Source organism: Kiloniellales bacterium (genome assembly GCA_030066685.1).
GTDB lineage: Bacteria > Pseudomonadota > Alphaproteobacteria > Kiloniellales > JAKSBE01 > JAKSBE01.
Genome location: JASJBF010000024.1, coordinates 1 through 55,609 on the forward strand (window position 1 = coordinate 1; position 55,609 = coordinate 55,609).

The window sequence follows — 55,609 nt, forward strand, 5'->3', positions numbered from 1 at the left end:
AGGCGGCCCTGGGCGCGGGCGCCCAGAGCGGCGACATCGTGGTCCAGGTGACCGGCGCCTCGGGCTGGGGCGCGGCCACCCAGGCGGTCGCCTTCACGGCCGCCGGGGTCGACCAGGCGGCAACGCCACTGCTCTCCCAGGCGAGCAGTCCGGGCACGGCCGAGACCGCGATCGCGGCCAGCATCACGACCGGCGCCAAGTCGCTGCTGGTCAGCGCCTTCGGCCTGGGCGACCAGGCGACCTGGGCGCCCGGTGCGGGCGAGACCCAGGCCGGCTACGCCGGCTCCGGCTCGGCGGCCGGCGGGGCGAGCACCGAGGTCGCGGGCCCCGGCACCGCAGACATGAGCTGGTCGGGCCCGGCGCCGCCGGGTAGGCGGCGGCGGCAGCGCCGGCGACGTGGTCGAGCGCTACGCCTACGACCCCCACGGCGAGGGCCTGGACGAGGGGGCCTGGGCAGCATTGCCTTCCGCTACGCCGGCCAGCGCTACGACGCCGAGACCAAGCTGATCTACATGCGCGCGCGCTACTACAGCGTCGCCATCGGCCGCTTCCTCTCCCCCGATCCCATCGGCTACGAAGACGGCTTCAACCTCTACACCTACGCCGCCAACTCGCCCCTCAACTTCATCGACCCCACGGGCCTTCTCGCAGCTCGGAGCTTCATTTTCGACGGCCGCTCTCTTCGCGAGACCGACTATTTACAAAGGACACCAACGTTTCTGGAACGCACGGCGAATTTCATTGCGCGTAACGAGGAGAAGATCGTCGTCGGAGTCCGTGTAGGAATTGCGGCGGGGGCGCTTTTGGCGGACCTCTTGACGGTACCCTCCGGTGAAGGGCTCGCCGGTGCGGCCGCTGCGCGCAGCCTCGGCCGCAGACTTATCGATTGGCTCTTGGGCAAGGACCAAGTCATCTATAACAATGGTTGGCAAACCCGAGATGGACGTTTTGCCAGCCCACGGAGCTCTGGCCAAACGACATACCAGTTTGCGGAGCGACTTCCATGGGACTCTATCGCTCAGAAGCCTGGATGGTCAGTTATCCGTGGTAGGGTCTATGCGCGAAACAGCGCGGGAGATATTAGGATCTATGATGGAGTGGCGGTCAGCCCGAGGGGGCGAGTCATAGGTCTTGAGATCAAGACGGGTCTGTCCCGGAACTCCCGGCAACTCGGCTTCGATAGAGGAATCAACACGCAGAATCCCGCATCTGCTTTTGGAGAGAACACCGGCCTTGTCATAGGTCGAGCATTCCATATCAAGTTATAGGGAGGTGCGATGGGGCAAGATCTGGATGTAAGGCCGTGTGTTCTCGAGATGTTGAACGACAACGTGGATCGGGTGCTCTTGCCGCAGGGATTCCGCCGACCCAATCGATCGAAGTCGTACGATCGTGAGATCGGCGCGACGACACAGGGAATCAACATTCTGGTGGAGAAGCGGCCGCGCTACTATCCCGGCGCCGTGGCGCATATCCGCCCGTGGGTTTCCGTGTCCATGAAGACTGTCGGCCGGATTGCCAAGGACCTGGTCGACGACAACTTGGACCTTCTGGGCGGCAGCGCAGAGATCGTCGTCAACCAGCCGATCGAGCTGGTCGCACCGAAAGATAGACACGAGGAGTGGTATGCCTTCTCCGGCGAGGACTTCGCGGAGATCGGCGCGGGGGTCGCGGCCTTCATCGGCACCTGGATCCTGCCGTTCCTGGAAGACTACCGGGAGCCGGCGGATTTGATCAGGGGCGCGGCACGTCAGGACGACCGGCTGATCCGGCAGAAGCACTTCTGGATATTCGTGATGGCCGCGCACATCGAGCTTGGCGAAGCGGAGGCGGCGAAGCGATTGCTTGCCGAGCACTTTTCCGGCTTGGGGCTGAGGCGCCGCTTCGCGCCGGTCTACGCCTATTTCGGCGAGAAGGCTTTCGATTGACGGCCTCGAGGCCTTTGACGTCTGGCCCGAGAGGTCTGGTCCGGCGAGACTGAAGGGCGGCGGAGGACAGCGAGATGATGAGCTCAAAGGCACTGCGCGCGGGACTGTCGTGCGTCTCGATGGTCGCGGCTCTGGTTCTCGGGCTCGGCGCCTGTGTCGGCCCCCGCGAGGCCAATCCTTCCGGCCTGTACTTGAGCTAAGACGGCGCCGAACGCATCTTGGTCGAGGCCTCCCGGCGCATTCGCTTTCAGATCCGCCTGGATGAGGCCGATTCCGATCGGCTGACGGATCGGGAGTACCAGAAGTACTCGATTTGGCCGAAGAGCAGAAGGCTGGTCCCCTACCCGATGAGATCTGCGGGAGCTTTTGGGATCGGCAAGTTCAAATGGCTGTGGAAAGACGGCAGGATCGCCAAGACCGACGACAAGACCGGGGAGGTCATCACTTGGTTCGAGTGGCAAGGCTAGAGCGGGATGATTTGAAGTCGAATCGACTTCAAATCTGAATCCCGCTCTACTTCAACAGATCAGAGCACGATTCAGATATGAGGTTGCTTCAACCTCATATCATCGTGCTCTAGCGCCGGGCCCGGTCGCGCGCCTGGGCGCAGGTCTCCCGTCGGACGCGAAGCTCGAAGGAACGGCGAGGGCGGATGTCGGCCGGGGCGAGGGCGGAAACCTCTGGGCCGAGACGGCGCGGCGCGGCTGCGGGCGCCCGGCTCCGCCCTCTTCCCGGCGCGTCCGGCGCGCGGCGCTCCGGCCCGGGCCGCGCGGGATTTGACCCGGATCAAGGCGCGTCCGGCGCGGCGCGGGCAGGCTGGCGCTCACCTCAGGATGCCAGATATGGGAGCGCCCGATGGTCGAGAAGTCCCACACCGCCGGTTGGTGGCCGAACCTCTATGAACCGCTGCGCAGCATGGGCCAGAAGCTGGCCGAGTGGTTCGCGCCGAGGTCCGACGCCTCGGCCGTGGACGACTATTACGAGGTCAACGTCGAGCTGCCCGGGGTCAAGGCCGGCGACGTCGACGTCTCGGTCCACGACAACAACCTGGTGGTCCGCGGCGAGAAGCGCTTCGAGCACAGCGAGACCGGCCGCACCTACTTCTTCTCCGAGCGCGAGTACGGCGCCTTCCAGCGCAGCTTCCGCCTGCCCCCGGACGCCGACGCCGAGAAGATCGACGCCGAGTTCAGGGACGGCGTGCTCCGCCTGAGGATCGCCAAGCGCAGCGCCACACAGGTGGCCGGCAAGAAGATCGAGGTGCGCCAGGCCTGAGGCGCCCCGCGCGACGCGGGGGTCGGGCAGCCTAGAGCCCCGGCCCGCGCCGCTGCGATGGCATGAGGCCCCAGTATCCGCAATGCAACTGTGTCGAAATGAAAACATCGGCACGGCTGCGCTTGACTTCTCAAAGGTTTTGACTCAGGACATCTTGCGTCGCAACGGCGTCTTGATCCCGACCCGATTTGTATTGGGGGGAATCGGGGGCCGTCTTACGCCAACTTTACTTGCGAGTTCGAGATGAAAATCCTTCCCGTCCTGGCCTTGCTTCTGGCCATGCCCCTGTTATCCGGCTGCGCGATCTTCGGCGTCGCCGCGGTCGGCACCGCGGTCGCGGAGGGCGCCACCGCCGACGACGACCCCGATGCCTCGAACGGCATCGTCGCCCGGCAATGGCAGGCCGCCTGCGCCGCGGTCGACGGCACCGTCGACCCCAAGAGCGGCGACTGCAACGGCGACCTCTTCGCCTACTTCTTCGGCGGCGAGAAGCCCGAGCCGGCCGAGCCGCAGCCAGAGCCGGCCCAGTACCAGCCGCAGCCGCCGCAGGCCCAGCCGCAGCCCGTCGAGGCCCAGCCGGTCCAGTAGGGCCGGCCGGCCGAAACACCGGCGCCGCCGCAGGCCCCCGCCGCCGGTGAGCGCCCTGAACGCTCAGACCGGCGGGGCGGCCATCGCCGGCTACACGGTGCCGGCGGCCGCCGGCCGGTTGCTCCCGGCCGCCTCAACCTAGCGAAGCGATGTCGTAGAGCCCTGGTTGCGCATGCTTCTCTGTCCGTGGCTTTCCATCGCGAGACCTACCGATTCTGGTAGCTGTGTTTTTCCGGGGTTCGTCTAGACTGATCCGAGTTGTGATCACCCTGCCAGAGAGGAGCGATCGGGCGATGCGGATGAAGCTACTTTCCGGGCTTTCGGTCCTGCTGCTCTGCGGCGCGCTCCTCGGGGCGGCCGTGCCGGCGGGGGCCGGGAGCGTGTCCTACGAGTACGATGCGCTGGGGCGGCTGGAGCGGATCATCTATGACGACGGCACGGTCATCGAGTTCGTCTACGACGCCGCCGGCAACCGGACCAGCCGGGTGGTCACGCCCGGGACCTGAGGGCGCTCTTTATCTCGAGGTATCTCGGCGCGCAGGGGCGGCTTCCCGGGTTTGGCTGGGTGGCGCTTGCCGACCTTACGCTTTGCCGCTATCCCCTGCCGCCATGCCCCTGATCCCATCGCGCGGCGATCTCTTCGCGACGCCCGGCCTCCAGGGCCTCGGCCACGGCTGCAACTGCGCCGGGTCCATGGGCAAGGGGATCGCGGTGGCCTTTCGCGAACGCTGGCCGGAGATGTATGCGGCCTATAAGGAACGCTGCCGGGACGGGCGCTTCGGCCTCGGCGATGTGTTCCTCTGGGAGGAGGACGGGGTCTGCGTCTTCAACCTCGGGACCCAGAAGAGCTGGCGCAGCCGGGCCGAGCTGCCCGCGATTCGCCGTGCGGTCGCCGAGACGCTGCGCTTGGCCGAGGCCCGGGGCCTGGCCGAGGTCGCCCTGCCGCGGATCGGCGCCGGGCTCGGTGGCCTGGACTGGGACGAGGTGCGCTCTTTGCTCGAAGAGCTGACCGCGGAGTCGCCGGTCCGGCTGCTTGTCTGCGAGGACCATGTTCCGGGTGCGCCGCTGCGGCCCTTGGGTGCAGAGCCGCAGGCGGACTCCTCCGGGTGACTGCCGCCCCTTGCCGGGCGCGGCCGGCGGGCCGATCATGCCGGCGCCGCTGGAGCGGGGCCGCGCTGTGTCCGACGTCTTTCTTCTGCTGATCTCGCCCTTCGTGGGCAGCTTTCTCGGGGTGCTGGTGCTGCGGCTGCCGCGCGGCGAGGGGGTGGTGGCCGGGCGCTCGCGCTGCCCGCACTGCGGGACGACCCTGGGCGCGGCGGACCTGGTGCCGCTGCTGTCCTACCTGCTACGCGCGGGCAAGTGCCGGCACTGCGGGGCGCGGCTGTCCTGGCTCTATCCGGGGATCGAGCTGGCCGCGCTGGGGGTTGCGGGCTGGGCGCTCTGGGTGCTTTCCGGGAGCGGGCAGGCCGCGGGCTGGCTGGTCTGGGCCGGGGCGGCGCTGGGCTGGGCGCTGCTGGCCCTGGCCTTGATCGACCTGCGGCACTTCCTGCTGCCGGACGCGCTCACCCTGCCGCTGATCCCGGCCGGGCTGGCGGTGGCCTGGCTGGTCGAGCCGAGCAAGCTGCTGCCCCACGGGATCGGCGCGGCGGCCGGCTTCGCCGCCTTCACCGTGCTCACCTGGGGCTACCGGCGCTTTCGCGGGCGCGAGGGCCTGGGCCTGGGCGACGCCAAGCTCTTCGCCGCCGCCGGGGCCTGGGTCTCCTGGCAGGGGCTCGGCTCGGTGCTGCTCTGGGCCGTGCTGCCGGCGCTGGCGGTGACCCTGGTGCTGGGGCTGCGCCGCGGCGGACTGTCCGGGCGCACGCCGCTGCCCTTCGGCGCCTACCTGGCGGCGGGGCTCTGGCTGACCTGGCTCTACGGCCCGCTGCAGCCGACCTGGGCGCTGCCCTGAGCGGGCCGAGGCGCCCTGCGGTTGCAAGCCGCGCGGGATCGTATCATCCTCTTGATCTACGGCGAGACGGGGGCCGGGGGGGCCTCGTCTCGCCGTGCTCTATAGCGTTGAGTGAGGGCGGGATTCGGACCCGACGTCCGGTCGGCTTCGAAGCGTTCCGCTCCAGGTCATGAAAGGCCGCCGCCCGCGCGGTTCGTCGCGGCGGCGGGCGCAGTTCCGGGGGGAATAAGAATGCGATATGTGGTTGTTGTGCTGGCGCTGCTCTGCCTTGGCGCCTGCGCCAAGGAGGTCGTCTGGTCCAAGCCCGGCGTCACGGCCGAGCAGCTGGAGAAGGACAAGGCGGCCTGCACCAAGGAGGTTCCCAAGGCCGCCGGCGGCGGCACGGGCTCGGCGCCGACCACCTACCGGCTCAAGCAGATCCAGCCCAAGTGCATGGAAGGCCTGGGCTACACCCGGAGCCTGGAGTAGGGCGGCGCGCCGGCCCGCCGCCGGGCCGGGCGCGAAACTCGGAAAAAGTAAGCGGGCCGGTCTTCATGACCGGCCCGCTTTGCGGGGGAGTGGAGCGAGTGGGCTGAACGGTGAGGGCCTTCAGTCGCCTGACGACCTTCGTGTTCAGCCTAGGGTCGCAACTTGCCACCGGAAGGCTGCTCTCTCCGATCCTGGTGGCGGGCGGGTGACCAAGCCGGCCCGCCGGGCCACGACCATTGAGAGTGCCAACACAGGAAAAAGACTACCGCTACTCTTGCGGGAAAATCAATAGAGGAATTGCTGCCTGTCGCCTTTACGCCTTCACCGCGTCACATTTTTGCGGCCTCTAGGGAGGGGAACGGTTGCGCCCAAGGGCGCGGGGCGGCCGCGGAAACCGGCCCGAAGCGGGCGCTCTCGCGTGCGGGTTGAAACACTTTGTCGCGGCGGCGGGGCGCGGTAAACTGGCCCCGCGCCCGACGGGCCCGGGCGCCGCGATCCCGCGCTTCGGGGCCGCCGGGCGGACCGGGGCGCGGCAGCGGGTTCGGGCCGGCGGCCGAGACTGGCGACACCAAGGAGGAGAGGGACGGTCCCCATGCTGGATCGTGCCCAAGAGGTTCCGGAGATCGACGACCTGATCGGCGCGCGACTGGTCGCCCAGGGCAAGCTGGAGCAGAGCGCGCTGCAACGGGCCGAACGCGCGCGCGCGGAGAGCGGCGAGCGCCTGGACCGGGTGCTGACCCGGCTCGGCCTGGTCGGTGAGCGCGACATGGCCGAGGCCATGGCCGCCGAGCTGGAGCTGCCGATCGTCGGCGCCGAGGACTACCCCGAGGCGCCGGTCCTGGACGGCCTGCTCTCGGTGCGCTTCCTGAAGAACAGCCGGGTCCTGCCGCTCTCGGAAGACGAGGCCGGGATCGCGCTGGCCATGGCCGACCCGCTGGATCGCTTCGCGATCGAGGCCGTGGCCCTGCGCGCCGAGCGGCCGGTGCGGCCGCACGTCGCGGTGGCGGCCGAGCTGGAGAACGCGCAGGAGCGGCTCTACAGCGGCGGCAAGACCTCGATCGACCAGATCGCAGAGAGCCTCGAGGAGGGCGACGAGGAGACCACCGAGGCCGACGTCGAGCGGCTGCGCGACCTGGCCAGCGAGGCGCCGGTGATCCGGATCGTCAACCACCTGATCACCAAGGCGGTCGAGGCGCGGGCCTCGGACATTCACATCGAGCCCTTCGAGGCCCAGCTCCGGGTGCGCTACCGGATCGACGGTGTGCTGCAGGACGTCGACGCGCCGCCGGCCCGGCTGCGCGCGGCGATCATCTCGCGCATCAAGATCATGGCCAAGCTCAACATCGCCGAGCACCGCCTGCCCCAGGACGGCCGGATCAAGATCGTCGCCCGCGGCAAGGAGATCGACCTGCGCGTCTCGACCCTGCCGGCGCTGCACGGCGAGGGCGTGGTGCTGCGCATCCTGGACCGCGAGGGCGTGGTCCTGGACTTCGATTCCCTCGGCTTCGACGACACGACCCAGGGCCGGTTCCTCGACCTGATCGAGCGGCCGACCGGGATCATGCTGGTGACCGGGCCGACCGGCAGCGGCAAGACCACCACCCTCTACACCTCGCTCACCCACTTGAACTCGCCGGAGAAGAAGATCATCACCGTCGAGGACCCGGTCGAGTACCAGCTGCGCGGAGTCAACCAGATCCAGGTCAAGCCCAAGATCGGCCTGACCTTCGCCAACGCCCTGCGCTCGATCCTGCGCCAGGACCCGGACATCATCATGATCGGCGAGATCCGCGACCTGGAGACCGCGCAGATCGCGGTCCAGGCGGCGCTGACCGGGCACCTGGTCCTGGCGACCCTGCACACCAACACCGCCGCGGCGACCATCACCCGGCTGCTCGACATGGGGGTCGAGGACTACCTGGTGACCTCGACCGTGGTCGGGATCCAGGCCCAGCGCCTGGTGCGCCGGCTCTGCCCGGCCTGCCGCGAGCCCTACCAGGCCCTGCCCGAGCTGGTCCGGCAGATCGACCCGCAGGCCGAGGGCCCGATGACGCTCTACCGGCCCAAGGGCTGCAAGCAGTGCAACGGCCAGGGCTACCGCGGCCGCATGGGCGTGCTGGAGGTCCTGCCGATGACCGACGAGGTCCGCCGCCTGGTCCTGCAGCACGCCGAGTCGCAGGAGATCCACAAGGCCGCGGTCGCCGCCGGCATGCGCTCGATGTATCAGGACGGCGTGACCAAGGCCCGCCTGGGCGTCACCACCCTGGAAGAGGTGGTCCGGGTGACCAGCGAGCAGTAGCCCGAGCGAGCCGCGAGGATGCCGACCTTCCACTACAAATCGGTCGCCGAAAGCGGCGAGGTCGTCGAGGGCCAGCTCGAGGCCAGCGACCAGACCGCGGCGGTCGCCCGGCTGCAGCGCCTGGGCCACGTGCCGCTCAAGATCGACAGTGCCGCGAGCGGCCTCTCGCTCGACTTCCTCAAGCAGGACGTCTCCTTCCGGCGCGGCCTGGGCACGCGCGACATCACCACGGTGACCCGCCAGGTCGCGACCCTGCTGGGCGCCGGGCTGCCGCTCGACCGGGCCCTCGACATCCTGGTCGAGATGGCCGAGCAGGCGCCGCAGCGCCGCCTGGTCGCGAAGATCGTCGAGGAGGTCCGCGGCGGCGCGACCCTGGCCGACGCCCTCGACAAGCAGGAGGAGACCTTCCCGGTCTACTACCGCTCGATGGTCCGGGCCGGCGAGGCCGGCGCCACCCTGGAGGCGGTGCTGGGGCGCCTGGCCGACTTCATGGAGCGCTCCCAGGCGATGCGCGCCCAGGTCCGCTCGAGCCTGATCTACCCGACGATCCTGCTGGTCTTCGCCGGACTGTCGCTGGCCGTGATGCTGACCTTCGTGGTGCCGACCTTCAAGCCGCTGCTCGACGACGCCGGCACCGAGCTGCCGCTCTCGACGCAGATCGTGATCGCCGCCGGCGACGTCTTCGAGGCCTACTGGTGGCTGATGCTGCTCGGCGCCGTGGCCGCCTTCTTCGGCGCGCGGGCGGCGCTGGCCCGGCCGGCGACCCGGCTGTGGTGCCATCGGCACCTGCTGCGCCTGCCACTGGCCGGGCAGCTTTGGGTCAAGATCGACGTCGCGCGCTTCGCGCGCACGCTCTCGACCCTGCTCAGCAACGGCGTGGTGCTGCTCTCGGCCCTGGCCCTGACCCGGGACGTGCTGAGCAACGCCGCCCTGGCCGATCTGCTCGGCCGGATCGAGCCCGACGTCAAGGCCGGCCGCGGCCTGGCCGAGCCCCTGGCCGAGAGCGGCCTCTTCCCGATCCTGGCGGTGCAGCTGCTGCGGGTCGGCGAGGAGAGCGGCCACCTGGAGGAGATGCTGGCCAAGCTGGCCGAGATCTACGACGCCGACGCGGCGACCACGATCCAGCGCCTGCTGGCGTTGCTGGTGCCGATGCTCACCCTGGGCCTCGGCCTGCTGATCGCCTTCATCATCGCCTCGATCCTGATGGCGCTGTTCAGCATCAACGAGCTCGTGCTCTAGACAGACGGAGATGAATGGGACCCATGACGGAGACTGACGGCAGAACGGCACCGGATCAGGAGGAGCGGGCGAAGACCCGAAGGCGCCGCCGTGGCGAGGCGGGTTTCACCTTGCTCGAGCTGCTGGTCGTGATGACGATCCTCGGCCTGCTGGCGGCGGTCGCCGGCGTGGTCGTGATCGGCCAGTTCACCAAGGCGCAGACCGACGCCGCCAGGCTGCAGCTCGATTCGATCTCCGCCGGGCTCGACCTCTACTACCTCGACCACGGCCGCTATCCCAGCGAGGACGAGGGCCTGATGGCCCTGGTCGAGGCGCCGGCCGACAGCGACGCCTGGCGCGGGCCCTACCTGAAGGACGAGAAGGCGATCACCGATCCCTGGAAGCGGGTCTTTCTCTACCGCTACCCGGGCCAGCACGGCAGGTACGACCTCTATTCGCTGGGCGCGGACAACGCCGAAGGCGGCGACGATGACAACAGCGACGTCACCAGCTGGTGACACGGCATCTCGAGGCGACCCGGCGGCGGGCTTCACCCTGCTGGAGCTGCTGGTCGTCGTCGCGATCATCGGGCTGATCTTCGCGGTCCTGCCGACGGGCGTCTTCGGCGGCCGTGAAGGGGTCGAGTTGCGCGCCACCGCCCGCCAAGTCGCCGAGGACCTGCGCCGCGCCCGCGGCCAGGCGATCGCCGGCAACCGCGAGGTCGCCTTCCTGCTGGACCTGGAGCAGCGGCGCTTCGGGCTCCCAGGGCGCGGTGCCCTGGCCGCGCTGCCGGAGGGCGTCGAAGCCGAGGTCTTGACCGCCAGCGAAGCCCTGAGCGAGGCCACCCAGGCCAGCATCCGCTTCTTTCCCGACGGCAGCTCGACCGGCGGCGCGGTGACCCTGAGCGGCGCCGGCAAGAGCTACGAGATCACCGTGCGCTGGCTGACCGGGGAGGTGCGCCTTGCCGAGTGACCGCAAGGTCCGGCCCGGCGAGCGGGGCTTTACCCTGTTCGAGGTCCTGATCGCCTTCACGATCTTCGCCTTCAGCTTCGGCGCCATCCTGCAGGTCTTCTCGAGCGGGGCGCGCAACGCCGGAGTCGCCCGCGCCTATGCCGTCGCCCTGGGCCATGCCCAGTCGCAGCTCGAGCGCCTGGGCATCGAGGAGCCCCTGGAGACCGGGCAGAGCTCGGGCGTGCTGGACGGCGGCATGGCCTGGCGTCTCGAGGTCGCGCCCTACGAAGAGCAGCCCTCCGAGGACTCCCTGCTCCGCGCCTTCCTGGTCAAGGCGACGGTGACCTGGCGGGACGGCGGCCAGGAGCGCGCGGTGACGCTGTCCAGCCTACGCCTGCGGGGGACGCAATGACCGAGGCGGCCCCCGGCCAGCGCGGCTTCACACTGCTGGAGCTGCTGGTGGCGGTCTCGGTCTTCGCCCTGCTCAGCGTCATGATGTACGGCGGCCTCAGCTTCGGCGTCCGGGCCTGGGAGCGGGTCGGCGAGGCCGACACCCGGCAGAGCGACGTCCAACTCGTGCAGAACCTGCTGCGCCGGGCCTTCGCGGAGGTCCAGCCGGTCGAGGTCGGCGGCCCGCGGCGGCGCCTGCGCCTGGCCTTCGAGGGCGGCCGCGACGGCCTGGCCTTCGTCGGCCCCCTGCCGGCCCACCTGGGGCCGGGCGGCAACTACCTGATCGGCCTGCAGGTCGAGGGCAGAGGCCGGGAGCGGGCCCTGACCCTGCGCTGGGAGGTCTTCCGCGAGGAGCGTCCCGACCTGGACTTCACCGAGGCGGCCGAACGGGAGGTCCTCCTGCTCGGCGTCCGGGACCTGCGGCTGCGCTACTACGGGGCCGAGGACGAGGCACTCTCGCCCCAGTGGCGGCCCGAGTGGCGCGACGACGAGGCGCTGCCCCGCCTGATCCGGGCCGAGGTCGCCTTCGCCCCGGGCGACCGGCGCGTCTGGCCAGAGCTGGTCGCCGCCCTGATGACCGACGAGTTCCTGTAGCTTTCCCCGGCTTGCCTGTAGGATGGCAGGACGATGATGACCTGGCTGAGATTGCCGTTCCGTCTCTTCGGCGCCTTCCTGCGCTGGTGGCTCACCGAGCTTGCCGGCCTGATCCCTCGTCGCCTGCGGCGGCCCTTGTCGGGGGGCGGCGAGACCGTGGTCCTGGAGCCGGCCGGCGATGCCGAGGGCGAGAGCGGCAGCCTCTTCCTGCGCCGCGGCGAGGAGGTCGAGGCGCTGGGCAGCTTCGGCGAGGGGCTCGCCGCCCTGCCGGCCAAGGCGCGGCGGGGCCGGCGGACCATCACCCTGGCGCTGCCGCCCGGCCGCGCGGTGACCCAGCGGGTCCGGCTGCCGCTGGCGGCGGAGGACACCCTGCGGGAGGTGATCGGCTTCGAGATGGACCGCCTGACGCCCTTCCGGCGGGAGGAGGTCTATTACGACCAGCGGGTCCTGGGCCGCGACCCCGAGCAGCAACAGCTCGAGGTCGAGCTCACCCTCAGCCCCAAGGCCGGCGTCGACGCCTTCCTGGAGCAAGCCGGCCGGCTCGGCCTGGCGCCGGAACGGGTCGACGTGGCGACCGCCGAGCCGGGCAAGCCGGCGGGCCTCGACCTGCTGCAGCGCGAGGTCCAGCGCGGCCCCGGGGGCTTCGCCCGGGCGATCACGCTGCTCCTGCTGCTCGCCGCGGTGAGTCTGGGTGCGGCGACGGTGATGATCCCCCTGGAGCGCAAGGCGCGCCTGGCGGAGCGCCTGCAGGGCGAGGTCGCGGCAGCACGCAAGGACGCGGCGGCGGCGCGCCAGCTCGAGAGCGAGCTCTCGGCGCAGCAGGCGCAGGTGCTTTACGTCCACGAGCTGAAAATGGCGACGCCGACCAAGTCGACGATCCTCAACAACGTCACTCAGGTGCTGCCGGACGACACCTGGCTCTATCAGCTGCGGGTCAACGACGACCGCATCGAGATCTCCGGCTATGCGCCGAACTCCTCGTCCCTGATCCAGCTCTTCGAGGACGCCCCCGGCTTCGCCGAGCCGAAGTTCCGCGCCCCGGTAACCCAGGACCCAAAGCTGGGCGTCGACCGCTTTAGCCTCGAGCTGAAGATCCTCTCCGGCGGGGGCGAGCGGTCGTGAACGCCTTGAGCCCGCCGGTCCGCCGCCTCCTGGCGGTGACGCTCCTGGTCCTGCTGGTTTTCGGCGTCTATGCCGGCATCGTGGCGCCGCTGCAGCAGCGCTTCGCCGACTACGACGAGACCATCGCGCAGTCGGCCCGGCTCCTGGAGCGCTTCCGCCAGGAAACCCTGGATCCGGCGGCGCTGGAGCGGCAGCGGCGCAACCTGGAAAGCGCCCGGCGCGGTGCCGACGGGCTGCTCAAGGGCGACAACGAGGCCATCGCGGGCGCCTTCGTGCAGCACTTCGTGACCACGGCCGTGGAGGCCGAGGGCGGGACCCTGCGCTCGATCCAGGTGCTGCCGGTCAAATCCGAGAACGGCTTTCGCCGGATCGCAACGCGGGCCCAGATCAACGTCACGACCCCGGCGCTGCGCGACCTCCTGCACCGCATCGAGGCCTCGCGCCCCTTCCTCTTCATCGACAGCCTCGATGTCCGCCTCGGGCGCCAGCGCCGCTCGCGCGGCAAGGAAACCCCGGAGGAGGAGGTCCAGCTGCTGGTCCGGATGGACATCTTCGGATTCCTGGCGCCCGAGAAGCCGCCCGCCCTGCCGCCGGGCCAGGGGTCGTGAGGCCGGGGGCGTGAAGCTCGGGCCGAAGGCCCGACACGGGTGCCGTGAGGGAGGGCCGAGGCGGCCGGCCCGGGCCTTTCAAGCCGAGCGGCCGGCGGGCCCGACGGTTCAGGTGACGAGCTGGACCGCCTTGCCGCCCGGCGCGGCGGCGTCCTCGACGACGGCGTTCAAGCGATCGGCAAGACCGCTCAATTCCTCGGCCGTGTCCTGGTCGCCGACGTCGATGGACTTAAGGATATGGACGGCAGCGCTCAAAAGTAGCGCATCCTGAATGGTTAGAGGAGAACCCTTAGAGCTAACATTCATTGGGGGACACCTGTTATAAGCACTAGTCCAGAAAGATATAACTACAGGATAGGTGTTATGCCTTCGTTTCCGCACCACTGTCTATTGCAAAGAAGGCATATCCCAATTGTGGTAAATAAGCGGCTTGAAATCGGCCGAAAACTTCAAGTAATTCTTAACACAAGGTTAAGGATGGCTTAACGTTCGATCGCACCAGGCTTGGCAGGACGGGTATAGGCACTTTGTCGGAGGCAAGGGTCGCGGAACGGCCCGCTGCGCCGCCCGGACTGCCGGTCCGGCACGCGCGAGGCCGCCGCGGGCCGTCGTCGCCTCCGGCCCGGCGCCCGATCCTGCAGGCCGGGGCGCCGGCGGTGTGATCCAGGCCATCGACGGCGCGGCGCAGCCTGTGGCAAGCTTTCCTGGACTTCCCGATACGCGAGCCGAGCAGACGCCTGCGCCGAGCCGCCGGTTTCCATGCTAGGCTCGACCTAGCCCGCCGCGGTGGCGGGCGCGGCTTCACGGCAAAGGACGGCAGCATGACCGCGCTCTCGGTCTTCAACCTGGCTCTGGCGGCGCTCTGCGGCGGCCTCGGATGGCTCGCCTACGCCGCCTACGAGGCGCCGCCGGCCGAGCTGCCGACGCAGAACGTGGCCGGCGCCGCGCCGTCCGACGCGGCGGCCGCGCCCGGGTTCCGGCCTTTCCGAATGCCGCCGCAGCGGCGCTTCTCCGAGCTGGTCGAGCGGCCGCCCTTCACCCAGTCGCGCCGTCCGCCGGAGGCCTCGGCCCAGCCCCAGGCCCGCCAGCAGGAAGCGCCGCGCCGGGACCTGAAGCTCACCCTGATCGGGGTCGTCCTCCAGCCCGACCGGCAATATGCCCTGGTGCAGCGCCCCGGCAAGAAGGCGGCGCAGCGCCTGTCCAGGGGCGAGAAGATCGACGGCTGGCAGGTCGAGGGGATTCTGCCCGACCGGGTGGTCCTGAGCCAGGCCAAGGAGGTCGTCGAGCTGAAGCTCAAGGACGCGAAGATCAAGCGGCCGAAGGCCAAGCGGCGGCAGCCGCGCCAGGCCCGCAACGCGGAGGCCAAGGACCGGCGGCCGGCGGCCGCGGCCAATCCCGCCTCGCGACAGAAGCCGCCGGCCCAGGGCGGGCAGCGGCCCGACGCGGAAGAGGCGGACGAGGCGATGCCGGAGGACCTGCGCCGTGCCTTGCAGCAGCAGAGCCAATGATCCGCCGGGACCTGACTGCGGGCTGGCCGGAGTCCTCTCGGGACCGGCGGGCGGCCGGATGACGTTTTGCTGACAGACCTTACGCGGATCCGTCGGCCGGATATTTGACGTGGATTCTCTCTCGCGCTGGTTGCTACACTCTGCGCCAGGAACGCAGGCGAGAGCGCAAGGAGGGGACGCTCGCGTGCCCAAGAAAACCAGAAGGTCCAGAACACCGGGCAGGAGGCGCGGTGGGATCGCCTACGTGACGACCCTGGCGATCTGCGCGACCCTCCTGACGGCCTGCGAGACCGAGCGCGAGCGAGCCGCCTTCTTCGAATCGGCGCGCCAGAAGGCAGCTCTGGTCGACACGGAGCCGACCCAGCCGCCGGGCACCCCCTACGGGCCCAGGGCGGAGCCCGGCACCGCGCGCGAGGTCGCTGGCTTCACCCAGCGGGGCAGCGGACAGCTGGTCCAGACCAGCCTGGCGCCGACGCCGCTGGGCCGGGTCCAGCTCGCCGAGACCGGTGAGGGCGAGTTCACCCTCAACTTCGCGGACGCCGACCTGCGCGAGGTGATCCGCACCATGCTGCAGGACGTGCTGGAGACCAACTACACGGTCGATCCGCGGGTTCAGGGCACGGTGACCCTGCAGACCAGCCGGCCGCTCAGCCGCGACCAGATCCTGCCGACCTTGGAGGAGATCCTGCGCTTGAACGGCGCCGCGCTCGTCGAGAGCAGCGGCCTGTTCCGGGTCGTGCCCATCGAAGAGGCCGGCAAGACGGCGCCGAACCTGTCCTTCGACGACATTCGGGGCCGCGGCCTCAGCGTCCGTGTGATCCCCCTGCGCTTCGTGGCGGCGAGCGAGATCGAGTCCCTGCTCCAGGCCTTCTCCACGGTCGCCGGCGGGCTCACCATCGATTCCGCCCGCAACCTGGTCTTCGTCGCCGGAACCCGGCAGGAGCTGAGCAACCTGACCAACCTGGTCTCGGTGCTGGACGTCGACTGGATGAAGGGCATGTCCTTCTCCCTGAAGCCGCTGAAGTCGACCGGGCCGGATACCATGATCGCCGAGCTGGAGCAGATCCTGCTCGACCCCTCGGGCCCGAACCTGGGGAACCTCTTGCGCTTCGTCCCGATCGAGCGGATGAACGCGGTGCTCATCGTCGCCAAGCAGCCCCGCTACCTGGACGAGGCCCTGCGCTGGATCGAACGGCTCGACCAGGGCGGGATCGACCAGCAGCGGCTCCACGTCTACTACGTGCAGAACCGCCGCGCTTCCGACCTGGCCGAGGTCCTCGGCCAGGTCTTCGGCGTCGAGACCTCGATCCTGGGCGACACCACTTCGTCCCTGGCACCCGGCCTGACCCCGGTCACCCTGGCAACCGAGGGCGCCCCTGAGGGCGGCCCCGAGGCGGAGGCCGCCCCGAGCCCGCCGCCGGTCGGCGGCGGCGCGCCGGCCGCGGGCGGGACCGCTCTTGGCGGCCTGGGCGAGGTGCGGATCATCGCCGACCAGGAAAGCAACTCCCTGGTCACCTTGGCCAGCGCGACCGACTATCGCACCGTCTTGGCCGCGCTCAAGCAGCTCGACATCCTGCCGCTGCAGGTCTTGATCGAGGCGACCATCGCCGAAGTGACCTTGTCGGACGAACTGGACTTCGGCTTGCGCTATTTCTTCCAGGCGGGCGACAGCGAAATCAGCTTCTCGGACTTCGCCGACGGTGCGGTCGGGGCGATCTTCCCCGGTTTCAACTATGTCTTCGCGAACAGCGACGCCACGGTTGCCCTGAACGCCCTGAAGGAGATCACCGACGTCAACGTGCTCTCGGCGCCCTCGATCGTCGTGCTGGACAACCAGACCGGCAAGCTCGAGGTCGGCGACCAGGTGCCGGTCACGACCCGGTCCTCGGTCAGCACCACGGACTCGGACGCGCCCGCGGTCAACGAGGTGGATCAGCGCGACACCGGCGTCATCCTGACCGTGACGCCGCGGGTCAACGCCGGTGGCCTGGTCATCCTCGAGGTGGTGCAGGAGGTCAGCGACGCGGTGGAGACGACGACCTCGAACATCGATTCGCCGACCATCCAGCAGCGCAAGCTGGAGAGCACCATCGCGATCCAGAGCGGGGCGACCGTCGCGCTCGGCGGGTTGGTGCGCGACCGGATCAGCGAAACGACGAGCGGCATCCCGCTTCTGATGGACATTCCGCTCCTCGGCAACGTGTTCAAGACCAGGAGCAACGAGAAGACCCGTGTCGAGCTGCTGGTCCTGCTGCGGCCGAGGGTGATCCGGAATTCCGACGACGCACGGGCGCTGACCGAAGAGCTGCGGACCCGGCTGCCGGGCATCTTCCCGCCGGAAGAGGAGCCGGAGCCGGAGGCGCCCGAGGAAGCCCCGCCGGCCGGCACCTCCTGAAGCAAGGTGATGTGAAGCCAAATCGGCTTCAGGTCAGTATCGGCGCTCCTCGGTATAAGGGGGGCTTGCCTCCGTCGCGCTTTCGGCGGTGGCCTCGGCGCTCCGCGAGCGTCCCTGTTTCCAGCTGAAGACGCGGAACGGCCGGTCCGAGCCGGGGACCAGGGCGACGATGGCCTCGCGCCGGAAACGCGCGCCCGTCTGCGTGAGCGCCTCGCTGGAGATGGAGTAGACCAGGCTGCCGGGGCCGGCCAGGTAGGCTTCGAAGTCCGCGAGCAGAGCGACCAGATCGGGGTCCTCGCCCTGGCGTTGGGCGAGCAGCGCCTCGATCGTCGAGGGGTCGATCTCGGGCAGGGCGCGCAGGGCCGCGGCGGGCGCGGTCAGGGGATCGATGCCGCGCGCTTCGGAATAGACGGTCAGGGCGGGCGCAAGTCGGTCGTAGAGCGACCGGCTGACCCCGATCACCTGCTGGAGTTCCGCGACCGACTCGAAGGGCGCGTCCTTGGCGCCCTGGCTGCGGCCGGCGGCCTCGTAGTCGGCGTCCTCGGCGCCCTGCGGCCTGCGCTCCTTGTCGGGGTCCCGGAAGTCGGCGATCCGGTCGACCAGGACCTCGGGCTGCTCGGCCCCGTTGGCGCGCAGCAGGCCGAGAAGCAGGTCTTCCCGTGCGGCGTTGAGGTCGATCTTCCCGGCCTCGCTTTGGATCGCGATCTGCACGACGCCGTTCTCGAAGGGCCAGAGATAGGGCCGGCCGTCGAAGCGCAGGGCGTCGTTCGCCACCGGGTTGCCGGCGCTGGCCTCGCCGGACGTCGCCTCGGCCGCCTCGTCCAGCGCCGCCAGGATCCCGCTATCGCCGCCGGTCTGCACTTCCTCGAAGCTGTGGTAGAGCGCCAGGACCGCCCGATAGACGCCGGCGTCGGCCAGGGCCCGGGCGCCGGCATTGTCGACCAGGTTGCGGGTGACGCTGGTCTCGGTCCGGATCGTGCCGACGAAGCTGATCGCCATGGCGGCGAGCAGCACGATGACCCAGAGCACGGCGACCAGGGCGATCCCCCGGTTGGCGCGCCATCGCCTCGGCTTTCCCGTCTTCGCCTGCATGGTTCCAGACACCCGCCTTCATCCGACGACCGCGTCCCCCGAAGACTATAGCAGGAAAGGCCCCCGGCGCCGCTATGGCCCAAGGTTGATTACCTTGGCGACAGGCCCCAAGTCCGAAAGGGGAAACGCTCTGGGAGTCGATTCGGCCATGCGCAGCGCTCTCGCTCTCTTGTCTCTCGCTCTCCTGCTCGCAGCGACGGAAGCCCAAGCGGCGGTGGGCAGCCGGGTGCTCGTCCAGGACGACGGCAGCCTCAAGATCAACGGGCGCGTCGTGCACCTCTTCGGGATCTATCTGCCCAAGGGCAACAGGACCTGCGACTCCTCGCTGGTGCCCGTCCGCTGTGCCTCGCGCGCGGCCAAGGCCCTGCGGTTCCGGATCCAGAGCATGATCTACTGCGAGAACGTCAGCAAGAACCGCGACGGCAGTCTCAACGCGGTCTGCCTGACCTCCAGCCGGGGCCAGGTCTTCGAGCCGCGCAGCGATCTGGCCGCCTACCTTCTCGAACGCGGCCTGGCCGTGGCCCTTCCGACGGCGCCCTTCGAATACAAGACGATCGAACGGATCGCCAAGTCGCAGGGTCGCGGCTTCTGGGGTTTCTTCGCCGACAGCATCAATTAGCCCACGCAAAAAAGGGAGGCGGCACTAGCCGGTGCCGCCTCGACAAGAAGCAGGGAGGGCCGACCTCAAGACTTCGGCCGGCACAACGGTGGGATCGTGACCACCGATAGAAACGCAACCACCTGTATCCTAGCAAGGTTTCCTACTCGTAGAAGTGGTATATTTCACTTCCCGGCTCAAAGCCGCGAAAAGCCGCCCGGCGGTCGCGGCGGCCGTTCGAGGCTAGAGCGGGATGACATTAAGCCAATCCGGCTTCATGTCTGAATCCCGCTCTACTTCAACAGTTTAGAGCACGATTCAGATATGAGGTTGCTTCAACCTCATATCATCGTGCTCTAGAGGTGCCGTTCGGGATAGAGTTCCGCCTCGACCCGGTCGAGCAGGCGCAGCAACTCGCCCAGCGCCGTTTCACGCGAGGACGCCGTGGCCGCTTCGGCGCAAGCCGCGTCCTTCGCCGCCGCGGCCTCGGGGGCCGTCCAGGCCCGGATCTTCCGGAGCAGGTCGTCGGGATAGAAGGGCTTCGAGATGTAGTCGTTCATCCCCGCGTCCAGGCAGCGGTCGCGGTCGTCGCTCATGGCGTTCGCCGTCAGGGCGATGATCGGGATGCGGGCGATCTCGCCCTTCAGGCCGCGGATCCGCCGCGACGTGGTCAGGCCGTCCATGATCGGCATCTGCATGTCCATGAGCACGATGTCGTAGGGACGGCTCTCCAAAGCTTCCAGCACCTCCCGGCCGTTGCCGACGCAGTCCGCGTAGTGCCCGGCCTGGGCCAGGACGGTCCGGGCCAGCATGGCGTTAACCTGGTTGTCCTCGGCGACCAGGACGCGGGCGCGCGGCTCGCCGGCGCCGGCAGACTCGCCTTCGCCGTTCTGCCCGGCCGGAGTCACCCGGACCGCCTTGGTCCCGGCCGACGGCAGGGCACAGTCGAGCAGGCTGCTCGGGCGCACCGGCTTGATCAGGCAGCAGCCGTAGCCCAGCTCCCTGGCCTCGGCGGCGTCCAAGCCGGAGTAGTGGGCCGAGAGCACCAGGAAGGGGGGCCGGTCGCCGCTCTGCTCCTGGATCAGGCGGACCAGGTCCTGCCGCTCCTGCTCGTCCAGCGCGTCGCTGATCACCGCCGAGGTGAAGCGGCGACCGGCCGCCCCCGCCGCCGCCAGGGCCTCCCGGGCCGCCGCGGCGCCCTCCACGGCCACGGCGCGGGCGCCGAGGGAGGCCAGCTGCAGGTCGAGGATCCGGCGGCTGACCGGCTGCGGTTCGACGATCAGCGTGCGCTCCTTCTCCAGCGCCGATCGCGCGGCCTTGAAGCGGCATCGATCCACGGCGCCGGTCTCGATCCCGAGCGGGACCCGAAACCAGAAGCGGCTGCCTTCGTCGGGCTCGCTCTCGACGCCGATCTCGCCGCCCATCAGCTCGACCAGCTGCTTGCTGATCGCGAGACCCAGCCCGGAGCCGCCGTGCCGCCGGGTCGAGGAATCGTCGATCCGGGAAAAGCGCTGGAAGAGCTTGTCCATTTCCTCCGGCGGTATGCCCATCCCGCTGTCGGTGACGTCGAAGCGCAGGCAGATGAGGCCGTCGGCGCGCGAAACCGGATCCAGCAAGACCTCGATCGCGACCCCGCCGGCGTCGGTGAACTTTATGGCGTTGTCGGTCAGGTTCATCAGGATCTGCCGCAGGCGTCCGACGTCGCCCGTCAGCTGCGTCGGGATCTCGGGCGACACGAAGACGGCGAAGTCGATCTCCTTGTCCGATGCGCGCTGGCTGAGCAGCTCGGCGACCCCGTCGACGGCGGAGATCAGATTGAAGCTGGCAATCTCGAGCTCGACCTTGCCGGACTCGATCTTCGAGAAGTCGAGGAGGTCGTTGATGAGGTCGAGAAGCTGCTCGCCCGAGCGCCGGGAAACCGAAGCGAAGAGGTGCTGATCCTCGTCCAGCTCGGTGTCGAGCAGAAGGCCGAGCATGCCCAGGACACCGTTCAGCGGCGTCCGGATCTCGTGGCTCATGTTCGCCAGGAAGTCGGACTTCGCCCGGTTGGCCAGCTCGGCCTGCTCCTTTGCCACCCGCTCGGCGCGGCGCAGCTCGACCTCGGCCGTGACGTCGGTCCCGGTGCCGCGGTAGCCCCTGAAAATCCCCTGATCGTCGTAGATCGGCTTGCCGCTGATCTGCCAGTGATGGCTCCTGCCGGAGGCATCGACGTGCTCGTAGCGGAAGTCCTTGAAGGGCTCCCGGGCGTCCAGCTGCCTGAGGTGGGCCTGGACGTAGGGCGTGTCGGGGTTGCTGATGAACTCGCGCCGGGTCTTGCCCAGCAGGCCGGTCGGGTCGAGCCCGGTGATGTCGCTCCAGCGGTCGGACAGATAGACGATGCGCAGCTGGGCGTCCATCTCCCAGAACCAGTCGGAGGCGACGTCGGCGAAGTCCCGGAACCTTTGCTCGCTGGCGCTGAGCGCCCGCTCGGCCAGGCGCCGCTCGGTGACGTCCTGGACCACGCCGAGCAGGGCCTCGACCTTGCCGTGGTCGTCCAGCTCGCAGAGCCCCTGGACCACGACATGGCGCAGGCCGCCGTCCGGCCGCACCAGGCGGAGCTCGAAGCCGAAGCCCTCCTTGTCGGCCAGCGAGCGCTCCAGATGGCGCCGGACCAGCTCGCGGTCGTCGGGATGATAGGCCGCGATGGCGCCGTCGATGGAAGGCTCGAAGCCGTCCGGGTCGAGCCCGTGGATCCGGTAGACCTCGTCGGACCAATAGAGATGGCCGCTGTCGACGGTCCAGCGCCAATGGCCGATGTGCGCCGTCTCCTCGGCCAGGCAGAAGAGCCGGATCTTTTCCTGCAAGGGAAGATCGACCGGGCCCAGAACTGCCCGCTCCTGCGCCATCTTGCTCACGTGAAGGCCCCTGCCATCGGAGTCGGCGGACGGGGCATAGTGACCAAGGCGCCTTAAATTGCGCTTAAGGTACCGACCGCTGCCGTCGCCCCGCAGGCCGAGGCGCGTCAAACGCCTGTCACCGAAGGGACGGCCTTCCTGTCACGCTCCTGTCGCAAACTCTCGGCTCTCCAGAGGACTCGATCAGGAGCGAGCCGATATGTCTGCAGGAAATAAGTTTAACTTCCTATTCTCCCGTCGCCGGTTTCTCACCCAGGCTTCGGCCGGTGCGGGCCTGGCCCTGTCCGGGCTGGTCGCGGCGCCGCGCCTGTCCTTCGCCGCGGCCCGGCCGCGCCTGACCCATGGGCTGCAGAGCGGCGACGTCGGCATGACCTCGGGCGTGATCTGGGCCCGGGCCGACCGACCATCGCGCATGATCGTGGACTACGCGACCACGGAGTCCTTCCGCGACGCCAGGCGGCTGCGCGGCCCCGCGGCGATCAGCACCAGCGATTTCACCGCCAAGATGGAGCTGCGCGACCTGCCCTCCGGCCAGGAGATATTCTACCGGGTCCGATTCCAGGACCTGGCCGACGTCAACGCCGAGAGCGAGCCTCTGGTCGGCCGCTTCCGGACCGCGCCGGCGCAGAAGCGGTCGCTCCGCTTCTGCTGGACCGGCGACACCTGCGGCCAGGGCTGGGGGATCAACGAGGACTGGGGCGGCATGACGGGCTACGAGGCGATGCGCCGCAGCCAGCCGGACTTCCTGATCCACTCCGGCGACACGATCTACGCCGACGGCCCCATCGAGGCCGAGCGCAAGCTGGAGGACGGCACGATCTGGAAGAACGTCGTCACCAAGGAAAAGTCCAAGGTCGCTGAGACCATGACCGAGTTCCGCGGCAACTACCAGTACAACCTGATGGACGCCAACGTGCAGCGCTGCAATGCCGAGGTGCCGGTCCTGGCCCAGTGGGACGACCATGAGACGGTGAACAACTGGTACCCCAACGAGGTCCTCACCGACGACCGCTACAGCGTCAAGAGCGTCGGCCTCCTGGCCGCGCGGGCGAACCGCGCCTTCCTCGAGTACATGCCGATCCGCACCACGGGGATGGACGCCGAGCAGATCCACCGGGTCATCCACTACGGGCCGCTGCTCGACATATTCATGATCGACAAGCGCAGCTTCCGGGCGGACAACGGCCGGAACCGGCAGCCGCAGCCGGGCCCCGAGACGGCCTTCCTGGGGCGGGAGCAGATCGCCTGGCTGAAGCGGGAGCTGCTGGCCAGCAAGGCGACCTGGAAGCTGATCGCTTCGGACATGCCCGTCGGCCTGGTGGTGCGCGACGGCGATGAGAACTTCGAGAACGGTGCCAACGGCGACGGCCAGGTGCTCGGCCGCGAGCACGAGATCGCCGACCTGCTGCGCTTCATCAAGCACAACGACGTCAAGAACACGGTCTGGTTCACCGCCGACGTGCACTACACCGCGGCCCATTTCTACGACCCGGACAAGGCGCAGTTCCAGGACTTCGAGCCCTTCTGGGAATTCGTCTCCGGGCCGATCCACGCCGGATCCTACGGGCCCAACGCGGTCGACAACACCTTTGGCCCGCAGGTGGTCTTCGCTAAGCACCCGCCCGAGGGGAAGAAGAACCTGCCGCCCTCCGACGGCCTGCAGTTCTTCGGCCAGGTCGACATCGACGGCGAGAGCGAGGCCATGACCGTCACCCTCAAGGACATCGCCGAGCAGGACCTCTACAGCGTCACCCTGGAGCCGAAGGTTTAGCGCACTTCCCGATCAGACGCGTTCGCGTCTGGCCGGGAGTAGTGCGCCAATACCTTGAAGTTCCGGCATTACATCCGATCAGATGGATCGCAGAGCGATTCCATCTGATCGGATGATGCCCTAGACACCGGAAGCAGTCATCTTTGCAAGGCTGCAGCCGCCTACGGCCTTACCAGACCGGGCGGCTGCAGCCGGGTCGATGTCGAGGCGTCCGATCGGGTAACAAATGTTCAAGACGGCAGGCGAGCACGGCTGTAGATACAGGCTGTAACGCATGCTCTACCCAGCCGGAGAGCCTTTCATGACCGTTCGACGCATTGTCGCCAACCTCAAGGCGGCGGATCCCAGCTCGGCCCGGGACTTCTATGAGACCCTGCTTGACCTCCAGGTCGTGATGGACCTGGGCTGGATCCTGACCTTTGCGGCCGAGGCGTCGGCACCGCCCCAGATCAGCATCGCCAGCGACGGCGGCTCGGGAACGGACGTTCCTGATCTCTCCATCGAGGTGGACGACTTGGACGAAATCTATCGGCGGGCGATCGCCGCCGGCTACGAGATCGTCTACGAGCTCACCGACGAGCCCTGGGGTGTTCGGCGCTTTTTCGTCCGCGATCCTCTTGGCCGGACCCTGAACATCCTGTCCCATTCGGATTAGGCGCGCCCTCGCCAAGCCGGAGACGGCGGCACGGGGTCCAGGATTGATCGCGGACGGCGGGCGGGGGAGGATGGCCCGCCATGCCGGAGCTGCCCGACATCACCGACTACATCGAGGCCCTGAAGCCGCGGCTGCTCGGCCAGCCCCTGGCCGGGATCCGGCGCAGCAGCCCCTTCCTGCTGCGCAGCGTCGCGCCGCCGCTGGCGGCCTTCACGGACCGCCCGGCGGTCGAGATCCTGCGCCTTGGCAAGCGCATCGCCCTGGGCTTCGAGGGCGACCTCTGGCTGGTCCTGCACCTGATGATCGCCGGCCGTCTGCACTGGAAGGAGGCGGGCGCGGAGATCCCTGGGAAGCGCGGCCTGGCGGCCTTCGATTTCCCGACGGGGACCCTGATCCTGACCGAGGCGGGGTCCAAGAGGCGCGCCTCGCTCCACGCCGAGGCGGGACGCGCGGCCATGCTGGCGCACCATCCCGGCGGGCTGGAGGTCCTGGAGACGACGCTGGCCGACTTCGCCGCCGCCCTGCGGCGGGAGAACCACACCGTGAAGCGCGCCCTGACCGACCAGCGGATCTTCAGCGGCATCGGCAACGCCTATTCGGACGAGATCCTGCACCGGGCGCGGCTCTCGCCGGTCGCCATGACCGCCAAGCTCGGCGATGCCGAGGTCGAGCGGCTCTTCGCCGGGGCCCGGGAGACCCTGAACGCGTGGTGCGACCGCCTGCGCCGGGAGACCGGCGACGGCTTTCCCGGCAAGGTCACCGCCTTTCGGCCCGAGATGGCGGTGCATGGCAAGTTCGGCCAGCCCTGTCCGGTCTGCGGCACGGAAGTCCAGCGGATCCGCCACGCCAGCAACGAGACCAACTACTGCCCGCGCTGCCAGACCGAGGGCCGGATCCTGGCCGACCGCTCGCTTTCCCGCCTGCTCAAGTCCGACTGGCCGCGCAACATCGAAGAGCTGGAGGGCAGGCGCAAGGCGTGACCCGGCGGCCCGGGAGGCCGGCGCGCGCCAGGGTTAACCAAGGCTTCAGGCCGCCGACCTTAGGATCCGGGCCATGCCACACGATCTGCCGTCGCCCGACCTCGGAGTCTTCACCTGCTCGCACGTGATCGAGGAGAGGCAGCCGATCCTCCACGTCTCCCATGACGCCGACGGGGATTGGCAGTTCCTCTGCGGCCAGGATCACCGCGACCTGCCGTCGGAGAGCTGCAGGCTGGTCTGCCTGAAGCACCTTCTGGCGCGCGACGCCTCGCTGGCACCGCTGGTCGGCAAGCTCTGCCGCCACTGGTCGGCCTGGCGCGAGACGCCCGACGCGGCCTGGGAGCTCCAGGACGACCTGGAGACCACCATTCGGGACAACATCGCCGAGTTCGGCTGGCACGTCATGCTGGTCTCGGGGGACGCCGACGGGCCGGGCTTCGGCTATTCGATCGGCCTCTTCGAGGCCTTCGCGCGGCCGGAGATCCTGATCGTCGGCCTCAATGCCGAGCTCATGCACGCCATGATCAACGCGATCGGCGAAGACCTGAAGGCCGGCGCGGTCTTCGAGGCGGAGGGGCGCCACGCCGGGATCATCGACGGTTTCGACTGCGCGATGCGGGCGGTGGCGCCGGCGCACTATCCGGACTACCTCGGCTACGCCCGCTGGTACTACGGCGGCGACGACTTCCCGGTCCTGCACTGCGTCTGGCCCGACAGGGCGGGGCGCTTCCCCTGGGAAGACGGCTTCGATCCGGACTTGCGCGACATCCAGCCGGACCTGCGGTGAGGTGGCGGCGGCGCGCCAGGCGCTGAAGCAGGGCATCGCCCTCCAGAAGGCCGGCCGGCTTCTTGGTGCAGCTCGGGTCTACGCCCGGCTCGTCAAGGAGGATGACCGCAACGCCGACGCCTGGCACCTGCTGGGCACGGTGGAGATCGGCCGCGGCAACTTCGACGCGGCCGAGCGGCTGATCGGCAAGGCCCTGGCGCTGCAGCCGGACAACGCAGTCTTCCATCACAACCTGGCCTACGTGCTGGGCGCCCAGAGCCGGACCGGGGAGGCCGAGGCCGGCTATCGACGGGCCGTCGCGCTGGACCCGGACTACGCCGAAGCGCACTTCAACCTGGCGCAGTCGATCCGGGTCACGCCGGGCGATCCGCTGATCGCCTCGCTGCAGCGCCTGCTGACCAAGCCTCGGCTGTCTCAGTCGGCGCGCTGCTTTCTGGGCTTTGCGGCCGGCAAGGTCTACGACGACCTGGGCGACTGCGACCGCGCCTTCGGGCACTACCTGGAGGGCAACCGGGCCAAGGGCGCCCGGCCCAACCCGGCCTACGGCGGCGCCTACCTCGAGCGCATCCTCGCGGTCTGCGATCGCGCGCTCCTGGCCACCCGGCCGCGGGGCGGCGGGGGCCGCGCCACCCCGGTCTTCATCGTCGGGATGCCGCGCTCGGGGACCTCGCTGGCCGAGCAGGTCCTGGCCAGCCACCCCGCGGTCTTCGGCGCGGGCGAGCTGCCCTACCTCGACCGCATCGCCGAGGCGCTCGGCGGCCGCTGCCCGGGCGACGCGGTCTATCCGGAGTGCCTGCCCGCTGTGCCGCGGCCGGTCCTGGAGGGCTTCGCCGAGAGCTATCGCAAGGAGAGCCTGGCCCCGGCCGCCGGCGCGGCGGTCGTCACAGACAAGGCGCCGCTGAACTTCCGCCACCTGGGCCTGATTGCCCTGCTGTTTCCCGAAGCGCGGATCGTGCACTGCCGCCGCGATGCCCTGGACACCTGCCTGTCCTGCTTCTTCCAGAACTTCGCCAGGGGCCAGGAGTACAGCTTCGATCTCGCCGCGCTCGGCCGCTTCTACCGGGACTATCGCAGGATGATGGCGGCCTGGGCCGAGGTCCTGCCGCTCGAGATCTTCGACCTCGACTACGAGGACCTCGTCGGCGACCTCGAGGGCGTCGGCCGCCGGCTCCTGGCCTTCTGCGGGCTGGACTGGCATCCGGACTGCGCGCGCTTCTTCGAGACCCGGCGCCCGGTCCTGACGGCCAGCCGGATGCAGGTGCGCCGGCCGCTCTACGCCTCCTCGATCGGCAAGTGGCGGCGCTACGCGCACCACCTGGGCCCGCTGATCGAAGCCCTCGGCCCCTACGCCAAAGGGCAGTGATATCGGCCAGGAGTCGAGTTTCTCATACCCCACATAGTGACTTCGGGGTAAACCAAATTAGCTATTTAATTTCAGACGCTTAGCATTGTCTCCATAACCGATTTTTCAGGCTTGCCACCCTAGCTTGACCGTCTGGTCGCTCGGGACCGCCGGCCCTCCGGGCGACGGGCGGTCCGGCGCGAAAAGAGTCCAAGAATCGGGTGAAGCCGTCCCATGTCTACGGGCCTCGTCGCCGTCCTGTCGGTCTTGCTGGCAGTCGTGTTGCTGGAGCGCCTGGCGGCCCGGCGGAAGGCGGCGGAACGGACGACTCAGCTGCCCCGGCTCGCCCTGGAGGACGCCGCGGTCGCGGTTCTGTGGATCGATCCCGCCGGCCGGCTGCTCTACGCCAATCGCCGTGCCTGCGAAAGCCTGGGCTACGATCGCGACGAACTGCTCTCGAAGACCATTCACGACCTCGATCCGACGCTGGGCGCCGAACGCTGGCAGGCGCGCTGGCAAAGCCTGACCGACCAAGGCTCGCTGCGCTTCGAGGCCAACCACAGGCGTCGCGACGGCACGATCCTGCCCGTCGAAATCGGCGCGAACCTGGTCGACCCCGGCGGCCAGCGCTACGCCTGCGCCTTTCTGCGCGACCTCACCGCCCTGAAGTCGGCCCAGGCGGCGCTGCGCCGGGCCAAGGACATCGCGGCCTCGGCCAGGTCCGCGAACGACGCGAAGTCCATGTTCCTGGCCAACGTGAGCCACGAGCTGCGGACCCCGCTGACCTCGATCATCGGCTTCTCGGAGGTCCTGCTGCAGGAGCGCTACGGCGCGCTCGGCAGCCGCGAGTACCGGCAGTTCGCCGAAAGCATCCGCGAGAGCGGCGGCGATCTGCTGGGCCTGATCAACGACATCCTCGACATCTCCAAGATCGAGGCGGGACGCATGGAGCTCTGCGAGGAGGACGCGGAGCTCGCCCACGTCGTCCAGGCCTGCCTGAGGCTGATCGGACAGCGCGCCCAGGATGCCGGGCTGACGGTCGTCGATGAGGTGCCGTCGGATCTGCCGCGGGTCTGCGTCGACGTCCGGCTGCTGAAGCAGATCCTGCTCAACCTCCTGTCCAATGCCATCAAGTTCACCCCGGAGGGTGGCAGCGTGACCCTGGCCGCAGGTCGCGAAGCCGACGGCGGCCTCTGGCTCTCGGTCCAGGACAGCGGCATCGGCATCGCCCGCCAGCACCACGAGCTGGTCTTCGAGCCCTTCGAGCAGGTCGACAACGTCAGATCGCGGCGCTACCCCGGGACCGGCCTGGGCCTGCCCATCGCAAAAAAGATCGTCGAGCTGCACGGCGGCAGGGTCGCGCTGGAGAGCGAACTCGCGGAGGGGACCAAGATCACCCTGCGCCTGCCTGCCGCGCGTGTCCTCGGCCCGAGAGCGCCGGCCCAGACCGAAGCCGCCAATATTCGCCGCCTGTCGTGAGGCCGACTCCTGGTAAACGGTTGGTTACTATATAAGTATAGAAGAAATACCTGTGTGACATTACCTGTGACGAAAACATTTATTAACAGATTCCGGGCAGTATTCATAAGTCTGTCTGTTTGGATATCGGGAAGGGATGGCGTTCATGTCGCACCTCAAGAATTTCGTCAGGGACGAATCCGGCGCGACCTCCATGGAATACGCCTTTATTGCTGCCCTGATCGGTCTCGCCATCGTCGGTGGACTGACGACGCTCGGCACCTCGGTCGACAGCGCTTTCCAGGGCTTCGCCACGCACCTCAGCACAAACACCCCCTGATCGACGCGGGAGACACTCCCCAGGGCGGGGCCTGCGCCCTGGAGAGCAGCCCGGCCGGAGCGTCGGCGATCAAGACAGGCCTCGATGGATCGGCAAGAGACCTGGCCCTGAGCGGCCGAGGTCTCTTCGTCTTTCCGGGGGTGGCTTCTCCGAGGCGGCCGTCCCGCTGATACTAAGGAGCCTGGAGCTTCGGCGGCTCCCGCCGGCGATCCGACCTCGGCGTCCGCGGGCATACGCCGTCCGCGCGGCCGCCCGCGGGATCGCGGCTCCGAGAGGCGTGCGCCGCGGCGGCGCGGCGCCTACCAGCGAAGGATCAGGTAGCCGTTGCGGACTTCGTAGCTCTCCAGGCGGGACAGGAAGCTCATGCCCAGGAGCGAGATCGACATCGGCGCATCGTTGACGATGGCATCGACGTCCTCCAGGTAGATCTCCTCGATCCGCAGGTCGCGGAGCCGGACCGGCGCGGCCCGGCCGTAGCCGTTGGCGGTCTTGGTGCGGATCGTGTAGTTCAGTTCGTCGAAGTTGATGCCGATCGCGTCGGCGGCCTCGTGGTTGAGGAAGATGCCGCTGGCACCGGTGTCGACCAGGAAGGGCACCTCGGCGCCGTCGATCATCACGTCAAGGTAGTAATGGCCGTCCCGGGACACCGGGATGCTCATCTCGTTGCCGCTGTATTGCATGGGCGCTTCGCTGCGGGCCACGGCCGCGGTCTGCGGCGCCCTGTCGGCCGCCGGTCCGCTCCAGTCCTGCTTCGCGAGGAAACTGGCCCCGAAGACCACGAAACCGACCAGGAACACCGTCCTGATGGACCACCAGAGCATCGCTCTTCCCCCCTGTGCTGCTGCGAACGGCAGTGGAGGCTCAAGTATCCCGCGCTTCGTATAAGGCTCTGTTAACGGGCGGAAGAGGAATTTATTCCTGAATCTGTCGGCCCGCCCCGCGAGGCCCCGGACCGGTCACGCGGTTCCATGCGGTGCCGCCAGATACCGGCGGATCCGGCGCCGTCAGCGGTGCCGGTTCTGCGAGGGCTGCGCCAGGGCGGGCAGGTTCACCTCCGGCGGCGCGGTCAGGGTTTGGAGATCCTCGCGCGAGCTCTGGTGCTCGAACTCGAGGGGCCTCTCGGCCTCCGCCGGCACCTTCGGCGGCAGCTTGGGCTGCGGCGCGGCGTAGAACTTCTTCTCGCGCTGCTCGAGGCTCGGCTGGAAGGGCTTGCCCATCATCAGGGGCTGGCCCTTGCTTTCGGCCTCGCGCTTGGCGCCGTGCATCTGCTTCGCCAGCTGCTTGTCCCAGGGCAGGACGTAGGCCCGGGGCTCGGTCACGCCTTCCATTTCCAGCCAGACGTAGATCGCCTCGCCTTCCTTCATGCGGGTGCCGAGGACCTGGGCCTGCTTGGCCTGGCGGTGCAGCCATTCCAGATCGGCCGGCTTCGGCCGGCTCAGCAGATCGGTCATGGTGAAGTAGGCGACGGGCAGGAAGAAGGCCAGGGTGCAGAGCGCGGTGCACTTCAGCCAGACCTTGCGCGGTGTCCAGATGGCGATGCTGCCCAGGATGCCGGCCAGCACCGTGACGCCGGCGAAGAACGGAAGCAGCTCGTTCATCACGACCTCGCGGCGCGCAGCGGCTTTGGCAGGTCGTGAACGCTGCCGGGCAGAAGATAGCCTTCCCGGTCCAGCGAGAAGCGGAAGGCGGTCAGCTCCTCGCCGTCGCGCCGCAGCGTCACCTGGGTGTTGAGGATCTGGCGCGCCGCCTCCTTGGGGTTGCGCTTGATGCTGACCACGATCGACACCGGCAGCGGGAAGATGCCCTCGTTGTTGCGGTACATGTGGACGTTGACCGTGTACTCGCCGGCCGGCACGCCGCGGCTGTAGGAGACCTCGTAGTTCAGGTTGGTGACGTCGGCCTGGCGGCCGAGGTCGTCGCGCAGCAGGTTGAAGATCTGGCCGCCCTTGTTGGAATAGCCGACCGGCACGTCGCCGGGCGCCTCGACCCAGAGGTCGACGTCGGCGTCGACGCTGTCGGACCAGCGCAGCTCGACGATCACGTTGCCCGGGCTGTCGATGCTCTCCTTGGCCTTGGCCGGCGGGTTGAGGTGCGGCAGCAGCAGAATCACCATCGCCACGAAGCCGGCGAGGGCGAGCAGGATCACGTCACGGAAGACGGTGTCCGTGCCCTCCTCGTCGTCGAAGAAATCAAGATTCGGCATGGTGTTCACCGAATTCGATCAAGCCGGTGATCAGCTTCGCGGTGCCGCCGGCCAGGAGCCGGTAGTTGGCCATGAGCCAGAGGTTGAGGATCGCGCCGACCAGGGTGGTGTAGAGCGCGGTCGACATGCCCGCGACCAGGGTCGAGACCATGGGCGAGACCGATTCGATGTCGGAGGCCTTCTCCGGATCGACGCCGGACAGGGCGATGATGAAGCCGACCACCGTGCCGACCAGGCCGAGCAGGACCAGGCTGCCGGCGATGTGCCGGATGCCCGAAATGCGCTGGCTCAGCTTGATCCGCATCGCGGCGGAGAGGATCGCGCGGCTGCCGTCGCTGCGGCCGCGGACCTGCGCCAGGTAGGCGGCGGCCTTGGAGGGCACCAGGGGATCGAAATCGTGCAACAGGTTCAGCTCGCGGCTGGTCTGCCAGACCCGAAGGGCGCAGAACACCAGGCCGACCAGAAAGACGAGGAAGATGATCGCGCAAAGGCGGGTCTGGTCGGCCATCGTCACCATCTCGACGAAGCCCTGGAACCAGGCCGCGCCCAGAAGGGCGAAGGCGATGATGTTCAGTAGCGTGAAGCGGAACAGCAGGAGGAACTGGAAAGGCGTCTGCTCGTTGGGCCGGAACTGGGACATGATCCAGGCCAGCTGGCGATTGCCGGCGAATTGATCGCTGCCGTGGAGTTCGGCGCCTGCGGTCAGGCCATGTGCCTCTCTAGCGGCTGGGGCGGTCGGTCCCATCTGCGCTCTCCTCGTGTCGTCAAGCCCTCGGGCGGGCGGGCGGCGACGGGCTCTTGCCGTCGGGAGAGTCTCGCATTCCTGCGATTCCGCCGGGCGCCTTCGCCCTGGACAATGCCGCAGTCTATGTCCTTAAGGTTAACGCAGGCTTTACGGCCCGGAGGCCGGCTCAGCGCTCGTCGAAGGCGTTGTCCAGCGAGCGGTAGACCGGCTTCAGCAGGTACTCCAGCAGGGTCTTGCCGCCGGTGTTGATCCGGGCGTCGACCACCATGCCCGGCAGGATCAGGTTGCGCTCGGGTTGATTGCCGACATGGTTCTTGTCCAGGGAGATCGTCGCCTTGTAGTAGGGCTCGCCGTTCTCGTCCTGGAAGGTCGAGGCCGAGACCTGGGTCACGGTGCCCGGGATCGTGCCGTAGCGGACCGTGTCGTAGGTGCTGATGCTGACCTCGGCCTTCTGGTCGACCCGGATGTGTCCGACGTCGCGGGGCGAGAGCCGGACCTCGGCGACCATGACGTCGTCGATCGGCACGATCTCCATCAGGATCTCGCCGGGCGCGATTACGCTGCCCAGGGTGCGGGTGTTCAGGCCTTTGACCCGGCCCCGCACCGGCGCCTTGATGTCGAGCCGGACCACCCGGTCCTCCAGCTTGGCCAGCAGCTCGGTCACCTGCGCCAGCTCGGCGCTGACCGTGCCCATCTCGTCGAGGGCCTCGTTGCGCAGGCGCGCTTCAAGCTCGGCCAGGCTGCTCCTGGCCTCGGCCTTGGCCTCGCGGGCCCGGGCCTGCTCGCCGACGACTGCGGCCAGGTCGCCGCGGGCCTTGCTGAGGTTGCGCTTGGTCTCGAGGTAGACGACGCGCGACACCAGGCCCTTCTTCAGCAGCTGGTCGCGCATGCCGACCTCTTCCTCGACGATCTCGACCTGGGCCTCGAGGCTGGCCCGTTGCTCGCCCAGGGCGTCGATCTCGGCCTGGCGCTGGTCGATCCGGGACAGCAGGACCTCGCGCTGGCTGTCGCGGGTCCGCCGCTGCATCTCGAGGATCGCCTCCTGGTCGCGGATCAGGGCCGGGAAGGTCTCGCCCGAGGTAAAGTCCGGCGCGCTGTCGAGGACGAAGGCGCGCAGCCGCTCGGCTCGGACCGCGAGGGCCGCCTGGCGCGCCCTGAGCTGCTCGAGCTCGCCCTCGGCGGCGGCGCGTTCGAGCAGGACGAGCACCTCGTCGGCCTCGACCAGCTGGCCCTCGGAGACCCGGAGGTCGGAGACGATGCCGCCCTCCAGGTGCTGCACGACGTGGACCGAGCCGGCCGGCATGACCTGGCCGTCGCCGACCGCGGTTTCCTGGACCTCGGTGACGCCGGCCAGGACCAGGAAGCCGCCGACCAGGACGCTGAGGGTGATCAGGAGCTGCCGCAGCAGGCGCGGCGGTCCGGCCTCCTCGAGCAGCAGGGGCTGGGAGAGGAAGCGCACGGTGCGCTGGCGGCCCCGCGACTTGGCGTCGTCGTCTTTTTTCGGAAGCATCAGGGGAGCGTTCATGCCGCGGCAGCCTCCTGCATCTTTGCAAGCACAGCCTCGGGATGCCCGGCCAGGGCGACCATGCCGGAATCGAGCACGATCAAGCGGTCGGCCAGGCGCATGTGACTGGGGCGCTGGGTGACGATGAAGACGGTCGCCCGGCCGCGCAGCTGCTGCAGCTTGCGCATCAGCGCGGTGTCGCCGGCGGCGTCGAGGTGATAGGCGGGCTCGTCGAGGAGGTAGATCGAGGCCTGGGTGACGTAGGCCCGGGCCAGGATGATCTTCTGCTTCAGGCCGCGCGGCAGCTGGCGCTGCAGGCGGTCGGTCAGGCGGGTCTCGAAGCCCTCGGGCAGCGAGAGGATGTCCTCCAGCAGGCCGGCATCGAGGGCGGCCTGGGCCAGTTCGGCGTCGCTGGCGGTCGGATTGGCCAGGCGCAGGTTCTGGGCGATCGTGCCGTGGAAGAGGTGGCAGGTCTGCGGGACGTAGCCGATCGAGGTGCGCAGCTCGCCGACGTCGAGCTGCCGCAGGTCGATGCCGTCGATCATCACCGCGCCGGCCTGGGGCTGGTAGAGGCCGGCGATCAGCTTGAGGACCGAGGACTTGCCGACGCCGTTGGCGCCAGCCACGGCGACCATCTCGCCGGGCTTGACCGTGAAGTTGATGCCGAAGAGGGCCGGCTCGGAATCGGCGGTGTAGCGCAGGCTGGCCCGGCGGAAGGCGACCTCGCCCTTGAAGCTGCGCAGGCCCGAGCCGATCCGGCCCGGCTCCCGCTCGAGCTTGAGGCGCATCAGCTGGTTCATCTGCTTCAGGCCGAGCTTGACCTGCTCCAGCCGGGTCAGGCTGAGAAAGCCGACCTGCAGCGGCGACAGCACCCGCCAGACCAGGGCCATGGTGGCGATCAGGGCACCGACGGTCATCGCCCCGTCCAGCACCTGCAAGGTTCCGAGGGTCGCGGTGGCGATGCCGGCTGCGAACATCAGGGTCTGGGACAGGGTCTGCACGAAGACCGAGATCCGGCTGGTCCGGAAGTTGGCGAGCGCGGCCTTGGCGCCGATCTCCCGGTAGCGGCCGCTCCAGGTCCGCTCCAGGGCGCACTGCTTGATCGCCCGCATGTTCGAGATCATCTCGATGGCGAAGGACTGGCGCCGGGCCCGGGCCTCGCCGGACTCCGCCACGGCGCCGCGCATGCTGGGCAGGATGGCGAGCGCGGCGCAGAGGAAGACCGCGGTCAGGATGATCGGGATCCAGGCCAGGGGACCGGCGATGAGGCCGATCACGGCGACGAAGATCACCAGGAAGGGCAGCTCCAGGAAGACCCCGGCCAGGGGTCCGGTGAAGAACTCGCGCACGGATTCGAACTGCCTGAGGCGCGAGACCTGGGCGCCGATCGTGGCACGCTCGGTCATGACGATGGGCAGGTGCAGGATCTGTTGCAGCGCCGCGGCGCCGAGGATCACGTCGATGCGCGCTCCGACGTAGGCCAAGACGCGGGCCCGGAGGAACCGCAGGGCGGCGTCTATGGCCAGGGCCAGAAGGACCCCTAAGAACAGGAAGCCAAGGGTCGAGAGCGACCGGCTCGGGATGACCCGGTCATAGACCGTCATGATGAACAGCGGCACGGCGAGGGCCAGGACGCTGTTGAGGAAGGTGATCCCCAGCATCTGCAGGACCAGGCCGCGGAAGCGCTGCGCGACCGACCGAAACCAGTCGTCCTGCGGCCGGCGCTCGGCCTCGCCGTCGGAGTCCCGTGCCGAGACGAAGTAGGCGGTGCCCGCCATCGGCAGGGCGGCCTGGAAGCCGGTCTCGGCGGTCGCGGCGTCGAAGGCCCGGAAGCCGCCGTCGGCTTCTTCGAGCAGCACCTTGGCCGCGCCGTCATCCGGCACGAAGAGGCAGGGCAGCAGCCGAGGATCCAGGTGGTCGAGGCTGAGCTCGGCCGGCCGGGTGACGTAGTTCAGGTTGGCCAGGACGTTGAGCAGGTCGACGATGTCGAGGCTGTCGGCGAAGTGCGGCATGGCCTCCGCGAGCTGCCGCGGGTTGCCGTGCCAGCCCAGGGCCGAGAGCAGCGGCATGAGGCAGGCGGCGATGTCCGAGATCGCCCGGAACTCCCCCAGCTCGCCGCTCTGCAGGATCTGCTCCAGGCGATCGTGGCGCTGCCTCTGGGCGCCCCCGGTGCTGGCTGGGACCAGGGCGCCCATCAGGCCGATGCCTCCTCTTGCGGCGCCTGCGGCTCGGCCTTGAGCTTGAGCCGGCTGTCCTGAAGCAGGAACTGCCGGTCGGCCAGAGCGAGCAGCGAGGGACGATGGCTCACCAGGATGACGGTGGCCGCGCCCTTGAGGCTGGCGATCGCGGTCTTGAGCGTGTCGTCGCTGCGCCGGTCGAGCCCGGAGTTGGCCTCGTCGAAGAGCACCACCTTCGGCGTGCCGGCCAGGGCGCGGGCCATGGCGATGCCTTGCTGCAGGCCGGTCGGCAGGGCTTCGAAGGCGCCTTCGCCGACCTTGGTCTCGTAGCCGGCCGGCAGGCGGTTGATCGCCTCGTCGAGGCGCAGCAGGCGGGCGGCTTCCAGCGCCTGGTTGATCTTCCCGGGCCCGGCGAAGGACGTCAGGTTGTCCATGATCGTGCCCTTGAACAGGACCGCGCTCTGCGGCAGGTAGGCGACCTGCTCGCGCAGCGAATGCGGGTCCAGATCGCGGATGTCCTGGCCGTCGAAGCAGACCTCCCCCTCGGTCGGCTTCAGGGCGTTGAGGATCAGCATCAGCAGGGTCGACTTGCCGCTTCCGGTGTCGCCGCTGACGCCGATCACCTCGCCGGCGCCGATCGAGAGGTTGACGTCGCGGAACAGAGGCGGCGCACCCGGATAGCCGAAGGTCAGGTTCCTGAGCTCGATCGCGCCGCGGATCTCGCCGGCCGGCGCCGCGTCGGCCTCGGCTTCCGGATCCATGTCGAAGATCTGCTGCAGGCGCTCGCGGGCGACGCTGATGTTCTGGAACTGGGTCCAGAGCGACAGCGCGCGCAGGGGCGGCTGGACCGAGCGCCCGGCGAGCAGGGTGCAGGCGGCCAGGCCGCCGATGCTCAGCTGGCCGTCGATCACCAGGATCGCGCCCAAGGCGCCGACGCCGACCATGGTCAGGTTGGAGAAGCCGGCACCCAGGCCTTGCGCCAGGTTGCTGAAAAAGGTGGTGTCGTAGGTGCTGGCCGCGCTGCTCTCCTGAAGCCGGTCGTAGCGGCGCTGCATCTGCGCTTCCATCGCCAGGCCCTTGACCGTGTTGATACCGGTCAGCACCTCGATGATGAAGCTGTAGCGGCGGTCGTCCAGCGTGGCCCGGGTCTCCAGGGCCAGCTTCAGCTGCCGCCCGACCAGCAGGGCGGCCCCGGCCAGCAGGACCAGCGCCAGCATTGGCACCAGGACCAGAAAGCCGCCGATGAAGGCGACCAGACCGAGGAAGAGCAGGACGAAGGGCAGGTCGACGACCAGGATCTTGGCCTGTCCGGAAAGAAAGTCCCGCAGGGTGTCGACGGCGTTCAGACGGTCCAGGTGGACGCCGGGCGCCTCGCGCTCGAAGCTGCCGATGTCGCAGGACACCAGGCGGTCGACCGCGCGGCAGCCGGCGATCTGCTCGAACTGCGCGGCATGCCAGCCCAGGATGTTGGCGCGCGCCACCCGCAGCACGCCGTCGATCACCAGGGCGGCGACCAGGCCCAGCATCAGGATCAGCAGGGTGTCGGTCGCGGTGTTCGGAATGATGCGGTCGTAGATCTGCAGCAGGACCGCGGGCAAGGCCAGCGAGAGCACGTTGATGGTCAGCGACGCCGCCGTCACGCCGCGCGAGGGCCGCGGCAGGTTCTCGAGCTCGCTGGCCGAGGGTGACCAGCGGCCGCTCTTCGCGAGCTCGGAAAGGAGGGTGGTCGGCGACGACACGAAGGCTCCAATTGCAGACGCCACGGCCAGGTCTGGTGGCCCGGTCCGCTGAGACATTTCTCCGAACAAACCCCTTATGATTTAAAGATTATTACTTGCTGTTTGGTTAATTGGCGGAATCCCTGGGGATGCAGGGGGATCGCCACGCTCGGGAGCGACTTGGCCCGCCGTCGGACGTCGGGCAGATCCGTTATCCTCCAAGACGCAAAATACAGGTAAAGGATTTAAAATATAGATACAGAAACAGATTTACGGTTGTGACGATTTACAGAGATTTATTCTTGTCATTGCCAGTGCCGAGGGGCAGCGCCAGCACCACGGCCAGGCCCAGGCAGACCAGGACCAGGGCCAGGATCTCGGCCGGCCCGACCGCCTCGCCCAGCAGCAGCGCGCTGGCGAAGACGCCGACCACCGGGATCGCCAGGGTCCCGATCGCGGCGATGGCGGCCGGGAACAACCCGATCAGCTTGAACCAGGCCCAGTGGCAGAAGATCATCGGGAAGGCGATGGTGTAGACCAGGGCGGCCTGGGCTCCGGGGCTCAGGAGTCCCGGGTCGGGGACACCGTCGAGCAGGAGCGCGCCCAGGGCCACCGGCAGGCCGCCGGCAAGCAGCTGCCAGCCGGTCAGGACGATGGTCGGGGCGGTCCAGGCGAAGCGCTTGAACAGCAGGCTGCCCAGCGCCCAGGAGAAGGCGGCGCAGAGCACCAGCAGCGATCCCAGCGGGGCGGTCCCCAGGGCCGCGATCTCCGGCCCGATCAGGCTGGCCAGGCCGGCGAGCCCGAGGCCGAGGCCCAGGACCTTGCGCCGGGTCAGGGCCTCGCCGAGCAGGGGAACGGCGATCAGGGAGGCCCAAAGCGGCATGGTGAAGGCGATGATCACCGCCCGGCCGGCCGGAATCAGGCCGACGCCGTAGGCGGTCAGCATGTGCCAGCCGGTGATCGCGAAGACCGCGCAGAGCAGCAGCGGCCCGCGCTCGCGCCGGGGCACCCGGAGGCCGAGGCCGGAGAGTCGCGCGATCGCCAGCAGGGCGCAGCCGGCGGGCAGCAAGCAGAGCAGGCGGAAGCCCCAGGGCGAGAGCTCGCCCAGGACGATCTTCATGGCCGGCCAGTTGCTGCCCCAGAACAGGGTCAGGGCGGCCAGCAGCAGGAAGCCGGCCGGGGGCAGGTCGCCCGGGCCGGGCTTCGCCGCCCCCGGGCCTGCCGGCGCCTCGCCCGGCTGCGCGTCAGGCATCCGATCCAGACCGGCGCGCGGCGCAGCGGGTCAGGACCGCCTGCTTCTCGGCCGCGGAGAGGATCGGCCAGTCACGGATCTCGTCGACGTGGCGGAAGCAGCCGATGCAAAGGTCGTTGGCGTCGTCCAGCTGGCAGACCGCAATGCAGGGCGAGGGGACCGAGGTGTCCGGCTGCGCCCGGCGCGCCCTGCGCCGGCGCCGCCTTTCGCTGCGCGCGTCCTCTATCGCGGTCATGCCGACTCCCTCGCCACCTCTCCCTTCGGGCCGCGGCATCATAGGGACTCGCCGCGCGGCGTCCAGCGGCAAGAGCGACGGTGCCGGTTCCCGCCGCGACGCCGCCGTTTGCAAACGCCCGGCCGCGCAATAGGATCGGCCTGCCACGGCACGGGGCTTCGGCCCGGCATCGGGTTGGGGGACGCACGACCATGATTCGCCGTCTGCGCCTGATCAGCGGGCTCACGCTCTTCGTCTTCCTGACGACGCACCTGATCAACCACGCCCTCGGCCTGGTTTCGCTTTCGGCGATGGAGGCGGGACGGGAGGCCTTCCTGGCGCTCTGGCGCAACCTGCCGGCGACGCTCTGGCTCTACGGCGCGCTTCTGGTCCACGTCGGGCTGGCCTTCTGGGCGGTCTACCAGCGGCGCCGGCTGGTCATGCCGCCCTGGGAGTGGGTCCAGCTACTCTTCGGCCTGGCGATCCCGCTGCTGGCCGTCCAGCACGTCTTCGGCACCCGGGTCGCCCACGAACTCCTGGGCACCGAGGACAGCTACGCCTACGTGCTCCAGGTATACTGGGTGCTGGACCCCGGGCTGGTGCCGCGCCACGTCGCGCTGGTGCTGATCGCCTGGGGCCACGGCTGCATCGGGCTGCACTTCTGGCTGCGCCTGAAGTCCTGGTACCCGCGCTGGCTGCCGGTCACCTACGCTCTGGCGATCGTGCTGCCGCTGGTCGGCCTGCTCGGCTTCATGGTCGCGGGCCTCGAGGTCCGGCGCCTGGCCGAGGATCCCCAATGGCTGGCCGCCCTGCCCGACGCGGCCGGCCGCGACCGGCTGGACTGGATCTTCCGCCTGTTCCTGGCGGCCTTCCTGTCCCTGCTCGCCCTGACCGTGATCGCGCGCCAGCTGCGCAACGCCTGGGAAGGACGACGGGGCGCGATCCAGGTGACCTATCCGAACGGCCGCCGGATCGCGGCCGCGGCCGGCGCCTCGATCCTCGAGGTGAGCCGGGCGGCGGGGATTCCCCACGCCGCGGTCTGCGGTGGCCGGGGCCGCTGCTCGACCTGCCGGGTCCGGGTCGCGGCGGGCTTGGAGGCGCTGCCGCCGCCGGACGATGCGGAGCGGCGGGTGCTGGCCCGGGTCGAGGCGCCACCGCAGGTTCGCCTGGCCTGCCAGACCCGGCCCACCGCCGACGTCGAGGTCGTGCCGCTGCTCGCGCCGGCCGCCGATGCCACGGCCGCGCGGAGCCGGCCCGGCTACCTGCAGGGCGACGAGCGCGAAATCGCCATCCTCTTCGCCGACATCCGGGGCTTTACCAGCCTGTCCGAGAACCGCCTGCCCTACGACGTGGTCTTCCTGCTCAACCAGTACTTCCGCGCCATGGGCGAGGCGGTCGAGGAGGCCGGCGGCCGGCTCGACAAGTTCATCGGCGACGGGGTCATGGCGCTCTTCGGCATCGAGCGCGGCTTGGCGGACGGCAGCCGCCGGGCCCTCGACGCCGCCCGGCGCATGTCCCTGCGCCTGGCCGAGATGAACGCGGTCCTGCGCGGCGACCTGCCGGAGCCCCTGCGGATCGGCATCGGGATCCACAGCGGCCCGGTGATCGTCGGCGAGATGGGCTACGGGCCGGCGGTGTCCCTGACCGCGGTCGGTGACAGCGTGAACACCGCGAGCCGGCTGGAAGCCCTGACCAAGGAGCTCGAGGTCCAGCTCCTGGTCTCGGAGCCCGTCGTCCGGGCGGCCGGCCTCGCGCTCCCGGGCTTCCCGCGCCAGGCCCTCGAGCTGCGCGGCCGCAAGGGCGCTCTGACCGCCGTTGCGGTCAAGGACGCCCGGCGCCTGGACCTCGACGGGACGGCGGAAACGGCCTGAACCGCCGGCGGGCGGGACGCCGCGCGGCCCAGGCGCCGACTCCGGTCAGCCGCTGCCGGCCTTCTTCTTGTAGTCGTCGATGGCGTCCCGCAGCTTGTAGTACTGGTCGCAGCCGAAGAAGCAGGCGTCGTCCAGGACCTCCAGGCGCTTCTCCGCCTTGCCAAGATCGCCGACCTGCAGCCAGAGCTCGCCCAGGTACTCGTTGGCGCCGAGGTGATCCGGGTCGATCGAAAGGGCTTGCTGGTAGAAGCGCACCGCCTCGTCCATCTTGCCGAGCTGGCGGTGGGTGTAGCCGAGGTAGTTGTAGGCGTCGGCGTCCTCGGGATCCGATGCCACCACCTTCTGCAGCAGCGGGATCGCCGCCTGGTAGTTCTTCTTGTCGATCTCCTTCACGGCGGCCCGGTATTCGGGACTGGAAAAGAACAAGTCGGCGTCACGGCCACCGCCGCCTTCACCGCCGCCGCCCCCGCCACCGCCACCACCGCCGCCACCACCGCCGTCGGCAAGGGCGGGCGTGGCGCCGAGGCAGAGCGCGAGAACAAGGGCACCGGTCGTCTTGGCAAGGAAAGTCATGGTCTCCGTCTCCGGTGAGTTGCTGCTTGGGGTTCGAGCTACCCCTAGGAAACACCGGCAAGAGCCATCGCTTGTCGTGACAAAACCGGGTCTAGGTTGGCGCAGGATTCAGACCGGAAGGGAGGAGGAAGTCGACAGGCAAACCCGCAAGCGCTGCGCGCCGGAGCTTCACGCTGCGCGTTCAAGAAGCGTCGGACGGCGGCGCCAGGCACTCGCCAGGATTTCGGCCCGGGCCGTCCTCAGCTGCTGCCGGTCCGCTTCTTGTAGGCGTCGATGGCGTCCCGCAGCTTGTAGTACTGGTCGCAGCCGAAGAAGCAGGCATCGTCCAGCACTTCCAGGCGCTGCTCCGCCTTGCCCAGGTCGCCGACTTGCAGCCAGAGCTCGCCCAGGTACTCGTTGGCGCTGAGATGCTCCGGGTCGATGGCCAGCGCCTTCTCGTAGAAGCCGACCGCGTCCTCCATCTTGCCGAGCTGGCGGTGGGTGTAGCCGAGATAGTTGTAGGCGTCGGCGTCCTGCGGGTCCGAGGCCACCACCTTCTGCAGCAGCGGGATCGCCGCCTGGTAGTTCTTCTTGTCGATCTCCCTGACCGCCGCCCTGAAGTCCGGGTTGACCGGGGTCGCGTTCTCCGTTCGGGAGCTGAAAGTGCGGTCGGCCAGCGCGGGCGTCACGCCGAGGCAGAGGGCCAGAACGAGGGCGCCGGTCGTCTTGGAAAGGGGGATCATGGTCTCCATCTCCGATGTGCTGCTGCGTCGGTTTCGGGCTCGCATCACCAAGCAGCTGGTAATTCTTGCCGGCCACGGCAAGCTTCGACCGGCGGCTACGTGCATTGCTGGCTGAGAAAGAGGATGGTGATGGAGGTCGATTTCGGCAAGACCGCAGAAGACGACAGCCGGCACCGGGCGGCGGCCTTCGATCGCGCGCACGCGGCCCCGCTCGACGCCGGGTTCCCGGAGGATCCCCTGGTCGTGCCGCAGCGCTGCTTTGCCCTGATCGCCGTCAGCGGCTGAGCCCCGGCGCGGTGGCCTCGTCTTCCAGCGCCTCGGAGGATTCGGCGTCGATGACCCTGAGGACGAGGTCCGAGGCGAAGCCGCGGCGGGCCAGGGCGGCGAGGTCGCGGTCGCGCCGTGCCGCACGCTCGGCCGCCGGCCGGTAGGGCCCGAGCCGGCGCCGGCGGGCGTAGGCCAGGGCCGCGGCCAGGTCGGGATCGCCGGTCTCATCGCGCAGGCCGGCCAGGGCGGCGGCGATCTCCTCCTCGCCGACGCCCTTCTGCAGCAGCAGCAGGCGGATCCCGCGCAGCGACTGGCCGCGGCGGGCCAGGCTGCGCGCGCGGGCCTCGGCATAGCGGGCGTCGTCCAGCAGGCCGCTTTCCAGGAAGCGGGCGATCAGGGCTTCGACGGCGGCGTGGCCCGCTGCGACATTGCTGTCGTGCACCCGCGCCGAGCGGGCGACCTTGCGGCGCAGGACCTGGCGCAGGTTGTCGGCCGAGGTCGCGTAGCGGTCGAGGTAGAACAGCGCCGCGCGTTCCAGGGAGGCGGGGGTCGCCTTCTTCGGCAGCCTGCGCCGCGCGTCCGTTTTTCCAGTCTCCGCTCTTCTCTCCGACTCCGCCATCGCCGCGCGAGGATGCCACGATCGCCGCGGGGCCGACCAGCGCCTTGCCTTGTTCGGCCACTCGGCCTATCTGAGCGGACATGGAAATGCGCAGCTTCGGCGATCGCCCGCCGGCACCCCGGGTGATCGGAGCGGTCAATTGGCGGGGCCTCTGGACGCTCTATCTGAAGGAGGTCCGGCGCTTCCTCAACGTCTACACCCAGACCCTGCTCGCGCCGATCGTCACCACCCTGCTGTTCCTGGCCATCTTCACCCTGGCCCTGGGCCGCAGCGTGCAGACCGCCGGCGGCGTCGGCTACGCCGAGTTCCTGGCGCCGGGCCTGATCATGATGGCGATCATGCAGAACGCCTTCGCCAACACCTCCTCGTCGCTGGTCATCGCCAAGGTCCAGGGCAACATCGTCGACATGCTGATGCCGCCGCTCTCGGCCAGCGAGCTCGCCTTGGCCCACGCCGCCGGCGGGGTGACCCGCGGGGTCCTGGTCGGGCTGGCGGTCGGGCTGGCGATGTGGGCCTTCGTGCCGCTCGGCCTGCACAGCCCCTGGCTGATCCTCTTCTTCGCGGTCAACGCTTCGCTGATGCTGGCCCTGCTCGGCATGATCGGCGGCATCTGGGCGGAGAAATTCGATCATATCGCGGCGGTCACCAACTTCGTGATCACCCCGCTGTCCTTCCTCTCGGGCACCTTCTACTCGATCGAGCGGCTGCCCGACGGCTGGGAGGCCATCGCCCACTTCAACCCTTTCTTCTATCTGATCGACGGCTTCCGCTACGGCTTCATCGGCCACGCCGACGGCCTGCCCGGGATCGGCGCGGCGGTGGTCCTGGCCGTCAACCTGGCGCTCTGGCTGCTGGCCTACCGGATGATCGCCACCGGCTACCGGCTCAAGGCCTAGTGTGGTGGGGGGCCAGGCCCGGGACATGCCGCCGCCCGCGACCCTGACGCCGCCGCGACGCTACGGCCCCGTCAACTGGCTGGGCCTCTGGTCGCACTACCGGCGTGGGATCCGGCGCTTCCTCGACTTCGCCTGGGAGTCGCTCGGCGGGCCCTGCGTCTTCACCCTGCTGTTCCTGGCGGTCTTCGCCGTCGCCTTCGGCGCCGAGCGGGAGGTCGCCCAAGGGGTCACCTACACCAGCTTCATCGCACCCGGACTGGTGATGTTCTCGCTCTGCTACACCGCCTTCGAGATGGCCGGCTTCTCGGTCCTCGACGACAAGAACAACCGGACCATCGAGGACCTGCTGGCGGCGCCGCTCTCGCCGCTGGAGGTCATGGCCGGCTACGTGCTCTCGGCCATGGCCAGCGCAGCGATGAGCGGGATCCTGGTCGGGCTGGTGGTGGCGCTCTTCGTCGGCCTGCCGCTGCTGGCGCCGCTGCAGGTCCTGGGCTTCGCGCTCCTCGGCACCCTGCTCTTCGCCCTGCTCGGGACCCTGGTCGGGCTCTGGGCGGAGAAGTGGGAGCACTACAGCTTCGCCGACAGCTTCCTGATCCTGCCGCTTGGCCTGCTGTCGGGCACCTTCTTTCCGATCGCCAGCCTGCCCGAGCTCGGCCAGGCGCTGATCGTCTTCAACCCGGTGTTCCATGTCATCGACGGATTCCGCGCCGCCTTCATCGGCTTTGCCGAGACCGCCGCCTGGCAGGGCTTCCTGCTGGTCGGCCTGCTCGACCTGCTGCTCGCCGCTCTGGTCTGGCGGCTTTTCGCCCGCGGCTACAAGATCAAGGCTTGAGCCCCTACCGATTTATTAAGCTTTCCCTGCTGGATTGCCGACCATGGTCCATCACATGAAGTCTTCCATCCTCCGCACCCTGGTCCTGGGGCTCTGGCTCCTGCTGCCGGGCTCGGCCTGGGGCGGCGCCCTGCCCTATGGCCAGGGCCTGTTGTGGCAGGTCGAGGCGCCCAACGGCCGGATCAGCCACGTCCTCGGGACCTTTCACACCAGCGATCCGAGGATCCTGGCACTGCCGGCACCGGTCGCCGAAGCGATCGACCGGGCCGAGACCCTGGCCGTCGAGATCGTCCTGACCCCGAGAGACCAGCAGGCCCTGGCCATGGCCGCGATTCTGCGCGACGGGCGCAGCCTCGATCAGATCCTGGGCCCGAAGCTCTTCGCGCGCAGCGCCATCGCGGCCCAGTCCTACGGCCTCGGGGCGACGCAGCTGCGGCTCTTCAAGCCTTGGGGGCTGCTCTCGCTCTTCGCCATGCCGCCGGAGGAGCTGCAACGCCAGCAGCGCGGCGCCCGGGCGCTCGATTTCCACCTTCAGGACCTGGCCAGCAGCCAGGGCAAGCCGGTCGTGCCCTTGGAGAGCCTCGACGAGCAGATCGCGGTCTTCGACTCGCTTTCGGACGCCGAGCAGGTGATGCTGCTAAGGTCGACCCTCGACGAGCAGGAGGAGAACCCGGGCCTCTTCGAGGACATGGTGAGGCACTACCTGGCCCGGGACCTGGCTGCGATCTACGGCATGATGTCGGAGCTGTCCAAGGACGTGGACCCCGAGTTCCAGGCCCGTTTCGTCGAAGGGCTGGTCGACCGGCGTAACGCCACGATGGTCGAGCGCTCCGAGAGCCTGCTGGCGCAGGGCGGCGCGGTGATCGCGGTCGGCGCCCTCCACCTGCCGGGCCGGACGGGAATGCTCAGCCTCCTGGCCGAGCGCGGCTACAAGGTCTCTCGGGTCTACTGAGCCGGCGGCCCCGCCCGCCGGCCCCCTCGAGGAGGCTCAAGGAAAATTAAGCCTGTCGTGGCAACTTCGGACCGCCCCGGTTCGGAGGATCTCAAGCCATGTCAGTAGGACTTTCATCTCGCCGGCTCTGCCTCGCCCTGACCATCCTCTTCCTGTCGATCGCCCCGGCAGGTGCGGCCGACCCTCTGCTGCACGGCCAGGGCATCTTCTGGCGCATCGAAGGCAAGGGCGCGAAGCCCAGCCACATCCTGGGGACCTTCCACACCGCGGACCAGCGCGTCCTCGACCTCACGGCCACGATCGGCGAAGCGCTCCGGGCCGCGCGCAGCGTGACCCTGGAGCGGGTCATGACCTACGACGACGGCCTGAAGGTCCAGGAGGCGATGATGCTCGACGGGCGGCGCGATCTCGAGCAGATCCTCGGCAGGAAGCTGTTCAACGAGGTCGCCCTCGCCGCCCGGGCCTATCGCATGCGGCCGGCGGACCTGCGCCGCCTGAAGCCCTGGGCGGTCTACCTGCTGCTCGGCTCCCCGCCGGGCGAAGCGATCCGCCAGGGCATGGGCACCCCCTTCCTCGACTACATGCTGCAACAGGCGGCGGAGCAGATGGGCAAGCCGGTCTACGGCCTGGAGCGGGTCGAGGACGTCTTCGGCTTCTTCGACGAGCTCAGCCGGGAGCGGCAGGTCACCCTGGTCCAGGCCGCCCTGCGCTTCAACTACTACGTCGACAATCACTTCTACAAGGCGCTGCGCTTCTATCTGCGGGCCGACATGGCCGGCCTCATGGCCTACTTCGACCGCCAGTACCGCCTCGAGGACCAGGGCTTGGCCGCGGTCCTGCAGGCCCGCTTCATCGACGAGCGCAACGCGGTCATGGTCCGGAATATGCAGAAGCAGCTGAAGGCCGGGCGGGCCTTCGTCGCGGTCGGCGCGGCGCACCTGCCGGGCGAGAAGGGCGTCCTCCACCTTCTAGAGAAGCGCGGCTACACCGTCACGCGGGTCTACTGAAGCCTGTCCTACGGTTGACGGCGCGGGGCCGGGCCGCCCGGAGCAGCCTGCGTTCACGTGAACGCAGAAGAGCTGCTCCGCCTGTATCAAGACAGATCAAATTACCCGCACTCAATTGATTTCAATTGAGTGCGGTTTGATCTAGTCTCGAACTGCTGGCTGCGGCCGAGATTCCACATCCGAGCGACCGGAAGGGAGACCAGGCGTGATCGACGCGCTGATGCCGACCTACGCCCGCGCCGAGCTCGCCTTCGAGCGCGGCGAGGGGCCCTATCTCTACACCGCCGAGGGTCGGCGATACCTGGACTTCGCCTCGGGGATCGCGGTCAATTCCCTGGGCCACGGCCATCCGCATCTGGTCGCGGCGCTGAGCGCCCAGGCGCAGAAGCTCTGGCACGTCTCCAACCTCTATCGGATTCCCGAGGCCGAGCGCCTGGCGCGCCGCCTGGTCGAGACGACCTTCGCGGACACCGTGTTCTTCTCGAACTCCGGAGCCGAGGCCATCGAGTGCGGGCTCAAGCTGGTGCGCAAGTACCATCACCGGACCGGACACCCGGAGCGCTACCGGGTCATCACCTGCAGCGGCGCCTTCCACGGCCGCACCCTGACGACCATCTCGGCCGCCGCCAATCCCAAGTACCTGGAGGGCTTCGCGCCGGCGGTCGAGGGCTTCGACAACGTCGCCTTCGGCAACATGAACGAGCTGCGCGCGGCGATCACGCCCCAGACCGCGGCAATCCTGGTCGAGCCGATCCAGGGCGAGGGCGGCATCCGGCCGGCCGACCTGGCCTACCTGCGCGCCCTGCGCGAGGTCTGCGACGAGTTCGGCCTGCTGCTCTTCCTCGACGAGGTCCAGTGCGGGGTCGGCCGGACCGGCCGCCTCTTCGCGCACGAATGGGCGGGGATCCGCCCGGACGTCATGGCCGTGGCCAAGGGCCTGGGCGGCGGCTTCCCGATCGGCGCCTGCCTGGCGACCGAGGCGGCGGCGGTCGGTATGACCGCGGGCTCCCACGGCTCGACCTTCGGCGGCAACCCCCTGGCCGTGGCAGTCGGCAACGCCGTGCTGGACGTGGTGTCGTCGGAGGGCTTCCTCGAGCGGGTCGAGGCCGTGGCCGCCCAACTGCGTGAAGGCCTGGAGAGCCTGGTCGAGCGCCACTCGGGTCTTCTGGCCGAGGTCCGCGGCGCCGGCCTGATGCTCGGCCTGCGCTGCCGGGTCCCCAACGTCGAGCTGGTGGACCGGCTGCGCGACGGCGGCCTGCTCACCGTGCCGGCGGCCGAGAACGTGGTGCGGATCCTGCCGCCGCTGATCATCGAGGCGCAGCAGGTCGAGGAGGCCCTGGGCATCCTGGAGCAGGCCTGCGAGGGCTGGCCAAAGGCCGCCTGAGAGGCGGCCGACAAGAGGCCGCGGCCGGAGGCCTGCCCGCGGCGGGCTTGCGCCCGCGCGCCGTCGACACGAATTTGCAGGTATGGAGATCCGGAACGTGGACAGTGATGCCCCTTTTGGCGGGTCCGACCGCATGACCGATGCGGTGGAGCCCTTCCTGGTCGAGGCCTGCGGCCTGCGGGGACGTCTGTTGCGCCTCGGGCCCCTGGTCGAGACCGTGTTGTCGCGGCACGCCTATCCGGAGGCCGTGGCCGGCCGCCTGGGCGAGCTGCTGGCCCTGACCGGCCTGCTGTCCTCTATGCTGAAGTTCGAAGGCGTCTTCTCGCTGCAGACCCGCGGCGACGGTCCGATCTCGATGATGGTCAGCGACGTGACCGCGGCCGGCGCGCTGCGTGGCTTCGCCCAGTTCGACGCGGAACGCCTGGAGGCGCTGCTCGACCGCGCCGGGCCGGGCACGCCGAGCCTGCCGCACCTGCTGGGCACGGGCTACCTGGCCTTCACCGTCGACCAGGGCGTGCACAGCGAGCGCTACCAGGGCATCGTCGAACTGAACGGCGCCACCCTGACCGACTGCGTGCACCATTACTTCGGCCAGTCCGAACAGCTGGCCACGGTGGTCAAGCTGGCGGCCGCCCGGGTCGACGGCCGCTGGCGGGCCGGCGCGATCATGCTGCAGCGCATGCCGCGGGAGGAGGCGCAGGCTCAGCAGCTCTCCGAGGAGGAAGCCGAGGAGGGCTGGCGCCGCGGCTGCGCCTTCCTGGGCAGCTGCACCGAGACGGAGCTGCTCGATCCGCAGCTCGCGCCCAACCGGCTGCTTTACCGGCTGTTCCACGAGGACGGCGTGCGGGTCTTCGAGCCCCGGCCGCTGACCCTCGGCTGCCGCTGCTCACGCGACCGGGTCGCGCGCATCCTGGCTTCGATCCCGCCAGCGTCGCTGGAGGAGTACAAGGTCGAGGACGCCGTGGTCATGACCTGTCAGTTCTGCAACATCGACTACCGCTTCGACGAGACCGAGCTGGCCGAGATCCTGGCACCTTGATCGCGCCGCCGCCGCGGCGTAAAGACGTGCCAGGACTTGAACCCCAGCCTGGCTAAGGACCCGGACATGCTTAGGTTTCCCGGCCTCAAGGCCGTTCATCTGCTCGCCCTTGCCGCGCTCGCCCTCGCCGGCTGCGAGATCACGCCGGAGCGCAACATCTACCCGGAGCTGACCTACCAGCATCTCGACCCGATCCGGCTCGACGTCCGCGACATCGTGGTCGAACAGGCCTACACCCCACCGCTCTCGGAGCCGAACGTCGACCACGACTTTCCGGTCAAGCCGATGGACGCCGCGGCGCGCTGGGCCCAGGACCGGCTGGTCGCGGCCGGCGCGACCAAGACCGCGACCTTCGTGATTCGCGACGCCGCCGTGGTCGAGGTCCCTTTGGAGCAGTCGGGGGGGGTGACCGGCGCGCTGACCACCGAGCAGTCGGAGCGCTACGACGCCCACCTCGAGGTCCAGATCGTGATCAAGGACGATCGCGGCTGGGAGGAGGTCAATCTGGTCACCGAGGTGAACCGGACCTTGACCGTATCCGAGGACGTGACCCTGAACGAGCGCGAGAAGGCCTGGTACGAGCTGACCGAGAAGCTGATGGCCGACATGAACGAGCGGCTCGACGAGGGCATCGAGCAGAACTTCCAGCGCTATCGGGTCCGTTGATCGGGCCCGCCCGGCCTACTCCCGCCAGAAGGCTCGGGTCACCAGCACCAGGACGGTGAAGAGCTCGAGCCGGCCGAGCAGCATGCCGGCCGACAGCAGCCACTTGGCGGCGTCGGGCAGGGGCGCGAAGTTGCCGGCTGGCCCGATGATGTCGCCCAGGCCGGGGCCGACGTTTGAGATCGCGGTCGCGGCGCCGGAGACGGCGGTGACGAAGTCGAGGCCGAGGAAGCCCAGGCCCAGGGCCAGGACCGCGAAGCTGGCGGCATAGAGGAAGAAGAAGCTCATCACCGATTCCGCGACCCGCTCGGGAATCGGCCGCTTGTTGTAGTAGGCGATGAAGACTCCGTTGGGCTGCAGGAGCTTCCTGAGCTGCACCAGCGCGGTCGCATGGACGACCTGGAAGCGGAAGATCTTGATCCCGCAGGTCGTCGAGCCGGCGCAGCCGCCGACGAACATCAGCACGAAGAGGATCGACATCGCGTAGCCGCCCCAGGCGCCGAAGTTGGTGGTCGAATAGCCGGTCCCGGTCATCACCGAGATGGTGTTGAAGGCGGCGTAGCGCAGCGCCCCGGTGGCGTCCTCCATCTGGCCGGTCCGGTAGAGCCAGAAGGCGACGCTGAGGATCCCGAAGGCCAGGATCATGAGCATCCATTGGACCTGGCTGTCCTTGAAGATCACCAGGGGCCGGCCCTGCGCGGCGCGCAGGTAGAGCACGAAGGGGATGCTGCCAAGCACCATGAAGAGGCAGATCGCCCAGTCGATCGCCGCGCTGTCGTAGTAGCCGATCGAAGCGTCCCGGGTCGAATAGCCGCCGGTCGCGATCGAGGTCATGGCGTGGGCGACGGCGTCGAAGCCGGACATGCCCAGCAACCAGAGCACGATGGCGCCCAGCGCGGTGAGGGCGACGTAGACGAAGCCGATGCGGCCCGCCAGTTGCGCCGCGCGCGGCATCACCTTGTCGGTCTCGAAGGCCTCGACCCGGAAGAGCTGCATGCCGCCGACCTGCAGGATCGGCAGGATGGCGACCGCCATGACGATGATGCCGATGCCGCCCAGCCACTGCAGGATCGCGCGCCACAGCAGAATCCCGGGCGGCGCATAGTCGAGGCCGATGATTACCGTCGAGCCGGTGGTCGTGACCCCCGACATGGACTCGAAGAAGGCGTCCGTGTAGCTGAGCTCGAGGCCGGAGAAGGCGAGCGGCAGGGCGGCGAAGGTCGCGATCACCAGCCAGGCCAGGTTGGTCATCAGGAAGGCCTGACGCAGGCTGAAGCTCTTCCAGCCGGCGCGGGTGGTCAGGACCATGAGCGCGCCGACGAAGAAGGTCAGGGCGGCCGAGGCGGCGAAGACCTGCCAGTCGTCGTGTCCCACGGCAACATCGACGATCGCCGGGATGATCATGGCGATCGCGAGGATGACCAGCAGGATCCCGATGATGAAGACGACCGGCCGCAGGTCGATCATGCCGTCAATCCGTGGCTGCTCCGCTCCGGAGGCCGCCGGGCGCGACCGCGGCGGTCCCGCGGCGCCCCTTCGGCTCTCCGGCGCGGGAGCATAGCAAAACCCACCGGGCCGTCGATGCCGAAATAACCCCGCTCGCTTGGGCGTTTACGGCCCGTTCGAGCTCTATCCGTAAACCTGGGTGCCGCCCTGGGGGGTGCCGACCAGGGCGAGGAACTCGCGTCGGGTGGTGGCGTTGGAGCGGAACTGGCCCAGCATGCAGCTGGTCACCATCGAGACCCCCGGCTTGTGAACGCCGCGGGTGGTCATGCACTGATGCGCCGCCTCGATCACCACCGCCACGCCGTTTGGCTCCAGCACGTCGTTGATGGTGTTGGCAATCTGGACGGTCATCTTCTCCTGGATCTGCAGCCGCCGGGCATAGGCGTCGACCACCCGCGCCAGCTTGCTGATGCCGACCACGCGGTGGCTCGGCAGATAGGCGATGTGGGCGCAGCCGATGATCGGCGCCAAGTGATGCTCGCAGTGGGACTCGAAGCGGACCTGCCGCAGCAGGACCATCTCGTCATAGCCTTCGGTCTCGGTGAAGGTCCGCTCCAGCAGGGCGCGGGGATCCGTCCGGTAGCCCGAGAAGAACTCCTCCCAGGCGCGCGCGACCCGGGCCGGCGTGTCCAGCAAGCCCTCCCGGGCCGGATCGTCTCCGGCCCAGCGCAGCAGCGTCTTCACCGCGGCTTCGGCCTCCGCCAGGCTCGGCCGCGCGGCCGCGCTCTCGAGTTCCGAGCCGCTCCGCTCCGCCTCGGCCTTGCCGTCGATCACCTGCGCTATGCTGTCGGTCACGCTCCGTCCTCTCCTTCCCGGTGCGAAGCCTGCCGGCTGCGGCCTGTTCCCGGCGCCGCCGGTCAGTTCAGGTTGATTCTCTGGTAGGGGCTGTCCAGGGAGAAGGCCGGGATGGTCACGCTGAAGCGGCCGCCCAGGGTGTCCTCCATCTCGTAGCTGCCCATCATGATGCCAGAAGGGGTCGGCAGCGGCGTGCCGCTGGTGTACTCAAAGCTCCCGCCCGGCTCGAGCACGGGCTGCTCGCCGACCACGCCGGCGCCCCTGACCTCCTGAACCTGGCCCAGGGCGTCGGTGATCTGCCAGTAGCGGTTCAGCAGCTGTACGGTCTGCTGGCCCTCGTTCTCGATCCGGACGTGGTAGGCCCAGACGTAGTGGTTGTCCTCCGGCGCGGATTGGTCGTCCAGGTAGATCGGCTCTACGGTCACCCGGATGGAACGCGTCGTTTCGCTGTACATCTGGCTGGCTTCCCAAAGTCGGCGTTCGAACCGGGAGTCTACCCCGGAACGCGGGCCCGAAGACAGACCTCTTCGGGCGCCGCGTCAAGCCCGCGCAGCGGGTCCGAATGCGGAAAATTCGATACCTCTAGGAGCCGGTCGCCTTGGACAGGCTGGGTGCCGCCGGCGCCGGCGCGGCCGCCGGATCCTCGCCCAGCTTGAGGACGGCGCCGCCGGTGGCCTCGGCGTCGGCCGGGTCGTGGGTGACCAGCAGGGTCGGCAGGCCCTCGGCGCGGGCATGGTCGAAGACGAAGCGGCGAAACCGCGCCCTGAGTGCCACGTCGAGCTTTGAGAAGGGCTCGTCCAGCAGGAGGGCGCGGGGCTCGGCCAGCAGGGTCCGCATCAGCGCGACCCGAGCCCGCTGTCCGCCCGACAGGGTGGCCGGGTCGCGGTCGCCGAAGCCATTCAGGTCGGCCTCGGCCAGGGCCTCGCGGACCCTCTGCCGCCGCGCCTTGCGGCCGCGGACCCAGGTCGGCAGGCCGAAGGCGAGGTTCTCGGCCACCGAGAGGTGCGGGAACAGCAGGTCGTCCTGGAACAGGATGCCGACCCGGCGCCGCTCCGGCGGCAGCGCCGCCAGGTCGCTGCCGTCGAGCCTGATCTCGCCGATGCTGCGGAAGGCCGGGTCGAGGGTGCCGCAGATCAGCGCCAGCAGGCTGGACTTGCCGCTGCCGCTGGGGCCCATGAGGGTGACGATCTCGCCCGGCGCCACCGCCAGGTCGAGCGGGCCCAGAAGCGGGCGGCCGTTCAGCTCCAGGCCGACCTGGTGCAATTCCAGGGCGCCGGCGAGTCTCGGCCAGGTCATTCGATCACCCTCATGTCCTTACGATGTCGGAACAGCCAGGCCGGGATCAAGAGCGCCAGGCTGAAGGCGAGCAGCGGCAGAAGGGCCTGGAAGAAGGCGTAAACCGCGATCACCCGGCGGTCGCCGCCGGCCGAGAGGCTCACCGCCTCGGTGGTCAGGGTGACGAAGCGCCCGGCGCCGGCGAAGAGGGTCGGCAGGTACTGGGCGACGCTGACCGCGAAGCCGACGGCAAGGGCGAAGAGCAGCGGCCGCAGCAGCATCGGCAGCTTGACCGTCCAGAACACCCGGCCCGGCCGGGCGCCCAGGCAGAGCGCGCTGCGAACGTAGCGCTCGTCCAGGGCGCGGAAGGGCTCGGCCAGGGCCAGGAAGACGTAGGGCAGGACGAAGAGCAGGTGGCTCCAGACCACGGCCGCCCAGCCGCCGTCGAAGCCTAGGCGCACGGCGATGACCTGGGCGCCGAAGAGGAAGGCGACCTGGGGCACCAGAAGCGGCAGGTAGAGCAGCCAGAGAATCCGGCCGGTCGGGTGCAGGCCGTGACGCTTCTCGTTCTCCAGGCAGCCGAGGACCAGGACCAGGGCGATCGCCGCCGCGGCCAGCCCGACCAGCAGGGTGGTGCCGCCGGCCCAGACCAGGCCGTCCGTCTGGCGTAGCCAGTTGTCGAGGCTCCACTCCGCGGGCAGCGCCTCGGGATAGCGCCAGCGCCGGGCGAAGGACCAGACCGCCAGGCCCAGCATCCCGGCGATCGAAAGGCCGAAGCAGAGCGCGACCAGGGCTGCGACGCCGCCCGGGAGCAGGGGGCCGGCGCGCCCGCGGCCGCCGGCGAAAAGCCAGCGGCGGCCGAGCCGGACCGCCAGGCGCTCGCCCAGATGCCAGAGGCCGAGCGCGGCCGCCACCAGGAGCAGCTGCAGGGTCGCCCCGGCGGCGCCGAGGAAGCGCAGGCTCAGCTCCGGATCGTGGAACCAGCGGAAGACCAGCACGGCCAGGGGCGGCGGGGTCGCGGGCGCCAGGATCATCGCCATGTCGACCACCGACAAGGAATAGGCGATCACGGCGTAGATCGGCAGGCGGATCTGCGGGTAGATCGCCGGCAGCACGGTCTTGATCCAGGCCATGGCCGGGCCGTAGCCCAGGGTGCGGGCCACCGCCAGGCGCTGGTCGGCGCGGGTTTGGCCGATCGCGCCCAGCATCATCAGCAGCAGGAAGGGCAGCTCCTTCAAGGTCAGGCCCAGGGCCAGCGCCAGGCCGTAGGGGTCCTGAACGATGGCCAGGTCGAGGGGCCGCTCCCAGCCGGTCAGGCCGGGCGAGACCAGGCGGGCGAGCCAGCCGCTGGGCGCGATCAGGAAGGCCAGTCCGATCGCCAGGGCGACGTGCGGCATGGCCAGCAACGGCGCCAGCAGGCGGCGGAGCAGGAAGAAGGCCCGGGTCTTGTAGCAGGTCGCCAGGAAGCCGACGGCGAGAACGAAGGTGGCCAGGCTCGCCAGGAGCCCGCTGACCAGGGTCAGGCGCAGGCTGCTGCCCAGCCCGGGGTGGGCGGCCAGCTCGAACCAGGGCCTCAGGCCGAAGCTCTCGCCGCCCAGGGCCGGAAGGTAGCCGAAGGCCGGCAGCCAGGTGCCGATCAGCCCGGCGGCGATCGGCCCCAGGAACAGCAGCAGAGTTGCGACCGGGACCGCCCGCAGCCAGCGGCCGCGCGCCGGGGCCGCCGCCCCGGCCAGGGTCAGCGGCTGTAGCGCGCCAGCCATTCGGCCTCGATCTTGGTCATCCAGGAGGGGTGCGGCTCCGGCAGGACCGGGCCCAGCGCGTCGGGGGGCAGTGTCGCCGGCCCTTTGGGCAGGGCGTCGAAGAGGCGGCGCTGATCGGGCGTCAGCTTGGCCAGGTCGAGCACGGTGTCGTCGCCCCAGACCTCGCTGCTCTGCTTGCGGGCCTGCGCCTCCGGGCTCAGCAGGAAGTTGGCCACCACCATGGCGCCTTCGACGTTGCTGGCGTTGTAGGGAATGGCGACGAAGTGGGTGTTGCCGATCGTGCCCTCGGGGAAGACGAAGACCCGCGCGCTTTCGGGCAGCTGCCCGTCGGCGATCAGGGAGGAGGTCTCCGAGGGGTGGAAGGAGAGG

57 protein-coding genes (1 of these 57 cut by a window edge) are annotated in these 55,609 nt (G+C 69.2%); 36 read left to right on the forward strand and 21 right to left on the reverse strand.

All coding sequences use genetic code 11. The features are described 5' to 3' along the window. The 17 genes from QNJ30_14030 to gspM all read left to right on the forward strand — a co-directional run. On the forward strand, nt 1-1,268 hold a 1,268-nt coding region (locus QNJ30_14030), incomplete at its 5' end, for an RHS repeat-associated core domain-containing protein (GenBank protein ID MDJ0944579.1). A 9-nt stretch (nt 1,269-1,277) separates the two neighbouring features. Then, nucleotides 1,278-1,928, forward strand: coding sequence for a hypothetical protein (locus QNJ30_14035; GenBank protein ID MDJ0944580.1), 651 nt, complete (start codon nt 1,278-1,280; stop codon nt 1,926-1,928). 218 nt (nt 1,929-2,146) lie between these two features. Next, the gene (locus QNJ30_14040) at nt 2,147-2,395 is read left to right on the forward strand and encodes a hypothetical protein (GenBank protein MDJ0944581.1); all 249 of its coding nucleotides are present in this window, start codon (nt 2,147-2,149) and stop codon (nt 2,393-2,395) included. A 388-nt stretch (nt 2,396-2,783) separates the two neighbouring features. Continuing rightward, nucleotides 2,784-3,200 (forward strand): Hsp20/alpha crystallin family protein, encoded by a 417-nt coding sequence (locus QNJ30_14045; GenBank protein ID MDJ0944582.1) that lies wholly within the window; start codon nt 2,784-2,786, stop codon nt 3,198-3,200. A gap of 243 nt (nt 3,201-3,443) precedes the next feature. Next, complete coding sequence (locus QNJ30_14050) at nt 3,444-3,788, forward strand: hypothetical protein (GenBank protein MDJ0944583.1); 345 nt, start codon at nt 3,444-3,446, stop codon at nt 3,786-3,788. Between the two features lie 293 nt (nt 3,789-4,081). Next, complete coding sequence (locus QNJ30_14055) at nt 4,082-4,294, forward strand: RHS repeat protein (protein ID MDJ0944584.1); 213 nt, start codon at nt 4,082-4,084, stop codon at nt 4,292-4,294. 103 nt (nt 4,295-4,397) lie between these two features. Beyond that, nucleotides 4,398-4,898 carry a macro domain-containing protein gene (locus tag QNJ30_14060; GenBank protein ID MDJ0944585.1) on the forward strand — a complete coding sequence of 167 codons (501 nt, stop codon included), beginning with the start codon at nt 4,398-4,400 and terminating at the stop codon, nt 4,896-4,898. Nucleotides 4,899-4,935: 37 nt separating this feature from the next. Then, nucleotides 4,936-5,736 carry an A24 family peptidase gene (locus QNJ30_14065; protein ID MDJ0944586.1) on the forward strand — a complete coding sequence of 267 codons (801 nt, stop codon included), beginning with the start codon at nt 4,936-4,938 and terminating at the stop codon, nt 5,734-5,736. 231 nt (nt 5,737-5,967) lie between these two features. Next, a complete protein-coding gene (locus tag QNJ30_14070) occupies nt 5,968-6,204 on the forward strand; it encodes a hypothetical protein (GenBank protein ID MDJ0944587.1) in 237 nt (78 codons plus the stop codon). A 592-nt stretch (nt 6,205-6,796) separates the two neighbouring features. Continuing rightward, on the forward strand, nt 6,797-8,503 hold the full coding sequence (gspE, locus tag QNJ30_14075; protein MDJ0944588.1) for a type II secretion system ATPase GspE: 1,707 nt from the start codon (nt 6,797-6,799) through the stop codon (nt 8,501-8,503). A gap of 18 nt (nt 8,504-8,521) precedes the next feature. Further along, nucleotides 8,522-9,742, forward strand: coding sequence for a type II secretion system F family protein (locus tag QNJ30_14080; GenBank protein MDJ0944589.1), 1,221 nt, complete (start codon nt 8,522-8,524; stop codon nt 9,740-9,742). Nucleotides 9,743-9,765: 23 nt separating this feature from the next. After that, complete coding sequence (gene gspG / locus QNJ30_14085) at nt 9,766-10,239, forward strand: type II secretion system major pseudopilin GspG (protein MDJ0944590.1); 474 nt, start codon at nt 9,766-9,768, stop codon at nt 10,237-10,239. Further along, nucleotides 10,211-10,693: a GspH/FimT family pseudopilin gene (locus tag QNJ30_14090; GenBank protein ID MDJ0944591.1), complete on the forward strand. Its 483-nt coding sequence runs from the start codon at nt 10,211-10,213 to the stop codon at nt 10,691-10,693. Before gspG ends, QNJ30_14090 begins: the two co-directional genes overlap by 29 nt. After that, nucleotides 10,683-11,084, forward strand: a complete 402-nt coding sequence (locus tag QNJ30_14095; protein MDJ0944592.1) for a type II secretion system protein — start codon at nt 10,683-10,685, stop codon at nt 11,082-11,084. Before QNJ30_14090 ends, QNJ30_14095 begins: the two co-directional genes overlap by 11 nt. Continuing rightward, nucleotides 11,081-11,716, forward strand: a complete 636-nt coding sequence (locus tag QNJ30_14100) for a prepilin-type N-terminal cleavage/methylation domain-containing protein (protein ID MDJ0944593.1) — start codon at nt 11,081-11,083, stop codon at nt 11,714-11,716. The genes QNJ30_14095 and QNJ30_14100 overlap by 4 nt, the downstream gene beginning before the upstream one ends. A gap of 33 nt (nt 11,717-11,749) precedes the next feature. Beyond that, nucleotides 11,750-12,838, forward strand: a complete 1,089-nt coding sequence (locus QNJ30_14105) for a PilN domain-containing protein (protein ID MDJ0944594.1) — start codon at nt 11,750-11,752, stop codon at nt 12,836-12,838. Next, nucleotides 12,835-13,446, forward strand: a complete 612-nt coding sequence (gene gspM, locus QNJ30_14110) for a type II secretion system protein GspM (GenBank protein ID MDJ0944595.1) — start codon at nt 12,835-12,837, stop codon at nt 13,444-13,446. The genes QNJ30_14105 and gspM overlap by 4 nt, the downstream gene beginning before the upstream one ends. A gap of 108 nt (nt 13,447-13,554) precedes the next feature. Here gspM and QNJ30_14115 read toward each other — a convergent pair whose 3' ends face one another. Further along, complete coding sequence (locus tag QNJ30_14115) at nt 13,555-13,701, reverse strand: hypothetical protein (GenBank protein ID MDJ0944596.1); 147 nt, start codon at nt 13,699-13,701, stop codon at nt 13,555-13,557. Nucleotides 13,702-14,267: 566 nt separating this feature from the next. On the opposite strand from QNJ30_14115, the gene QNJ30_14120 reads away from it, so the two are divergent. Further along, complete coding sequence (locus QNJ30_14120) at nt 14,268-14,954, forward strand: type II secretion system protein N (protein MDJ0944597.1); 687 nt, start codon at nt 14,268-14,270, stop codon at nt 14,952-14,954. 184 nt (nt 14,955-15,138) lie between these two features. Further along, nucleotides 15,139-17,349 carry a type II secretion system secretin GspD gene (gspD, locus tag QNJ30_14125; GenBank protein ID MDJ0944598.1) on the forward strand — a complete coding sequence of 737 codons (2,211 nt, stop codon included), beginning with the start codon at nt 15,139-15,141 and terminating at the stop codon, nt 17,347-17,349. A gap of 33 nt (nt 17,350-17,382) precedes the next feature. Here gspD and QNJ30_14130 read toward each other — a convergent pair whose 3' ends face one another. Then, on the reverse strand, nt 17,383-18,441 hold the full coding sequence (locus QNJ30_14130) for a type II secretion system protein GspK (GenBank protein MDJ0944599.1): 1,059 nt from the start codon (nt 18,439-18,441) through the stop codon (nt 17,383-17,385). Between the two features lie 148 nt (nt 18,442-18,589). Here QNJ30_14130 and QNJ30_14135 point away from each other — a divergent pair, with 148 nt between their 5' ends. Continuing rightward, entirely contained in the window at nt 18,590-19,060 is a 471-nt protein-coding gene (locus QNJ30_14135; protein MDJ0944600.1) for a hypothetical protein, read from the forward strand. A gap of 335 nt (nt 19,061-19,395) precedes the next feature. On the opposite strand, the gene QNJ30_14140 is transcribed toward QNJ30_14135, so the two are convergent. Next, nucleotides 19,396-21,924: a response regulator gene (locus QNJ30_14140; GenBank protein ID MDJ0944601.1), complete on the reverse strand. Its 2,529-nt coding sequence runs from the start codon at nt 21,922-21,924 to the stop codon at nt 19,396-19,398. Nucleotides 21,925-22,132: 208 nt separating this feature from the next. Between QNJ30_14140 and QNJ30_14145 the strand changes: the two genes are divergently transcribed. The 7 genes from QNJ30_14145 (at nt 22,133) to QNJ30_14175 (ending at nt 29,266) form a co-directional block, all read left to right on the forward strand. After that, nucleotides 22,133-23,704, forward strand: a complete 1,572-nt coding sequence (locus tag QNJ30_14145; protein ID MDJ0944602.1) for an alkaline phosphatase D family protein — start codon at nt 22,133-22,135, stop codon at nt 23,702-23,704. A gap of 301 nt (nt 23,705-24,005) precedes the next feature. After that, nucleotides 24,006-24,359, forward strand: coding sequence for a VOC family protein (locus tag QNJ30_14150; protein ID MDJ0944603.1), 354 nt, complete (start codon nt 24,006-24,008; stop codon nt 24,357-24,359). 80 nt (nt 24,360-24,439) lie between these two features. Next, nucleotides 24,440-25,339 carry a zinc finger domain-containing protein gene (locus QNJ30_14155; protein ID MDJ0944604.1) on the forward strand — a complete coding sequence of 300 codons (900 nt, stop codon included), beginning with the start codon at nt 24,440-24,442 and terminating at the stop codon, nt 25,337-25,339. A 73-nt stretch (nt 25,340-25,412) separates the two neighbouring features. After that, nucleotides 25,413-26,126: a DUF4262 domain-containing protein gene (locus QNJ30_14160; protein ID MDJ0944605.1), complete on the forward strand. Its 714-nt coding sequence runs from the start codon at nt 25,413-25,415 to the stop codon at nt 26,124-26,126. Between the two features lies 1 nt (nt 26,127). After that, complete coding sequence (locus QNJ30_14165; protein ID MDJ0944606.1) at nt 26,128-27,489, forward strand: sulfotransferase; 1,362 nt, start codon at nt 26,128-26,130, stop codon at nt 27,487-27,489. 213 nt (nt 27,490-27,702) lie between these two features. Continuing rightward, nucleotides 27,703-28,947, forward strand: a complete 1,245-nt coding sequence (locus QNJ30_14170; GenBank protein ID MDJ0944607.1) for an ATP-binding protein — start codon at nt 27,703-27,705, stop codon at nt 28,945-28,947. Between the two features lie 145 nt (nt 28,948-29,092). Then, a complete protein-coding gene (locus QNJ30_14175) occupies nt 29,093-29,266 on the forward strand; it encodes a Flp family type IVb pilin (GenBank protein ID MDJ0944608.1) in 174 nt (57 codons plus the stop codon). A gap of 299 nt (nt 29,267-29,565) precedes the next feature. Here QNJ30_14175 and QNJ30_14180 read toward each other — a convergent pair whose 3' ends face one another. The 9 genes from QNJ30_14180 to QNJ30_14220 form a co-directional block, all read right to left on the reverse strand. Then, complete coding sequence (locus tag QNJ30_14180; GenBank protein MDJ0944609.1) at nt 29,566-30,087, reverse strand: TIGR02281 family clan AA aspartic protease; 522 nt, start codon at nt 30,085-30,087, stop codon at nt 29,566-29,568. 183 nt (nt 30,088-30,270) lie between these two features. After that, entirely contained in the window at nt 30,271-30,864 is a 594-nt protein-coding gene (locus QNJ30_14185) for a hypothetical protein (GenBank protein ID MDJ0944610.1), read from the reverse strand. After that, on the reverse strand, nt 30,864-31,469 hold the full coding sequence (locus tag QNJ30_14190) for a hypothetical protein (protein ID MDJ0944611.1): 606 nt from the start codon (nt 31,467-31,469) through the stop codon (nt 30,864-30,866). Before QNJ30_14190 ends, QNJ30_14185 begins: the two co-directional genes overlap by 1 nt. Next, entirely contained in the window at nt 31,456-32,214 is a 759-nt protein-coding gene (locus tag QNJ30_14195) for a MotA/TolQ/ExbB proton channel family protein (GenBank protein ID MDJ0944612.1), read from the reverse strand. The genes QNJ30_14190 and QNJ30_14195 overlap by 14 nt, the downstream gene beginning before the upstream one ends. A 166-nt stretch (nt 32,215-32,380) precedes the next feature. Next, nucleotides 32,381-33,739 carry an HlyD family type I secretion periplasmic adaptor subunit gene (locus QNJ30_14200; protein ID MDJ0944613.1) on the reverse strand — a complete coding sequence of 453 codons (1,359 nt, stop codon included), beginning with the start codon at nt 33,737-33,739 and terminating at the stop codon, nt 32,381-32,383. Continuing rightward, nucleotides 33,736-35,913, reverse strand: a complete 2,178-nt coding sequence (locus QNJ30_14205; GenBank protein MDJ0944614.1) for an ATP-binding cassette domain-containing protein — start codon at nt 35,911-35,913, stop codon at nt 33,736-33,738. The genes QNJ30_14200 and QNJ30_14205 overlap by 4 nt, the downstream gene beginning before the upstream one ends. Next, nucleotides 35,913-37,634 (reverse strand): ABC transporter transmembrane domain-containing protein, encoded by a 1,722-nt coding sequence (locus tag QNJ30_14210; GenBank protein ID MDJ0944615.1) that lies wholly within the window; start codon nt 37,632-37,634, stop codon nt 35,913-35,915. The genes QNJ30_14205 and QNJ30_14210 overlap by 1 nt, the downstream gene beginning before the upstream one ends. A 265-nt stretch (nt 37,635-37,899) precedes the next feature. Beyond that, nucleotides 37,900-38,865, reverse strand: a complete 966-nt coding sequence (locus tag QNJ30_14215; GenBank protein MDJ0944616.1) for a DMT family transporter — start codon at nt 38,863-38,865, stop codon at nt 37,900-37,902. After that, nucleotides 38,858-39,100: a DUF1289 domain-containing protein gene (locus QNJ30_14220; protein ID MDJ0944617.1), complete on the reverse strand. Its 243-nt coding sequence runs from the start codon at nt 39,098-39,100 to the stop codon at nt 38,858-38,860. The genes QNJ30_14215 and QNJ30_14220 overlap by 8 nt, the downstream gene beginning before the upstream one ends. Before the next feature lie 191 nt (nt 39,101-39,291). On the opposite strand from QNJ30_14220, the gene QNJ30_14225 reads away from it, so the two are divergent. After that, a complete protein-coding gene (locus QNJ30_14225; protein ID MDJ0944618.1) occupies nt 39,292-40,950 on the forward strand; it encodes an adenylate/guanylate cyclase domain-containing protein in 1,659 nt (552 codons plus the stop codon). Between the two features lie 45 nt (nt 40,951-40,995). Here QNJ30_14225 and QNJ30_14230 read toward each other — a convergent pair whose 3' ends face one another. Together QNJ30_14230 and QNJ30_14235 are read right to left on the reverse strand one after the other, a co-directional pair. Then, a complete protein-coding gene (locus QNJ30_14230) occupies nt 40,996-41,523 on the reverse strand; it encodes a tetratricopeptide repeat protein (GenBank protein ID MDJ0944619.1) in 528 nt (175 codons plus the stop codon). A 239-nt stretch (nt 41,524-41,762) separates the two neighbouring features. Beyond that, nucleotides 41,763-42,245: a tetratricopeptide repeat protein gene (locus QNJ30_14235; GenBank protein ID MDJ0944620.1), complete on the reverse strand. Its 483-nt coding sequence runs from the start codon at nt 42,243-42,245 to the stop codon at nt 41,763-41,765. A 129-nt stretch (nt 42,246-42,374) separates the two neighbouring features. Here QNJ30_14235 and QNJ30_14240 point away from each other — a divergent pair, with 129 nt between their 5' ends. Further along, nucleotides 42,375-42,530, forward strand: a complete 156-nt coding sequence (locus QNJ30_14240; protein ID MDJ0944621.1) for a hypothetical protein — start codon at nt 42,375-42,377, stop codon at nt 42,528-42,530. Here the strand turns inward: QNJ30_14240 and QNJ30_14245 are convergent. Beyond that, a complete protein-coding gene (locus QNJ30_14245; GenBank protein ID MDJ0944622.1) occupies nt 42,520-43,131 on the reverse strand; it encodes a RecX family transcriptional regulator in 612 nt (203 codons plus the stop codon). The genes QNJ30_14240 and QNJ30_14245 overlap by 11 nt on opposite strands. Before the next feature lie 80 nt (nt 43,132-43,211). Between QNJ30_14245 and QNJ30_14250 the strand changes: the two genes are divergently transcribed. The 7 genes from QNJ30_14250 (at nt 43,212) to QNJ30_14280 (ending at nt 49,907) form a co-directional block, all read left to right on the forward strand. Next, a complete protein-coding gene (locus tag QNJ30_14250) occupies nt 43,212-44,027 on the forward strand; it encodes an ABC transporter permease (protein ID MDJ0944623.1) in 816 nt (271 codons plus the stop codon). A 25-nt stretch (nt 44,028-44,052) separates the two neighbouring features. Next, on the forward strand, nt 44,053-44,859 hold the full coding sequence (locus QNJ30_14255; GenBank protein ID MDJ0944624.1) for an ABC transporter permease: 807 nt from the start codon (nt 44,053-44,055) through the stop codon (nt 44,857-44,859). A gap of 55 nt (nt 44,860-44,914) precedes the next feature. Further along, complete coding sequence (locus QNJ30_14260; protein MDJ0944625.1) at nt 44,915-45,811, forward strand: TraB/GumN family protein; 897 nt, start codon at nt 44,915-44,917, stop codon at nt 45,809-45,811. A 98-nt stretch (nt 45,812-45,909) separates the two neighbouring features. Continuing rightward, nucleotides 45,910-46,818, forward strand: coding sequence for a TraB/GumN family protein (locus QNJ30_14265; GenBank protein ID MDJ0944626.1), 909 nt, complete (start codon nt 45,910-45,912; stop codon nt 46,816-46,818). 205 nt (nt 46,819-47,023) lie between these two features. Further along, a complete protein-coding gene (locus tag QNJ30_14270) occupies nt 47,024-48,202 on the forward strand; it encodes an aspartate aminotransferase family protein (protein MDJ0944627.1) in 1,179 nt (392 codons plus the stop codon). Nucleotides 48,203-48,335: 133 nt separating this feature from the next. After that, on the forward strand, nt 48,336-49,241 hold the full coding sequence (locus tag QNJ30_14275) for an Hsp33 family molecular chaperone HslO (protein ID MDJ0944628.1): 906 nt from the start codon (nt 48,336-48,338) through the stop codon (nt 49,239-49,241). 66 nt (nt 49,242-49,307) lie between these two features. After that, entirely contained in the window at nt 49,308-49,907 is a 600-nt protein-coding gene (locus QNJ30_14280) for a hypothetical protein (GenBank protein ID MDJ0944629.1), read from the forward strand. Nucleotides 49,908-49,922: 15 nt separating this feature from the next. On the opposite strand, the gene QNJ30_14285 is transcribed toward QNJ30_14280, so the two are convergent. The 6 genes from QNJ30_14285 to QNJ30_14310 all read right to left on the reverse strand — a co-directional run. Further along, nucleotides 49,923-51,371, reverse strand: a complete 1,449-nt coding sequence (locus QNJ30_14285) for a TrkH family potassium uptake protein (protein ID MDJ0944630.1) — start codon at nt 51,369-51,371, stop codon at nt 49,923-49,925. A gap of 162 nt (nt 51,372-51,533) precedes the next feature. After that, complete coding sequence (folE, locus tag QNJ30_14290) at nt 51,534-52,181, reverse strand: GTP cyclohydrolase I FolE (GenBank protein ID MDJ0944631.1); 648 nt, start codon at nt 52,179-52,181, stop codon at nt 51,534-51,536. Nucleotides 52,182-52,267: 86 nt separating this feature from the next. Then, on the reverse strand, nt 52,268-52,660 hold the full coding sequence (apaG, locus tag QNJ30_14295) for a Co2+/Mg2+ efflux protein ApaG (GenBank protein ID MDJ0944632.1): 393 nt from the start codon (nt 52,658-52,660) through the stop codon (nt 52,268-52,270). A 127-nt stretch (nt 52,661-52,787) separates the two neighbouring features. Beyond that, the gene (locus QNJ30_14300; protein MDJ0944633.1) at nt 52,788-53,501 is read right to left on the reverse strand and encodes an ATP-binding cassette domain-containing protein; all 714 of its coding nucleotides are present in this window, start codon (nt 53,499-53,501) and stop codon (nt 52,788-52,790) included. Next, nucleotides 53,498-55,240, reverse strand: coding sequence for an ABC transporter permease subunit (locus tag QNJ30_14305; protein ID MDJ0944634.1), 1,743 nt, complete (start codon nt 55,238-55,240; stop codon nt 53,498-53,500). Before QNJ30_14305 ends, QNJ30_14300 begins: the two co-directional genes overlap by 4 nt. Beyond that, nucleotides 55,216-55,609, reverse strand: partial view of an ABC transporter substrate-binding protein gene (locus QNJ30_14310; protein MDJ0944635.1) — the end only. 812 nt of this gene lie beyond the right edge of the window; the window shows 394 of its 1,206 coding nt (coding positions 813-1,206); its start codon lies off the right edge, out of view — the gene reads right to left on this strand; its stop codon occupies nt 55,216-55,218. Before QNJ30_14310 ends, QNJ30_14305 begins: the two co-directional genes overlap by 25 nt.

Coding starts and splice junctions, on each gene's coding strand:
- QNJ30_14035 (MDJ0944580.1), top strand. CDS start 1,278: ATGGGGCAAGATCTGGATGTAAGGCCGTGTGTTCTCGAGATGTTGAAC.
- QNJ30_14045 (MDJ0944582.1), top strand. CDS start 2,784: ATGGTCGAGAAGTCCCACACCGCCGGTTGGTGGCCGAACCTCTATGAA.
- QNJ30_14050 (MDJ0944583.1), top strand. CDS start 3,444: ATGAAAATCCTTCCCGTCCTGGCCTTGCTTCTGGCCATGCCCCTGTTA.
- QNJ30_14055 (MDJ0944584.1), top strand. CDS start 4,082: ATGCGGATGAAGCTACTTTCCGGGCTTTCGGTCCTGCTGCTCTGCGGC.
- QNJ30_14060 (MDJ0944585.1), top strand. CDS start 4,398: ATGCCCCTGATCCCATCGCGCGGCGATCTCTTCGCGACGCCCGGCCTC.
- QNJ30_14065 (MDJ0944586.1), top strand. CDS start 4,936: ATGCCGGCGCCGCTGGAGCGGGGCCGCGCTGTGTCCGACGTCTTTCTT.
- QNJ30_14070 (MDJ0944587.1), top strand. CDS start 5,968: ATGCGATATGTGGTTGTTGTGCTGGCGCTGCTCTGCCTTGGCGCCTGC.
- gspE (MDJ0944588.1), top strand. CDS start 6,797: ATGCTGGATCGTGCCCAAGAGGTTCCGGAGATCGACGACCTGATCGGC.
- QNJ30_14080 (MDJ0944589.1), top strand. CDS start 8,522: ATGCCGACCTTCCACTACAAATCGGTCGCCGAAAGCGGCGAGGTCGTC.
- gspG (MDJ0944590.1), top strand. CDS start 9,766: ATGACGGAGACTGACGGCAGAACGGCACCGGATCAGGAGGAGCGGGCG.
- QNJ30_14090 (MDJ0944591.1), top strand. CDS start 10,211: ATGACAACAGCGACGTCACCAGCTGGTGACACGGCATCTCGAGGCGAC.
- QNJ30_14100 (MDJ0944593.1), top strand. CDS start 11,081: ATGACCGAGGCGGCCCCCGGCCAGCGCGGCTTCACACTGCTGGAGCTG.
- QNJ30_14105 (MDJ0944594.1), top strand. CDS start 11,750: ATGATGACCTGGCTGAGATTGCCGTTCCGTCTCTTCGGCGCCTTCCTG.
- QNJ30_14120 (MDJ0944597.1), top strand. CDS start 14,268: ATGACCGCGCTCTCGGTCTTCAACCTGGCTCTGGCGGCGCTCTGCGGC.
- QNJ30_14130 (MDJ0944599.1), bottom strand. CDS start 18,441: ATGCAGGCGAAGACGGGAAAGCCGAGGCGATGGCGCGCCAACCGGGGG.
- QNJ30_14135 (MDJ0944600.1), top strand. CDS start 18,590: ATGCGCAGCGCTCTCGCTCTCTTGTCTCTCGCTCTCCTGCTCGCAGCG.
- QNJ30_14140 (MDJ0944601.1), bottom strand. CDS start 21,924: ATGGCGCAGGAGCGGGCAGTTCTGGGCCCGGTCGATCTTCCCTTGCAG.
- QNJ30_14145 (MDJ0944602.1), top strand. CDS start 22,133: ATGTCTGCAGGAAATAAGTTTAACTTCCTATTCTCCCGTCGCCGGTTT.
- QNJ30_14150 (MDJ0944603.1), top strand. CDS start 24,006: ATGACCGTTCGACGCATTGTCGCCAACCTCAAGGCGGCGGATCCCAGC.
- QNJ30_14155 (MDJ0944604.1), top strand. CDS start 24,440: ATGCCGGAGCTGCCCGACATCACCGACTACATCGAGGCCCTGAAGCCG.
- QNJ30_14160 (MDJ0944605.1), top strand. CDS start 25,413: ATGCCACACGATCTGCCGTCGCCCGACCTCGGAGTCTTCACCTGCTCG.
- QNJ30_14170 (MDJ0944607.1), top strand. CDS start 27,703: ATGTCTACGGGCCTCGTCGCCGTCCTGTCGGTCTTGCTGGCAGTCGTG.
- QNJ30_14175 (MDJ0944608.1), top strand. CDS start 29,093: ATGTCGCACCTCAAGAATTTCGTCAGGGACGAATCCGGCGCGACCTCC.
- QNJ30_14180 (MDJ0944609.1), bottom strand. CDS start 30,087: ATGCTCTGGTGGTCCATCAGGACGGTGTTCCTGGTCGGTTTCGTGGTC.
- QNJ30_14185 (MDJ0944610.1), bottom strand. CDS start 30,864: ATGAACGAGCTGCTTCCGTTCTTCGCCGGCGTCACGGTGCTGGCCGGC.
- QNJ30_14190 (MDJ0944611.1), bottom strand. CDS start 31,469: ATGCCGAATCTTGATTTCTTCGACGACGAGGAGGGCACGGACACCGTC.
- QNJ30_14195 (MDJ0944612.1), bottom strand. CDS start 32,214: ATGGGACCGACCGCCCCAGCCGCTAGAGAGGCACATGGCCTGACCGCA.
- QNJ30_14200 (MDJ0944613.1), bottom strand. CDS start 33,739: ATGAACGCTCCCCTGATGCTTCCGAAAAAAGACGACGACGCCAAGTCG.
- QNJ30_14205 (MDJ0944614.1), bottom strand. CDS start 35,913: ATGGGCGCCCTGGTCCCAGCCAGCACCGGGGGCGCCCAGAGGCAGCGC.
- QNJ30_14215 (MDJ0944616.1), bottom strand. CDS start 38,865: ATGCCTGACGCGCAGCCGGGCGAGGCGCCGGCAGGCCCGGGGGCGGCG.
- QNJ30_14220 (MDJ0944617.1), bottom strand. CDS start 39,100: ATGACCGCGATAGAGGACGCGCGCAGCGAAAGGCGGCGCCGGCGCAGG.
- QNJ30_14225 (MDJ0944618.1), top strand. CDS start 39,292: ATGATTCGCCGTCTGCGCCTGATCAGCGGGCTCACGCTCTTCGTCTTC.
- QNJ30_14230 (MDJ0944619.1), bottom strand. CDS start 41,523: ATGACTTTCCTTGCCAAGACGACCGGTGCCCTTGTTCTCGCGCTCTGC.
- QNJ30_14235 (MDJ0944620.1), bottom strand. CDS start 42,245: ATGATCCCCCTTTCCAAGACGACCGGCGCCCTCGTTCTGGCCCTCTGC.
- QNJ30_14240 (MDJ0944621.1), top strand. CDS start 42,375: ATGGAGGTCGATTTCGGCAAGACCGCAGAAGACGACAGCCGGCACCGG.
- QNJ30_14245 (MDJ0944622.1), bottom strand. CDS start 43,131: ATGGCGGAGTCGGAGAGAAGAGCGGAGACTGGAAAAACGGACGCGCGG.
- QNJ30_14250 (MDJ0944623.1), top strand. CDS start 43,212: ATGGAAATGCGCAGCTTCGGCGATCGCCCGCCGGCACCCCGGGTGATC.
- QNJ30_14255 (MDJ0944624.1), top strand. CDS start 44,053: ATGCCGCCGCCCGCGACCCTGACGCCGCCGCGACGCTACGGCCCCGTC.
- QNJ30_14260 (MDJ0944625.1), top strand. CDS start 44,915: ATGAAGTCTTCCATCCTCCGCACCCTGGTCCTGGGGCTCTGGCTCCTG.
- QNJ30_14265 (MDJ0944626.1), top strand. CDS start 45,910: ATGTCAGTAGGACTTTCATCTCGCCGGCTCTGCCTCGCCCTGACCATC.
- QNJ30_14275 (MDJ0944628.1), top strand. CDS start 48,336: ATGACCGATGCGGTGGAGCCCTTCCTGGTCGAGGCCTGCGGCCTGCGG.
- QNJ30_14280 (MDJ0944629.1), top strand. CDS start 49,308: ATGCTTAGGTTTCCCGGCCTCAAGGCCGTTCATCTGCTCGCCCTTGCC.
- QNJ30_14285 (MDJ0944630.1), bottom strand. CDS start 51,371: ATGATCGACCTGCGGCCGGTCGTCTTCATCATCGGGATCCTGCTGGTC.
- apaG (MDJ0944632.1), bottom strand. CDS start 52,660: ATGTACAGCGAAACGACGCGTTCCATCCGGGTGACCGTAGAGCCGATC.
- QNJ30_14300 (MDJ0944633.1), bottom strand. CDS start 53,501: ATGACCTGGCCGAGACTCGCCGGCGCCCTGGAATTGCACCAGGTCGGC.
- QNJ30_14305 (MDJ0944634.1), bottom strand. CDS start 55,240: ATGGCTGGCGCGCTACAGCCGCTGACCCTGGCCGGGGCGGCGGCCCCG.